Source organism: Planctomycetaceae bacterium (genome assembly GCA_041398785.1).
Taxonomy (GTDB): Bacteria; Planctomycetota; Planctomycetia; order Planctomycetales; family Planctomycetaceae; genus JAWKUA01.
On record JAWKUA010000006.1, the window covers coordinates 57,672 to 115,342 of the forward strand.

Here is a 57,671-nt window from a genome sequence, read left to right on the forward strand (position 1 = left end):
TCCTCCCGAGTTTCCGGGATTGATCGCCGCGTCAGTCTGGATCACGTCTCTGATGGGCCTGCCTCCGGCAGATTCGATTTCTCTGCCCAGAGCACTGATGACACCGGTGGTCAGCGACTGGTCCAGCCCGAACGGGTTGCCGATGGCGAACGCCTTCTGACCAACCCCCAGATCATGGGACGAGCCCAGTGGAAGCGGGTGCAGTCGGTCGGCGGGAGCTTCAATTTTCAACACTGCAAGATCCTGATCCGGTGCAATGCCCACCAGCTCCGCGGGCCACGTTGAGTGATCCGCCAGAGCCACCTGCGCGCCGCTGGCGTCCTCAACAACATGAAAATTCGTGACGATGTGCCCCTGCTCGTCCCAGATGAATCCGGTGCCACTTCCTTTGGGCACTTCCAGGACGTTCAGCGAGAACGAGTCACGAGCCAGGGCCCGCGTCGTGATGTGAACTACAGCGGGCGACGCGTCGGAAAAGAGTTTCATCGTTGCCTGTTCGTCGTCCGAGAGGCCGGCACGCAGTGCGATCGGCCGCAATCGGTGTGGCGAGCGGCGCTGTGACCGATGCGTCGGAAGATACAAATTGCGCAGTGTGCGGAATCGACAGGTATTGCCACAACGCGCCGCCGATAAGCACGAGGATCAGCAACAGCAGCAGACTCTTTGAATTCCCCAACCGCCGGATTTCCGGTGACACTGGTTGGCAACTGTTTTCGGACATGCGGTTTTCCTCCTGCTTGGCGCCTCAGGTGATTCTCGAACGAATGGCGGAAACAACCATGTTGCTGCAACGCCTTCCGTCAACGTGAACGGTGCAACGGCAAAGGCGCAACACAATGGAAGCAACGCGTCACAGTGACTTTTTTCTGCGACTCGGCCACACCAGGCGTTCAGCAACTGGCGCGCCCAAGGCGGCGCATGACGGATGGTGGGCAATGACCGACCAATCAGCAACGTAAGATTCCAACCGTCCCGCTGGTCCAATAAACGAACCGGCGGCGTATCCGGCATGGCATTTGCCAAGAGCCAATGCGCCGTGTGTGGAGGCGAATGGTCTGGATGGCAGGTGTTGTGAGACTCGGCACGCGTCCGCGTAAGTCCCGGGCGTCGGCCGTTCTCGCCGTCGGCACCGCATGCTCTCCGGCGACATCGAGCGTTCCAAGAAAAGGCGCGAAGATTGCACATTGCGCGGCGATGAGAATTCGACCGGCACACTTCAGTCGCGCCGCACGTTGGTTCCCTGCCGACAGAAGGAGAATTCGCTTGTGGTGTGGATCGCTTTGAAGATGCTGATGGGCGACAGAGCCAAGTATTTCGCCATCATATTCGGCGTCACGTTCGCGTGTTTTCTGATCTGCGAACAGAGCGCGATCTTCAGCGGAATCATGCTGCGAACAACGAGCCAGATTCGTGACACTCAGGGCGAAGACATCTGGGTCATGAATCCCGGTGTCAGGTACTTCGACGACCTGAAGCCGATTTCCGATGACGATGTCTTCCGCGTCCGCAGCGTGCCGGGGGTCTCCTGGGCCGTCAACCTGTACCGAGGACAGGGTCAGGCGCAACTGGCGGACGGTCATTATCAGGGCGTCATTATCATGGGTCTGGATGACGCGAGTCTGACCGGGGCGCCGCAGCAGTTGCTTGTCGGCGGAATCGGAGATCTGCAGTTTCCGGACGCCGTACTGATCGACGAAGCCGGTTTCCGTCAGATGTGGCCGGGCGAACCGATCAGCACCGGCAGAGTCTTCGAAATGAACCAGCGACGGGCCGTGGTGGCGGGCGTTTTCCGGGGATCTCAGACGTTCATGACAATGCCGGTCATCTACACCCGCTTCAGCCACGCCACACTGTACGTCCCGGCAACACCCACCGGACGGCTGACGTCGCTGGACCTGGCAAAGACCCGCGACGGGCTGGTTCCTGAAGATGTCGCCCGCCGGATTGAGTCGCAGACCGGACTGAAAGCGCTGTCCGAACAGGAATTCATGGACCTGACGTTGTCGTATTTCCTGACGCACACAGGCATTCCGGTCAACTTCGGCACGACTGTGGTACTGGCGTTTCTGGTCGGAGTCGCCGTGGCCGGCCAGACGTTCTATCTGTTTACCGTCGAGAACCTCAAGCAGTTCGGCACGCTGAAAGCAATGGGAATGAGTGACCGGCTTGTCGTCAGCATGATCCTGATTCAGGGGCTGGTTGTCGGTGGGATCGGGTATGGACTGGGCGTCGGACTGGCAACGCTGTTTGGAATTGCCGTCACCGGAGCGATGCCGCTGCTGGCCTTTTTTCTGCCGTGGCAGGTGCTGGCAATTGCCGCCGGCGCAATGATATCGATCGTGGCGGCCGCCAGTCTGATCAGTGTCCGTCGTGTGCTTGTTCTGGAACCGGCTGCAGTGTTTCAGGGGGCGACATGAATGCGACTCCGCAGATTCATGGCGGTGTGTCCTGCCGTCAACTGACGAAAAACTATGGCGAAGGAAGCGCCATGGTGAAAGCGCTGCGCGGCATCGATCTGGACATCCTTCCGGGGCAGTTGACGCTTCTGGTCGGCCCCAGCGGCTGCGGCAAGACGACGCTGATTTCCATTCTGGCCGGTACGCTGGAACCCACCAGCGGAGATCTGAACGTGCTGGATACGGAACTGAATCGATTGTCGGGACGGCACCGGGCCGCGTTTCGAGCAAAGAACGTCGGCTTTGTTTTCCAGCAGCTCAACCTGTTGCCGGCGCTGACGGCAGAAGAGAACGTGGCGGTACCGCTGGCGATCAACGGCTATTCCAAACGCGCTGCCGTGAAGCGCGCCGGCGAAGTTCTGAACAGTGTGGGTCTAGGCGATCGCCTGCGGTCACTGCCATCGCAGCTTTCGGGAGGACAGCAGCAGCGAGTGGCGATTGCACGGGCTCTCGTTCACGAACCACGGTTGATTGTGGCTGACGAGCCGACGTCGGCCATTGATGCCCGGACCGGTCACACAATCATGGAACTGATCCGCGACATGGCGCTTCAACCGGATCGTGTCACGCTGGTTGTGACACATGATTCCCGCATTTTCAGCTTTGCTGACAGAATCATCAGCCTGGAGGACGGTCTTGTCTCGCAGGCCGAAAGCAGCCGAGGTACCTGAGCATGCGACGATTCGTTCTGCCCGTTCTCGCGATCATTGCCGCCGTCTTTGCGATCACACACGCGCTGAAAATCCAGAAACCTCAGCCAGAAACCGGACCTCCCGTCTCGCCGCCGATCGCTCCTTTCGGGAATACGGTGGCTGGTGCCGGAATGATTGAAGCGTCCACGAACGCCAGCGGCACCGGCAACATCACCGTCGGTTCCCAGGTTGCGGGAATGGTGGCAAAGGTGCTGGTTACGGTCGGACAAAACGTCCATGCCGGAGAGGTGCTGATTGAGCTGGACAGTCGTCAGGCAGCCGCCAATCTGAGGTTTCAGCAGGCAGTGCTCAAAGCCGCCGAGCAACAGCTGCGGAAACTACAGTTGCTGCCGCGGCCCGAAGAAATTCCCGCCAGTGAAGCTCAGGTCGCCGCCGCGGAAGCGAATCTCCGCGAGATGCAGGATCGTTTTGCGCGAGCCGAGAAACTAAAACAGGCGGGGCGAGCCATTGCCGAAGAGGATTATGTCGCGAGTCAACTGGCCGTCACGAGCGCCCGCGCGCAGTTTGAACAGACAACCGCCGCCCTCGCGCTGCTTCGCGCGGGTGCCTGGGAAGCGGACAAGGCCATCGCCGCCGCGGCCGTTGAACAGGCACGGGCTCAGGTGGACCAGGCGCAAACGGCACTCGACCTGCTTCAGGTGCGGGCACCTGTCGACGGGACGATTCTGCAGGTTGACGTTCGACCGGGCGAATATGTGTCGACCTTCGGCGGACAATCGCTGATCCTGATGGGAAACCTCCAGCCGATGCACGTTCGCGTGAACATCGATGAGGAAGATCTGCCGCGACTCAGACTGGACGCTCGGGCCGCGGCGAAAATTCGCGGCGACGTCACTCAGGAAGAAATCCCACTGACCTTTGTCCGCCTGGAACCGTATGTGGTGCCGAAAGCGTCACTGACCGGAGTGAATACCGAACGAGTCGACACGCGCGTCGTCCAGGTGATCTTTGCCGTCGACCCGCAGAACCGCCTGGTTCAGGAACAGAAACTTCTGGTGGGGCAGCTTGTCGACGTGTTCCTCGAAGCCGATCTCCGCAGCGATTCGCCGCGAACCGTTCCGACCGAACCACTGACTACGACACGTCCGAACCAGACCAGCAGTGATCCCCCGCCTCAGTTCCGCTCGGATCAGACTCAGTCGGACTCGGCCCCATGAACGTCGCCGGTGAACTCAGCCATGTTGCTTCGCCGGCCTCGGTCCGGACGGACGAAAGCCGACGGAAGTTCCTGAACTGCGTCGGGGCAGTTGCCGGACCGATGTTTGTGATCTCGATGTTCGCGACGGCTCTGTGTCTGCTGCACGGCGAGCTGCGTCACTATCACCTGAGCGATTTTGTGCGCAGCCTGGCCGAGATTCCCGCAGGGCGACTCTGGCTGGCCGCCGGACTGACATTGCTGAACTACCTGATTCTGATCGGCTACGACTGGCTGGGAATTCGATACGTCGGGCGTCCGATGAGCTTTCCGAGAATTGCGCTGGCGTCGTTCCTGGGGAGCGCGGTCGGGAACAATTTCGGCATGCTTCTGGGCGGTTCGGCAATCCGAGCGAGGCTCTATACGGCCTGGGGATTTTCGGCAGTCGAAATCGTCAGACTCGTGCTGATGCTGAGCGTGACGTTCTGGATCGGATTGTTCGCCCTGTCGTGTGCCGTGTTCATTTTCGATCCGATGACGATTCCTGCGAGCCTGCATCTGCCGGTAACGTCGACGGTTCCATTGGGCGTGATTCTGGGATGCCTGGCTGTCGGCTACCTGGCGCTGTGTGCTGTTCGTCGCGAACCAGTGCGGATCCGGCAGTGGGAATTTTCACCGCCCAAAGTCTGGATGTCGCTGATGCAGTTTGCCGTTGCCACGCTGGACCTGATGGTCGCGGCGGGCGTGCTGTACGTGCTGCTGCCGGCGTCGGTGCCTGTGAGTTACTCGCAATTGCTGGCCATCTATCTGCTGGCGCTTGTGGCGAGCCTGTTTTCGCAGGTGCCCGGGGGACTGGGCGTTTTGGAACTGGTCGTGCTGGTTCTGGTCAGCCCGGTCCGGCCCCAGTCGGTGGTTGGATCGCTGATGGCGTACCGGGCGATCTACTATCTGATTCCTCTTGCGCTTGGACTGATCCTGCTTGGTGCATATGAACTGACGCTGAATCGCCGTCGCGTCGGCAGGGCGGTCGCGCTGATGGGAAGCTGGACCAGGTTCGCCGCTCCGCGCGTTCTGACCGTCGGCGTCTTTCTGGCGGGCGGAATGCTGCTGTTGTCCGGAGCGACACCCGCGGCTCATGGCCGTCTGCGGCTGTTGCGCGACGTGCTGCCGCTGCCTGTCATCGAGGTGTCGCACCTGCTGGGCAGTATTGCCGGCATCCTGCTGATCCTGCTGGCTCGCAGTCTGCAGCGGCGGATCGAAACGGCGTACTACGCGGTTTGCCTGCTGCTGGCCGGCGGTGCCGTCGTTTCGCTGCTGAAGGGATTCGACTACGAAGAAGCGACAGTCCTGTTCGTGATGCTGCTGCTGATCCTTCCCTGCCGACGACACTTTTACCGCAGGGGTGCGCTGCTGACCGATCGTTTTTCGCCAGGCTGGTATGCGGCCGTTGTTCTGGTGCTTGGATGTACGCTGTGGCTGATGCACTTTGCCTACAAGCACATCGAATACAGCGGCGACCTGTGGTGGCAGTTTGAATCACAGGGCAGCGCTCCGCGATCTCTGCGAGCAACGGCGGGCGCGGTGCTGGTGACGCTGGTGTTTGCCGCATCGCGGCTGCTGCGTTCGAAGCCACGGCCGCCGGAACTGCCGAATGACGAGGAACTCGACACGGCCTGCCGGATTGTCGCAGACTGTTCGCGAACTTCCGCCAGCCTGGCGCTGCTGGGCGATAAGTACTTTCTGTTCAATGCCCGGCACTCGGCCTTCATCATGTACGGCACCGAAGGCAGGAGCTGGGTCGCGATGGGAGATCCCGTCGGTGATGAAAGCGATGCTGCGGAACTGATCTGGGACTTCCGTGAACGATGTGACGAAGGAAGGCGCTGGCCGGTTTTTTACCAGGTCGATGAGGATCGGCTGTCGATGTACGTCGAGGCCGGACTGTCGCTGGTCAAAATCGGCGAAGAAGCCCGTGTTCCGCTGTCCGGCTTCAGTCTTGAAGGAAGCAGCCGGAAAGGACTGCGACGCACAAACAGGCAGGTCAGCGCCGAAGGCTGTACCTTTGAAGTCGTCCAGCCGCCGATCGAAGACGAATTGCTGGCGGTTCTGAAGACGATCTCCGACGCCTGGCTGGATGAAAGAAGCACGGCCGAAAAAGGATTCTCCCTGGGATACTTTCAGCCGGAATACATCAGACGCTGTCCCATCGCGCTTGTGCGGAAGGGCGACAGACCGATCGCCTTTGCGAATGTCTGGCGGGGAGCGGAGCGAACAGAACTGTCGATCGACCTGATGCGATTCCTGCCGCAGTCACCGGACAGCGTGATGGAGTTCCTGTTCGTGCAACTCATGTTGTGGGGCACAGAACAGGATTACCAATGGTTCAATCTGGGAATGGCGCCACTGTCCGGAGTCGACGCCAGACGTCTGGGCCCGATGTGGAACCGAATCGCCGCTCTGACGTTTCGGCATGGTGAGCATTTCTACAACTTTCAGGGTCTGCGGCGGTACAAGGAGAAATTTGATCCGGTCTGGTCGCCCAAATACCTGGCTTCACCGGGTGGATTCGCGCTGCCCGTGATTCTGACGAATGTTGCAACACTGATTTCCGGCGGCCTGGTGAAGCTCGCTGCGAAATAGTCGCACGTCTTGAGCGCTGCCACCGACGTGCTTTCGCGAAATCCGATTGCCGCTTTGGTAGGGCGCAAGACTGCTGCTGCTCACGTTGCCCGCCGACGCGATGCCGCGATTCACCGGCAGCTTCCTGCCGATCCCGGCTCATGCATGTGATTCGTCTCCAGGGCGGTATGCTGCACGCGTGTCAACGCTGTGCAATTTGTCACGGTTCGCAGACTTCAACTTGCACCCGTCCAACGGGACAGTCGTCGTCGAAACGAAGTTTGGCCGCGTTCGCTCGGGGATTGCGTCAGTGCAAATCGCTTGCTGCGCGCGGCCGCCCTGTCTCCGATTCTGTCGCTGGACGCAGATAAATCTCCCTCTGCCGATCCGCGGGCAAGTGGACTCCGATTTCGCAGCTTCCGGGCACTACCCACCGGTAGAAACACCCGCCAACTGTGCCATTTCGATGAGCTTCCTATCAAAATGAGAATTGGCGACGAAGGTGGAGGTGCGACAGCAACCTCGTGACTGACTGCCCCTGACTCCCCCCGAAAATGTAATTCCAAGCCTTCGTCGGGGATTCATGATTCACTGCGCATGCAGATTGGAAGCCAAAGGTTTTCACGCACTTGCCACCGATTCGGATGCTGCGGTTTTTGGAGGAAATCCGCGGACGGGAGACCGAATCGGTGCAAACTCCAGGCAGTCTCGGTAATTTAGCGGACATTGAGTGTTCCCGGATGTCCTGAGTTCACCTTGCGAGGTTTTTCATGGCCGTTGTCATTCGTGCCTTTGTCGTTTTGATTCTGGCAACCGCTTCTGCCACCGTCACCGCTGACGAATCGTCGGACCACAAAGTCGGTCTGCGGGAAAACCGGCCTGACGTTTGGGCGCTGATGAATGCCCGGGTTGTGATCGATGCCGAACATGAGCTGAGCAACGCTACCGTCGTCGTGCGGAACGGCCGGATTGCATCGGCAGCCGCTGGTGCCGAAGTTCCGGCCGACGCTCGCGTGCTGGACTTCGAAGGACGCACGATTTACCCAGGCTTCATCGATGCGTATTCCGAAAAGAATCTGTCAACCGACGGGCTCGACAAATCGCCGGCGCACTGGAACGACAACGTGGTGCCGCAACTGTCCGCTGCGAAGCAGGTGTTGACGACGGTTTCCGAAAACGAGGCACTTCGCAAACAGGGGATTGTTGCCCGGCTGATGGCTCCGTCGGGTGGGATCGTGCGAGGTCAAAGCGCGGTCGTGTCGACGGGAACGACGGACCCGAAACGGGCGATCGTGGCGGCGGGCGTGGCTCAGCATCTGGAATTGACGGTGAATCGCCGCAGCCGGTCGGAGTATCCCGGTTCGCCGATGGGAGCCGTCGCGCTGGCTCGCCAGACGATGTACGACGCCATCTGGTATCGCGACGCCTGGAACGCCGCGAACGCCGATTCATCGCTGCCTCGCCCGGAACACAACGATGCTCTGGTCGCGCTGCAACCGGTCGTGGCGGGGGCTCAACCGGTTGTTATCGAAACGTCAAACGAACTGTTCTTTCTGCGAGCCGACCGGTACGCGTCGGAATTCGGGCTGAATCTGATCGTTCGCGGCAGCGGTCTTGAATATCGCCGGCTGAACGACATCGCGGCGACGGGACGCGCGGTGATTCTGCCGCTGAACTTTTCGAAACCGCCGAACGTGTCGACTCCGGAAATCGCAGCCAACGTGACTCTGGAATCACTGCTTCACTGGGATCTCGCTCCGGAAAACCCCGCGCGAGTTGATGATGCCGGAATCCGATTTGCGTTCACCACAAACCGCCTGAGTTCCACGGACCAGTTTCTGAAGTCGCTGCGAAAGGCGGTCAATCGCGGGCTGAAATCGGCGTCGGCACTTCGGGCACTCACGGAGACACCGGCGGAATTGTTCGGCGTTGAAGACCAGCTTGGTTCCATTCATGCCGGAAAGCTGGCCAGCTTTGTCGTGACCGATGGAGACCTGTTCGCGAAAAAGACGAAGGTCGTCGAAACCTGGGTCGCCGGTGAACGTTTCGAACATCAGCCTCCGCCGGTAATCGACGTCGCCGCCACTTACGAACTGACGATTGAACCGAGCGGTCCCTACCCGCGCACGCTGTTCGTTCGACTGACGCGCGACGGTGACAAGCTGAAGGGCAGAGTCTCCAGACGACCGTTCAGCGAAACGACCAACGACAAGGACGCCGGCAACAGGGACAGCGACGACGACGATGAGTCGGACGCAGCAGACGACAAACAGGCCGACGAAGACGATCGCGACGGCGACAGCGACGAGAAGAAGCCGGAAGCCGACAGCAACTCGGATCTCGCGGAGTTGAAGGAATTGAATCAGTCGGACTATTCCGTGACCGGGCAGTTTTCCGCGAAGAACTGGAGCATTGACGGCGCGACCCGTCTGTCGCTCGTCCTGAATCGCGGCGACGATGCGCCAGCCGGATTCGGCCGTATCGCCTGGCCGGACGGATCGACGTCGACGGTTTCCATCGCGAGGCTGGAATCGGGCGGTTCGGCTGCGCCAGAGAAGCACGACGATTCGGAGGAAGCGCCGGTGCCGGCGTCGTTCGCGGTCAACTTCCCGCTGGGAGCCTTCGGGCGGGAATCTGTGCCGGAAACCGCCGGTCTGACGGCGTTTCAGCACGCAACGATCTGGACGTCCGGCCCCGCCGGCATCATCGAAGACGGCACGCTGCTGATTGACGACGGACACATCATCGCCGTCGGTGACGACCTCGAAATTCCGGACGGCGCTTCGGTCATCGACGTCCAGGGAATGCACATCACACCGGGCATCATCGACTGCCATTCTCACATGGCGACTGATGGCGGCGTCAACGAATCGACTCAGGCCGTTACGTGCGAAGTTCGCATCGGTGACTTCATCGATTGCGACGACATCACCATCTACCGGCAGCTTGCCGGCGGAGTCACGTCGTCCAACATTCTGCACGGATCGGCAAATCCGATTGGCGGCCAGAACCAGGTGATCAAACTTCGCTGGGGGATGAACGGCGAGCAGATGAAGTTTCAGGAAGCTCCGCCGGGAGTGAAGTTCGCGCTTGGCGAAAACGTCAAACAAAGCAACTGGGGCAACGAATACACCAGCCGCTATCCGCAGACTCGCATGGGCGTCGAACAGATCTTCCGTGACTCGTTCATGGCCGCCAGGGAATACGCCGCGAAGCACGACGCGTGGCAGAACATTCGTCGAGGTCTGCCGCCACGGCGCGACCTGGAACTGGATGCACTGCGCGAAATCGTGGAACAGCGCCGCTGGATTCACTGTCACAGTTACCGGCAGGACGAAATCCTCGCGCTGATTCGGCTGCTGGACGAATTCGACATCACGATTGGCACGTTCCAGCACATTCTGGAAGGTTACAAAGTGGCCGACGCGATGGCGGAACACGGAGCGATGGGCTCCGCGTTCGCCGACTGGTGGGCCTACAAATTCGAAGTTATTGACGCGATTCCGTACACCGGAGCGCTGATGCACCGCGCGGGAGTTGTCGTGTCGTTCAATTCCGACGATGCCGAACTGGCTCGCCGACTGAATCAGGAAGCCGCCAAGGCCGTCAAGTACGGCGGAGTGGCTCCCGAGGAAGCTCTGAAGTTCGTGACGCTGAATCCTGCGAAGCAGCTTCGGATCGAGGAGTACGTCGGTTCGCTGGAACCCGGCAAGCACGCGGATTTCGTGGTATGGAATGGATCGCCGCTGTCCAACTACAGCCGCTGCGAACAAACCTGGATCGACGGTTGCCGCTACTTTCATCGCGACGACGACGCGCGGCAGCGCGAAAAGGTTGCCGACATGCGCAACACGCTGATTCAGAAGATCCTGACATCAAAGGAAAAAATGCGCGGCGCGGACGAACAGGACGACGACCCGTCGGCGATGTGGCCTCGGCACGACGAATTTTGCCACCACGGCCATGACCACGAACATCTGGAACATCGTTGATGGCTGTCAGAAGTCGCTGTCGCTCAGGGGGCTCTGCCCATGCGAGGAACCGGCGGAAGTCAACAATCTGGCAAAGACATCAGGAGCCACGTCTTCCGACATGAATGACACCGCTCCGTCACAGAAGGCAACATTTACTCCGCCGTAATGATCAGACATCGGAGCCAGATAGAATGTCGACGGCGAGTTGATGATTCTCTGAGTATCACCGGGTGGCTCTGAACAATCGTGTGTTGCGATCGTGCGCATGCGTTCAAATCGAAGTTGATTTTGAGAAGGGCTGGCGGACCAGGGGCTCTCGCAGGGCATGACGTGCCAGCCCGTTGCATCGCGAAAACTTGCTGTGCCAATGCCGAATCCGTGACTTGCAAGCGGAGCCAGGAATGGCAGTCGGAGTATCGCGGCCAGATCAGACTCTGTCTGGGGCGGTGGAACTGCCCAGTCCCGCAGCTTGTTGCGTTCGCTGATCATCAGCGTGTTGCTCGCCCCGTCGCCCAGGTCCAGACGTTGAATCGGAAACGCTCTGTTCGTCGGTTCAGTCCCGCTCCAGAAGACACCCGATGCCTGTTTCGTCCGATCTTCCGCACTGGTGATTTCACCGTCGCCATCCCAATCCAGCCCCATCAATCGCGCCTCTTCGGCGGGAGAACCGACCGTCACGGAAGTAACTGTATAGCCAAGCAAATATCCATCCAGACTGTCTCGCCGGAGGAGGGTGCCCAGACTTGCAATGATCCCGGAGCTCGGACCTTCGTGTGACAGATGGTCAGTGTGAATTGCAGTGCCCGCACATGTCGGGGTCATCAGCCCATAACCGACATTCAGAACGTATGAAAGGCCTCGGGAGAACTTCTCGTTTTCATCGTCATCGGGGCATAGCAAGACGCTGAGCCGAAGCTCCGACGGATTTCGAAGTCAAGATGATCACGAACCGACTGAGAGTCCAGTTGCGGCAGGATTTCCGCGACCCAGACGGAAGTCCGTCCGTCCCTCGGGCTGAAGACCGAAGGAAAGTAGCCCTTCGCGGATGTGCTGTAGGCATTGAGTCCCACAGCCAGATTCCGGAGCCGATTCTGGCATTGCAATCGCCGCGCGGCGGCTCGCGAACTCTGAACGGCAGGCAGGATCAACGACAACAGCACTGCAATGATGGAGATCACGACCAACAACTCCAGCAGCGTAAAACCTCCACGCTTCCCGTACTGTGTACTCACGGCATTCGGCCAGCCAGTCTCTGACCCGAAACGATTACCACGCCTGAGTGCGGTGGCCGGTGATCGTCGGAAATCGAGAGCCATGCCACACCTTTCGATTGAATTTCGCTCCACAGACCACCGGAATGGCGCTTGATCTCGCCGCTTGACCCTGCAAAACGCCAATACCTGGCGGGCTTCCGCCGATTTCTCGGCAATTTCCAACATTTTCTTAAGTGCTCGGCCGTGGCCGATTCGAGACTGACGACGCACGAAGAGTCGTCGAAGGTCGCAGGGAGGAAGAACGTTTCGCTGGTAACGGTTCGTCGTGTCACTGCACGCAGACAGCGTTTATACTGGCCGCGGCGAACACTGATGCATCGAACGCCTCTTCCGCCGCGAGCCAGAATGCCTCAATCTACCCCGCTCGGGGTATAACATGCCGGGCAGTCGAGTGGCATCATTCTCAAAGCCCGAGATCCATGTGATGAATCAGGTCGATCCGGAAATCAAAGCACTGCAGCACGAGATTTTCCTGTCAAAAGTCGGGCAGGCGTGTCGAACGCCAATGAGCCAGAGACTGGCCGACGGCGCGATTCTGTTCGATCAGAGTATGAAGGCGATGCGAGGTGCGATTCGTTCGCAGAACCCTGAGTTCACGCCGGAACAGGTCGAACGTGAAGTGCGGCGGCGGCGGCGCATTGCGAAGCTACTTAGCGACCGGGACTTATATGTCGACGCAGGCATCATTGATGAATAGCCTTGAAGCCACCGGACGAGTCATCGAAGTGCTGGAAGAACTGGCCATTCCGTACATCCTTGTCGGCGCGTTTTCGAGCAATGCCTACGGTATTCCTCGCAACACGAAAGACGCGGACTTCGTCGTCAGCCTGCGCAGCGGCGATCTGGGCCGGATCAGTCAGAAGCTCGGCGGCGACTTTAAGTTTGATCGTCAGTTGCGAATGGAAACGATCACCGGTTCGGTGAGAAACGTGATGACGTATCTGCCCACGGGCTGGGACATCGAGTTTTTTCGATTGAGCGCCGATGAGCATCACGCCGAACGGTTTCGGAGAAGGTGTCGACAACGGATCGCGGAAATCGACCGCGAAGCGTGGATTCCGTCGGCGGAAGATGTCGTGATCCAGAAAGTCCGCTGGGCCAGACGCAAGGATCTGGACGACGTCGAAAGCATTCTGGCAGTCTCGGGATCGCTGCTTGACTGGGACTATCTTATCTACTGGACAACGCAGCACGGAACTCAGAGGCTGCTGGAGGAATTGCGAGCCGCGCTGCCGGATGATCGCGCGTTGGAGGAAGAGTGATTCCTGTGGTTCGCCTGCATGCACGCTGAGGTATCCCACATCTAAGCCAGTTCCACGAACCAGCGACTTCATCATGTCTTCAACGACTAATGGCACTTAGAATTGGAATCCGCTAAGGCGAATACAAGGCATCGGTCGCCATTCTGAATAAGCTTCCGGGCCGGCCTGTTGCCGCTCACAGATCCTTCGCCGAAGCCGAGGTCTGACCACGCCACGGCCGATCCAATCATCCACGAACGAGATCATGATCATGACCGCTCTTCGCACGGTAGTCTGTCTGCTGTCACTTTCACTGTTCAGCGTCGCCTCAGCCTCCGATGAAATTCCCGGCGCGCCGCAGCGCAGACCGATCGCGCTGGTCAACGTCACAATTCACACCGTGTCCGGCCCGATCATCGAAAACGGAACTCTGGTGTTTTCCAAAGGCATGATCACGGACGTCGGTCGCGATGTGTCTCCGCCGGAAAAATCACGAATCATTGATCTTGGCGGCAGGCACGTTTATCCCGGACTGATTGAAGCTCATTCTCAGATTGGTCTGACGGAGATCGCCGCCGTGCGAGCCACTCGCGATACTTCCGAAACCGGCAGTTTCAATCCCAACGTAAAGGCTCACGTCAGCGTCAATCCCGACAGCGAAGTCATTCCGGTGACGCGCGCCAACGGCGTGCTGATCGCGCTGTCGGCGCCATCGGGCGGACGCATCAGCGGGCAGGCGTCGGTGATGCAGCTCGACGGCTGGACTTTCGAAGACATGACGCTGAAACCGTCAGCGGCAATGATCGTCCACTGGCCGTCTCCGCCCAGGTCGGGACCGAATGAACAACTGAAGGAGCTGCGTCGATTTTTCGATGATGCCCGCGCCTACGAAGCAGCACGCTTGGCGAATTCCGGTCCGAACGGTCAGGCCTTCGATATTCGGCTGGAATCCCTGCTTCCGGTTCTTCATCAGGAAGTTCCGCTGATGGCACACGCCGGCGATGCGCGCGAAATTCAGACCGCCGTGGCATTCGCGGCCGAACAAAACGTGAAACTGATCATCTTCGGCGGACATGACGCGCTGGCCTGTGCGGAGTTGCTGACGCAGTATCAGGTTCCCGTGGTGATCGATTCGGTCCATCGGACTCCGGCGCGCCGGCATGAAGATTACGACGCTCCGTATTCGCTGGCGGCGCGGCTCAAAGACGCGGGGATTGCGTTCTGTATCTCCGGGTCAGAACGGGAGTCGACCTGGAACACTCGCAACCTGCCGTACCATGCCGCGACCGCCGCGGCATATGGTCTGGACCGTGATGAAGCGCTGAAGGCTGTCACGCTGTATCCGGCCCGAATCCTGGGGATTGATGACCGCGTCGGTTCGCTGGAAGTCGGGAAGGATGCAACACTGATCGTGACGAATGGCGACCCGCTGGAAACGGAAACGGAAATCTCCCGCGCGTGGATTCGCGGACGGCGAGTCGATCTGGGCAGCCGTCACAAGAGCCTGTATGAAAAGTACTCGCGGAAATACGCCCAGGCTGCCCGGCAGCAATAGTCGATTCGCGCCCGGACCGCCGCAATTGGCGAATTGATACGGAACCACCGGTCACAAATTCGTTTTTCATCCGCGACGGCAGAAGCGATGCCGGCGGTACAATTCGTCGGCTGGTGACGCTCGGAAGTTGCTGCGTCTTGAGAAACGCGGAACGACCCGTCACCATGCGCGGGCGGTTGCGAAGCATTCCGGCCGCTTTGTCCCGTCAATCTCACGTTGCATCAACCTGGTCGAGTTGTCGTTATGGATTTGCCAACATGCCCATCCTGCGGTCAGTCTGTGCTGGACGACGATGCCGCCGACTGTCCGTTCTGCGGCTCCGCGATGGATGGATCTTCGAAGGGGAAAAAAAAGCCCGCCGCGCCGGCCGCGAAACCCGCATCGAAGTCAGCATCCGGCGCAAAAACGGCCGGCGCGACAAAACCCGTGGGTGCCGCGAAGCCAACCACCGACGAGGACGATCCGTTCGGACTTGTGGAAAACGCGGCCACTCGAAAAGTGATCCCCTGCGCGCGGAAGCCCATGAAAGGCCGCACTCATCGCGTGCGGTGCCCGATGTGCGACTCACTCGGGTTTGTTCCGAAAAGTGCGATCGGACGGCAGGTGAAATGTGCCAATCCGAAGTGCATGGTGCCGACGTTTACCGTTCCGGATCCGGATGCGGCAGCCGGCGAACGGGCTCCCGCCAGAGTCAGCGACGAAGCGCTCGCCCGCGAAGAAAAGCTCAGCAAGCCAAAAGGCAAGTCCAATCCGCTCATCATGTACGGCGTCGCCGGCGGCATTCTGCTGGCGCTGACTGTCGGTCTGGTGATGTTTCTGAACGCTCCGCCTGCGGTTGATCCGAATCTGAATGAGACATTCGACATGTCGAAGCTGCAGTCCGGCGGCGACGATGAGGACGATGCTCAGGATCCAGTGCCGTCCGGTGGCAACAATCCGTCGAACGGCGAAAAGACAACGGATGTCGCCGCCGAAGCCCTGCGGCTGACCGAGTTGATGGTCAGCGCCGCGCGGCAGACGACGAACAACCGGGACAAGCCATTTTGCCGGCGGCTGACCGGCGATGCCTACCTGCGGCTCGGAAAACTGTCGGAAGCGGCCACGGAATTTTCTCAGCTTCAGCGGCTGTCGCGCGACGCGACATACTACGTCGTGGAGCCGTATCTTCATCAATACTGGCTGGCGATCGCGTCCGGAGATGCCGCCGCCGCGGCACCGCATCTTGCCGATGCAAAACAGGAAGCTCAGCGAATTCCGGATACCGGAAGGCTCGCACTGCAGGCCGGCATCGCTCTGGCAGCAGCACTCGTCAACGAAGGCGACGTCGACACCGCGATGGCCCGCATCGAAAATCAGCAGCGCGATCAGACGGTCACCGCGCAACTGGACGATATGCGACAGGGAGCATGGTTCGCTTCGGCCGGCGCATTGCGCAGGGCGGGATTCAATGCGATCTCGCCGGTCACTGTGTTTTCGTGGAATGAGCCTCTGAAGACCGCCGTTGCTGTGCATCTGGCGGCCAACAAGCGCTGGCCGCAGGCAGTGACGTGGGCGAAGGCTCAGTCGGACGTCCGCACGGCCGCCGATGTTCTTGCGGTGGCTTCTTCACATGCTGTCGTCGTCAGCGCCGATGCCGCCACGGCGACACTGCTGCATGAAGCCGCCGCCGAGATCGATCCGGCAGTCGGTCTTCGCACCGCCGCGATTCTTGGTCACAGCGATCAAAACCAGGCACTGTGGGATGCGGCACTTGTGGAAACAAACCAGATGGAATCGCCGGCCGTTGCACAGATGCCGGATCTGGCCGATGTTATCCGGACAGAAGCTCCGGATCTCAGCGGTGAAAGGCTGAAGGCCGCCGCGCTGGCTGATGTGGCCGCGGCCGCCGTCGCTCGAAAGGATGATGCCGTTGCCGTCGCGGCAATTCAGAAGCTCTACGCACTGCTGTCCAGCCGGATTCCTCCGACGACAGCCGTCCGTCAGGCCGCCAGCACAATGGAATCGGACGAACAGTCGATCATGAAGCAACTGCAGGACCGGTTTGCCCTGCGCAGTGAGTCTGAAGTGAAGAGTCAATTCCGAAACTACCGGCGCGGTCTGGATCGTCTGGCGACGATCGCGGAAGAACGTCGACTGTTGTTGGTGCAGCTTCTTCATCGCGTTGTGGAAAGCGGCGGAGCGGCCGCTCTGCAGACAGCCTGCGCCGGCGGCGAGCAGGCGCTGCTGAGAGAACTCGCTGTCGATCCACTGTGCATGCTGCTGGCATCAGCGGCGGTCTCTGCGGGTCAGCAGATTCCGGAACTGGCACAACCAGATGCGTCGCTGGCGGTTCCCGCTGCCGCGAGAATTGATCAGCTTGCCGAAAGCCTGCTGGCGCCTGCAATCCTGTCGGCGGCATCGGCAATGCAGCAGGCGAACTATGCCGCCGCCGTTGACGTCATGCAGAAGGCTCGCGAGTTACCCGGCTTTCGGGCCTGCATCGTCAACCATTTGATCGCTGCTGCGAGCAACGTGACAGCGGACCCGGCTCCGCTGCTGACCGCGGTTCAGTTGTCTGACAGTGCGCTTTGGCGGGAGGATGGAATGCTGGTGGCGACGGGGAATCTGGCGCGTCGAAGTCTGTGGAAGGCGGCTGAGGCGTGGCTTGCTCAGGCTCACCAGTCGGCTACGGAACGCGCGGTGGCTCTTTTCGGAATCGTCGCGGTCCTGGCAGAAATGCCTGCGGAACCTCCGACGTCCGCGAAGCCCGCCGCCGAACAGCTCTGAAATCACTGGAAAAGCACCGGCGATCGCAGCAGAGCCCGGGCGATCGGACGCAGCAGAGCCCGGGCGATTGCACGAAGCGGAATTCTGGCGACATGCGGGCTTGTTTTGCGGGCGGTTGTGTCTGACGAATCAGCGACGCATCCACAGGAAGACGGCGACCGCCACCAGCACCAGCGTGGCCACTCCCATCAGAATGAATCCGGCCAGCTGCCCGCGACGCGGTCCGGTTCGGCGAATGCGACGGCTGGAAGCGACGTAGCTTGATTCGTCGACCTTCAGTGCCGGAAGCGTCACCGCGGACTGATCGCGGGACGGCAATGTGTCCGCCGCCAGGTCGACGTCGGCTCCGTCCTGCATATCCCGAAGAAACTGGTGATAGGTGCCGTCGAAGTCGCCGGTGTCGGAGCGGCTGTCGACGGGCGTTTCGGTACGGTCAGGACTGGTCGCAGCGGGACCGGTCGCGGCTGCCAGTGCCATGCGTGTCAGCGGCGAACAAAGCGGCGCCAGCATCGCGGCGACTTCTGCCGGCGACTGAAATCGCGCGGCCGGATCGCGCATCGTCATTCGGGAAACCACGGCCGCCAGTTCCGGCGGGACGTCGCCCCTCACGCCGGCAATCGACGGCGCGTCGCGCTGCAGTCGCTGACTGAGCACCTGCAGCGGATTCGCTCCGCTGAACGGTACGGAACCGGTCAGCAGTCGAAAGCACGTGCAGCCCAGACTGTAGATGTCGCTGCGAATATCGACCTTCGATGTATCCCAGCCCTGTTCCGGCGACATGTAATCCGGCGTGCCCATCACCTGACCGGCTCGAGTCACGGACCGGTCCTCTTCGTCCTCCGTCAGCCGAACCAGGCCCATGTCCATCAGCTTGATCGTGCCGATGCCTTCGGAGTCCCAGTTGATCATCAGGTTCGACGGTTTGACGTCGCGATGCACCATTCCGCATTCATGGGCATGCTGCAGACCGACGGCCGTCTGGCGAATGATCTCACACGCCAGACCGATCGGCAGTCGCTCCAGGCGAGCGGCGATGTGGTCGATCTGCTCGCCGTTGACGTACTCCATCACGAGAAAATCGGTTTCGCCAACCTTACCCGCGTTGATCGCCTTCACGACATGCGGACTGTTCAGCCGGGCGGACGCCTTGATTTCGCGCTGAAACCGGGTCACCAGAGCTTCATTGCTGACCAGGCTTCTGGCCATCAGCTTGATGGCGACGACACGTCCTGTTTCGGTGTCGCGGGCCTGAAACACATGACCCATGCCGCCGCGGCCAATGGTGTCGCGAAGCTGGTACTGCTGCAGAGAAAAGGACTTCTGTCCCTTCAGAAGCTGAGTCGCCTGCCACGGCGTCAGCAGGCGCTTCTCAACCAGCTTCTGAGCCAGCTGGTCCGGCGAGATTTCCTTCCGCGACTTGCTGAGTCTCGTTCGCAGCGCCTGCAGTTCCGAGTCGCGAAGCAGGCGAGACTGCTGCAGTCCTGCCATGAAATCGGAAGTTTGAACGACAGCCATCGGACTACTGCTCTGCGGTGTACGACCGAACGTGTTCGATTTCAGCACCAGTCGTTCGCGACACGACCACGTTTATTACGACATGCCGGCGCCAATCCGGTGAATCGACATTCGCCCTTTTTTCCCGCCATGCGGTCCACCGGAACCAGCGGAAAGTCGGCGTGTACTCGCGCGAGCGACGCCACCGCACTCGCGCTTCGGCGACGCCCGCGTCCCGAACACCCGCCGCGCCGATCACTCGCCGCGCCGAACGCTGGCCGGCTGCCATCGTACATCAGGTCGCCGCTGCGCTGCCAGCGCCTGCTTCGCCAGCGGTGGCTGAGTTCGTTCGACGGAACTGACAGCTTCCCGGATGTTGGCATTCGGCATCGTCTGTTGCGGTCTCGTTGCAGGCTGCCGCAAATCATTTTCAAACAGCGATTTATGTCGCCGCGGCGACGTGCCTGCGGCAGAGGGCGGTGGTGAAAAGGCAACACGGCCGCAACACAGCCGCCTTGCCGGCTGCTCTCGCATCGACGCGGCACCGAATTGTAATTGCTTTGGCAAGAATGGTTTACAGTTCGAAAACGGCAACGAAGTGTCAACGAATGGTAGCGCAATTGACGTTTTGGCACCGACTGTGCTTTACGTGCTGTTCAACAACCGAGCGACATGACTCACCTGTTGCTGCGGCTCATATCCGAACTGAAGCGCTGCGCGAACTCGAAGCGTTTTCGAAGTCTCCGCCAGCGCGGCTTTCGCGACCGTGGTTGCCTCCGCGTCGCATCGAAACAGGAGAACTGTTCATGAACCTGCTGCTTGCCCTGAAGAACGACGAAAACGGTTTCATCGTGTCGGCTGAACTGGTGCTTGTGGGCACCATTGTCGTCATCGGCATGATCACCGGACTGACAGAACTGTCCTACGGCGTCAACGAAGAACTGGAAGACCTGGGATCCGCCGTCGGTGCCATCAACCAAACCTACTACTACACACTGGCGAGCGGTCATAAAGGCGAAGTCGTGGGAAGCACCTTCCTGGACTTTGCCGATGAATGCGACAATGCCTGCAACCTGTCCTGCAACAGCCCCGGTCGCGGAGAAAAGACCAGCTACGGCTACTAAGACGGCTCACCGTCCGGCATCAGCCCGGCAGGTCGCCCAATACCGCCGAACAAACGTCCGGTGTCCCCCGCCGGACGAGTTCAGGCCGCTGACAACAAACTTAAGGCTCCCGCCGAAGTTCGTTCTCCCGCGATTGGCTTCACGCCTTTCGTGCCTCAGGCCTTCCGCCTGACACCTCCCATTCCTCCGCCTTCCCACATCCCGAATCGGTCTCCTGTTTCGGGAAGCACGGCCCGAGTTCCACCTGAACTCCGGGCCGTGCTTCTTTTTGGTTTCCAGGAAACCACCCGCCTTCCAAACTCAATCGGTTGTCCGTCGACCGAGTTCCGGAAACACTGGCCACTGAGATTTCTTACCAGTGTTCCCGTGTCTCCGTTCGCATGAAGCTGCTCGCCGCATTGCAGGTTGCGTTGCTGCTGGTTGTCAGCATCCTTCCCGAGGGACGTCTGTCTCTGGCTGGCGGGTCGTGCTGCGCCGGTCACTGCAGTTGCACGCGGGATGCTCAGTTGGGTGGCACCTGTTGTTGTGCTCAGCGCCGTCGCAATGAAGCAGCGAAAGCAAAGGCGGTGCCTCCGAAGTCGGAAGGAGCTGGCAAGCGAAGTTGTTGTTCGTCAAAGACTCGGCAGTCTGAAGGCGGCCATTCCCCCGCCACCAGCGCGACATCTTTACGACAACAGTCTCCTTCGACGGAGGCGACGTGCTGTTCGAAGGCTGCCCCCGCCGGTAATCGAAGCTGCTGCCGTGCGAAGCAGTCGGATGAAGGCCCGACCGGTCCCTGTTTTCGGCAGCGCCCCTGCACCCCGGATCCCGTTGAGATCTGGGTGTCTCAGATGCCCCGAACGCTGGCGCTGAGAGTCGGCCGGATCGACGCCGGCGCATCCGTGGAACGCGTGATCGACTCGCGCGTGAGGCGGGAAAACTTCCCGAAGCGTCCTCCAACGCCTCCGCCGCAGACTGGCGTGGCCTGATTCGCTTGCCGCGCGACGGCGATTTGCGTCCGAGTCCCCCCTTGCGGCATGCGAGCGGCGGGCTGGCGGTGCGCCGTTCGCAAAGCATGTTCGTCGCGATCTGCCGATCACGTACCCGCGTCGCGCCGTGCGCTGACGCATGGCCACGCCCTTCGTGCTGCCTTCCACACGTTTCCTTCTCCGCAGGGAGTCTTCCATGATGCGCTCAGTTTTCTCACCACGCCGTCACGGCTTTACGTTAATCGAATTGCTTGTTGTCATCGCCATCATCGCAATCCTGATCGCACTGCTGCTGCCGGCAATTCAGCAGGCTCGCGAGGCCGCTCGGCGAACGCAGTGCCGGAACAATCTCAAGCAGATCGGCCTGGCTCTGCACAACTATCACGACATCTACGGTCGGTTTCCCCCTGGCTACGTTGCTCGCAATGTCACGAACATGGACCCCGCCACTGCCGAAACGGGCCCCGGCTTCGCATGGGGCACGATGCTTTTGCCCCAGCTTGAACAAAGTCCTCTGTTCGAACACTTTGAATTCAGCGAGGACGCAACCGACGATCACAATCTGGAACACGGGCTGACTCCGCTTCCCGCGTTTCGCTGTCCGACGGACCCGGCTCCGGAACGATTTGCACTGCCCGATGGCACGGAACTGTCGACATCCAACTACGTCGGCATCTATGGCTACGGCAATGTGTCGATGATGCCCGGCAACGGATCGGGAATTTTCTTCCGCAACAGTTCCGTCAGATTTCGCGACATTGTCGACGGAACTTCAAACACCGTTTGCATTGGAGAGCGAATGCATCGCCACGATTACGTGGCGGCGCTGAGTCCCGTTTCCGCAAACAGCACGTGGTACGCGGTGATTCCCGGAGCCGCGCGGCCGGCCGGGATGCCGATGGCGATGATGATGGAACAGTCACCGTCGCTGGTGCTGGGCCACGTCGGACAGGACGGCATGATGTCGATGCCGGCGATGCACCATACTCCGAATCACACGAACCACATCGTCAACTTCAGCAGCCAGCACATCGGCGGAGTACATTTTCTGCTGTGTGACGGGTCGGCTCGTTTTCTCAGCGAGAGCATCGACTACGCCATCTTTCGCAACCTTGGCGAGCGAGCTGACGGAAACGCGATCGGCGAGTTCTGATACCACAGACCGGCAATCCATCGAAGCTTCGGGAAACGGCGACGGAACGCCCTCTTCCCGAAGCCGCATGGACGACGCTGGCCCGCGCCCTCCGGTCTGTCAGGCAGTTCGGATGTTACCGGCGGCAGCAAGGGGCGTTTCGCGAATTCGTCTTCTGCCCTGCCGGTTTTTTCACCTTCCAGCCGCGCAAGCGGGCGATTCCTGATACGCTCTGTGGATGCAGCCACGAAATTTCTTCGGCCCACTGAGGACAGTCCGATGAGCGGCAGCCAGACTCCGGAACGCGAACTTGTCACCGTCCGCCTGCAGCTGACGATCGGCGGCGAACGATTCGCGCTTGACGTGCCGGTGCCGACAGGGCCGGCGAGTCCCGAAGACCTGCTGCCGTTTCTCAGAACTCTGGCGAAACTGGTGACCGACATCGGGCAGGAATACGCGGCCGGTCAGGGCAGATCGGTCTCCTGCCGCGCCGGCTGTGGTATCTGCTGCCGGCAGATCGTTCCCGTACCGGAGTTCGAAGCCTTGCGGCTGGCGCGTCTGGTCGACTCCATGCCGGAACCGCGGAGAAGCAACATTCGGGAGCGATTCAAAGACGCGACGAAGCGACTTCGGGAAGCCGGTCTGTACGATGCGGTTGACAGCGACCATTACCTGGATGCACCGCCCGTTCTCGACCTTGGCCCGAGGTACTTTCGACTGATGATCGCCTGCCCGTTTCTGGAAGACGAATCGTGTTCCATCTATGAAGACCGCCCGATCAGTTGCCGCGAATACCTTGTCACGTCGCCCGCTGAACTTTGCGCAGAACCGGACAGCAACGAACTGGATCGTGTTCCGCTGGCGATCAGACCGTCCACAGCGTCAATGATGCTGGAAGTCGATCAGGCGGACGATGGTCCGCGGCAGACGCGATGGATGGCGCTGACGCGAGCACTGGAATGGGCCGCGTCGCACACACCACGGGAACCGTCTGCCACCGGACTGCAGTTGCTGGAAACTCTGATGAAGTCGCTGACCGGCCAGCCGCCGTCGACCGCTCCCGGCATGAACTCATCCGTGACTTGAGCTGATCCGTCAACACGCCGACGAAAATCGCAACAGTGCGCGCGAACGCATGATTCAAGAGCCGTGCCGGGAAGTTGCATTCGCCAGCGAACGTTGCATCTTTTCGGGACGCCAGACGGAGCGCAGCGTTGCGCCTTATTCGCCGCGGGAAGGAACTTCTGTTCAAACCGGCTTTGGAGCGGCAGGAGTCGCCTGGGGATTCGCCGGTTTGCCAGGCGTCGGGATGAGGCGACCCTGTCCGGGAACCAGCGGCACCGGATCCTTCAACTGCTGCATACGAAAGACGACCAGAACTCGACCGCCGGACGCCGTTGGTTCAGATCCCGGCAGCGGCAGACGCCGGCCTTCCGCGAAGGCGGGTGCCAGCTTTTTCGTTCGATCACCATGCGCAGCATCGCCGGCAATTGACGCAACTGCCACATCATCGTCAGCGGAGCCAGGAACGACGGCCAGCATCTCGCCGAAATACTCGTCCGAAAGCGTCGGTGTCTCCATCGACTTCAGAAATCGCATCTTCAGTTCGCTGCTCGGCAAACTGCCGACACAAACCGGATTCCACTGATACGGCGGCGCCTGAATTTGCGGAGAAATGGAACTCAGAAGTTCATTCGATTCCTGCACAGAGCTGAGCAGGATTCCCAGCGGAAACTCGACCGGCCCGTCGCCGGAACCATTCTTCCGCTGCACATCCAGACCGTGCTGACGAGCGATCGCTTCAAACGTTTCTTTCGCCGTCTGTGCTGACCCGTCCCGGATTGTCACGACAACGATCTGCCAGTCCGGCTCAACATTCGGAGATTGCGTCTCCGCGATCGCCATCGATCCCGCGACGTCAGGTCTTGCCGACTCACCACTTTCGGCGGCAACCGCTGGCCCGGAATCGGAGTCAACAAAGGTGCGGTTCAGTACGAAATCGGCACTGCCGTCCGTGCGAGCATCGCGGCTCACGTTCAGTTGCACAGCAAACAGTGCCAACGCTGCCACGGAAACAGACACCGCGATCCACCGAAAGTCGCGACGGCCTGTCGATGGCTCGCTGACCGGCGCCGGAACCGCAGACTTCCTGCGTTCCGCTTCGATTTCTCTCCGCACAGCCTCGCGAACATCACCCGCCGCGGAAATCGGAATCTGCTTCAGCGACCGACTCAGCGACTTCCAATCCGACAAAAGCTGCTCGCGCCGCGATGAGGACAAAAGTTCATGCCCCGGTTTATCGCCTGCCGTCGTGAAATCTGCAGTTGACTCACCGTCGAACACCGCTGAAAGCAGTGCTTCCGGGGAGTTCGCATCGAATGGTTGGGAAGAAGGAGTGACGGTCATTGGAAGGCAAAATCGGAGGGAAAATCAGCTTGAGCGGGCGGCGGCCGTCTGCCAAAACCGGCAAAAAACAGGGCGAAAACGCACTTTCAGAGGACCGCCCCGACAGGCACCCAATGAAAAGAGGCAATCCGGCGGTCGAGAGTTCCCGAAAAGTTCTCAATACGAACGGCGAGGTTCGGAGAATTCGGGCGTCGCCACTGTTGAGAAAATCATCGTGACCGGTTCCGCACAGTGCGGGCACGGGATCTGAAACCGGCTGGTCACTCGCGTGACGGCCCGTAGGTTCGGATTTGCCAGCACCAGATTTCCCAGCCCGTCGAAGGCAAATGCCGATGTGCCGTCCGGCAGTGCCGCGAACCGATCTTCCTCGGCGGGGTCAGCCGTCAGCCGCCATAGCGAACTGCGAGAATCCTCGTCGCTGGTTCCCAGGGCCACGACAAAGCCATCCGGGTGCAACTGAAGCCGGTCCGAGAATCGCGGGACGTAGCCGATGACCTGAGAATTCCCTTCCGCGCCGACCGATACCACTTTTCCAGCCTTCAACAGCACGATCGGATTATCAAGTGCATCCAGAACCAGGTCGCTGGCAGGTTGCGTGAGCCTTGCCAGGACTCGGGTCGTGCCTTCCGCATCGATTGCGATAACGTCCCCCGTGCGAGTGTTCGTGGTCAGCAGGCTGCCCGCTCGGTCACTTGCCAGGCCGCTCGCCGGAAACGCGGTTTGGGCGATTTCGGACACGTGCCCTGCGGGAGTGATGTGCATTATGCGGCCGGACCCCTGGCTGTTCAGCAGAGCAAAGACATCGCCGGTGGCGGCGACACTGATGCGAACCAAACCCTCCAGGTCGCCAGCCAGCAGCGCGATTTGTCCGTCCGACGCGACGCGGAATACCGCCTTCCCTCCGTTGTCTGCAACATATACACGTCCGGAGCCGGACGAGACGACGTCTTTGGGAGTGATAACGCGAAGCGGCAGGCGTTCAATCACCGGCCGCGACCGAACCACCAGCGCGGCATGTTCGTGAGGAACTGACGGCTGCAGAACATCCTGACCGCGCGCCGGAAACCTTCCGTCACACAGGACGACGCACATTGCAACACAACAGACTGTGGTTCTTGTGTTCAAGGAGATCTCCGAATCTCGACACATCAATTCCGGCTGCCCGGAGTTCGCGGGTCAAACAGGGAACCGGCTGCAGGCTGCCGTGAACGCTCAGGCATTATTGTCAGACCGCGGACAACGCTCGTCAATGAATCGTTTCGGGAAACTGACACCTCCTTCAGATTGGCCGGCCGTTGAAATACACTGCCGCCCGTCGGTTGCCCGTCGGCGTCGGCAACCGGCAATACCTGTGATTTTTGATGATTCGCCGCGCCTGGCGAAGTGAGCAGGATCATGACGACGTATCGCGTTCTGCAACTGACTGACCTGCACGTCTTCGCGGATAATCACGCGACGCTGAAAGGCATCCCCACGCACGCCACCCTGAAAAGTGTCGTTTCCCGGATCCTTGAGTTGGACGGTCAATTCGACCACGTCGTCATCACGGGAGATCACACACACGACGAACTGCCGGAAAGCTATCGGCTGGTCCGCGATTCGCTGCAGCCGTGGCTGGATCGCTTGTGGCAGATTCCGGGAAATCACGACGACCGCAGCGTGTTGCGAAGTGTTTTTTCCTCGCGAGTCTGTGGAACCGGGGCAGACCGCATCAACTTTGTATTCTCGTGTGGCGACTGGACCTGCATTGGCCTGGACAGCCACCAGCCTGGACAGGTGCCGGGACTGCTGGGCAACGATCAGATTCAGTGGCTGAAGAATACCATCGCAGACTGCGCCAGCCCGCGATTGGCGCTGTTCATTCACCATCCACCGGTGCGAGTCGGCAGTGTCTGGATGGATCGCATTGGGCTGCAGGATGCGTCAGAGCTTCAGTCGCTGATCCGGGAACAGTCCCGCATTCGTCTGGTCTGCTGCGGCCATGTTCATCACGAATTCGAATTCACGCTGTCAGAAGCGAAAATCGTGACGACTCCGTCGACAGGTATTCAGTTCGATCCCCGCGGCGATGCGCCGACGTTCGTTGCGGACGCTCCCGGCTGGCGCATAATTGAATTCACGGGAATGGAATTCTCCACGCGCGTTGAGCGGCTGCCGGAGGTCCAATACGTCCCGGTCAGTGATTATACTGGCCGCGGCGAACGCTGATACTTTTCGCACTTCTTCATGCCGCGAGCCAGAATACCTCAAATTTCCCCGCTCGGGGTATAAGAACCGCAGACAAGTCCTATGAGACGCTCGTAAGAAGTGAATTGGCAACTTCCTGGGGCTCAGCGCGGCAATCATTTCACGATGGCCATGTGCTGTGGAAGTTGGCTCAATGCGATTTCACGCCGATCAGCCGGGCGAGGTCCTTCATTCGCCGGGATTCCCACAGGATTGACTCAATCGTTTCTCCGGGCCGGACTTTGTTCTTCTGGAGAGCGTCCAGAATCTGCGCCAGCGGTCGAGATACCTTCAGTTGGATTCGGACACGGTCGCGGCGGCGGGATGTCGAGCCAGGTTTTCCCATCCTTCCGACGCCCATTCTTCCGACGCCCATTCTTCCGACGGTTGTCCTGATGACTGTTGGCGCTTCGCCGACGGCGTTTTGGTCGGCTGCGGAGACGGTCGCTGCCTGAGGCTCCGGGCCCGAATGGGATTCAACATAGTCTCTCAGCGAACTCAACAGTTGCTCAAAGTCGCGATCGCAGGGGATGCGGTCGGCGTAGCGGTCGCGGCCCTGGGCCAGCAGGCAATCGCGGGCATCCGCTTTCAGAATCAATTCATCCAGCATCATCCGCAACTGCTTCAGGTGGGACATGCGGGGCGACCGGGCGACGGCTGCCGATTCCGGCTGCGCGACCGCGTTTGCTGGCTTCCTGCGTTTTGCTGATTGTTCAAGCTCGACCTTCCGTGGTGCCGGCTGCTGCTGCCGAAGGTGAGTTGACATGGCTGGATGAGAGCTTTCCGGTATGTGGCGCGAACGGCCGGGAAATGGTGGGACGTATCCAGTCAATTTCCATCGGACCCTGCAGTGGGTTGAAACCAGCAGAATTTGCCGGATCACGAAGAATCTCCGACTTTTCGTCGTCCGCGACGAACCTGCGGGATGTCTGCGGGGTTTCAGGCGGCCATCGTTGCCGGCTGGTGGCGGGTCGCCGTCTATCCGCCGACTCGCTGATCCGCTTCGTGGATGACCGCCAGAGCGTCCGGGCTGGTTTCCGCGGCTCTCAGCGCGGGGACGAAATCGGGCAGTTGCAGCAATCGAGCCAGCCTGGTCAGGATCTGCAGATGGGTGCGGGAATCGCGGGCGAGAACCAGAAAGAACATGTCTGTCAGTTGCCGCTTCGGCGCGCCAAACGGGATCCCCGACAGAGTTCGGCCAAACGCGATCACGGATTCTCCCAGAGCCTCGGGCAGCGGGTTGCGAGGATGCGGGATGGCGACTCCGTGGTCGAAACCCGTCGACATTACGTTTTCCCGCTGAATGACAGCATCCAGAACAGCCGCCGGTTCAAACACCTGCCACGTTCGACCGGCCACTTCCACCAGGGCTCGCAGCACCGACGGCTTCGTTCCGGCATCGAGCGGCACCTGAACAGTTTCCAATGTCAGCAGGTCGGCGATCGGAATCTGGTTGTTTAATTCCACCGACTGCTGCGACTGTTCCAATTGAGCCAGGTCGTCGGCTCCGAAGTTGCGAATTTCCTGTTCCAGCCACTGCGTGATTTCCACGCGATTGAACCGCCATTCGTCGGCCACGCGCCGGCCGGGAATCTGACCGCGACTGGCCAGCTTTTCAATTTCGCGGCGGTCGCGCCCAAGTTCCTGAGCGAGTTCGTCGGCGGTATAAAACGTCTTCGACATGAAAGCACTGCCGGAGTGGCGGTTGAAAGCGGCGTCGGCGGGAGCAACAGGTTACCCGGAAACCGGGCGCAGAGCGAACGCCCGGTCAGTGAGCTTTCAAACGTGCTGGCGATTTCACCGACGGTGCGGCGGACGGGGGCGACCGATGAACCTTCGAAATCAGGCGATCGCTATCTGGAAGTCGGCCATTGCTGCGGTCGATTCGGAAGTCCTGGTGCGCCGAGCGGTTCGGATTGAAAACGACCGGCTTTGCATCGGTTCGGAATTCGTCGACATCGCAACGATCGGTCACATCGAAGTCGTGGGCGCGGGTAAGGCGGGCAGCGGCATGGCATCCGCCGTGGAAGCCGAGTTCCGAAATCTGCCGCCACACATCACGTATTCCGGCTGGGTCAATGTGCCGGAAGACTGTGTGCAGCCGCTGGAACACATCACCCTGCACGCAGCGCGTCCGGCGGGAGTCAACGAACCCACGGCCGCCGGAGTCCGCGGGACCGAAGAAATCCTGCGGCGCCTCGGCGCGCTTTCTGAAGACGATCTATGTCTTGTGCTGATTTCCGGGGGCGGCAGCGCGCTCCTTCCGGCACCGGAGTCAGGTATCTCGCTCGAAGACAAGTTGCAGGTCACTCGCCTGCTGGCCGCTGCGGGGGCTCCCATCCACGACCTGAATTGTGTCCGCAGCCAGTTGTCACGGATCAAGGGCGGCGGGCTGCTGCGAGCCTGCGCGGCGAAGCGTGTGATTGCGCTGATTATCTCCGACGTCATCGGTGATCCACTGGATGTCATCGCGTCCGGGCCAACAGTCGCATCGGAAGCAACGCCCGGCGATGCTCTGGACGTCCTGAAAAGGTACGAGCCCGGACTTCGCGACGTTCCTGAGTCCGTCGTCGCGCATCTGCAGAGCGCGGTGAAACAGGCGCGGCGATTCGTGGCTGCGGACAAGCGTGTGTGCAACCTGGTCATCGGCAACAACCAGACGGCACTGGGCGCCGCGGCGAAGGAAGCGGAACGTCGCGGTTTTCGCATTGTCAGTCTGGGATCGCAAAACAGCGGCCAGGCAGCGGACTTTGGCCGATCGTTCTTCTCCCGACTGCAGTCTCTGAAGTCGGCTGATCCAAATGGCGACCGCCGCGACGTTTGCCTGCTGGCTGGCGGAGAAACAACGGTTCGGCTGGCGGACACGATTCAGCCGCGTCGCGGAGGACGCAATCAGGAACTCGTGCTGGCAGCGATCGCCGCCCATCCGTCCGTCGACGACTGGACAGACATCGCGCTATTGTCGGGAGGCACCGATGGCGAAGACGGACCGACTCCGGCGGCGGGAGCTTTCGCCGATGAAGCGATTCTGCGACGAATGCAGGAACTGCAAATGCACCCCGACGACTATCTGTCGATCAACAATTCCTACGCGTTTTTCGAACAGCTCCGTGGATTGCTGCTGACCGGACCGACACACACCAACGTGATGGACGTCCAGGTCGGGCTGGTGAGCTGTTGAACGTTCGCAGCTGCCACCGGCGCTGCTATGCCGCGCGGCGGTGTTCGGCGGCGCTAACCGGAAGTGCCGAAGCTGCGGATTCGCGAACGCTGTTCATCAGCGCGTCGGCGACTCGATGCAACTGGTCGTCGGTCAGTTCCGCAAAGATCGGCAGCGACAGAACTTCCTGCGCTGCACGTTCGCTTTCCGGAAAATCTCCTTCGGAGTATCCGAGATATTCAAAGCACTTCTGCTGGTGCAGCGGAATCGGATAGTAGATCGCGCAGCCAACCTGTTCGGACCGCAGTGACTGCATTACGGTGTCGCGCTGGCCGCCGCGAATTCGCAGCGTGAACTGATTGAAGACGTGGCGACGATCGGACAGCGTTGCCGGGACGTCAATGGCGCTCAGCAGATCGGCGTTTCGAAATAGTTCCATGTACTTCCTTGCATTCGACCGGCGAGCTTCGGACCAGTCTTCCAGGTATCGCAGCTTCACACGCAGGACGGCGGCCTGAAGTGCATCCAGCCGGCTGTTGAACCCGACTTCGACGTGGTTGTAACCGCCAATGTCGCCGTGAACTCGCAGCCGTCGCAGCCGCCCGGCAAGCTCCGCGTCATCGGTTGTGATGATTCCGCCGTCTCCGGCGCCGCCGAGATTTTTCGTCGGGAAGAAACTGAAGCAGCCGACGGTTCCCAGGACCCCCGCGCGGCGTCCGCGGTATTCCGCGCCGATGGCCTGGCAGGCGTCTTCGATGATCGGCAGCTTATGGCGAACAGACAGTCGCCACAGCGGTTCCATGTCGGCGCACTGGCCGAAGATGTGCACGGGCATGATGGCCTTCGTGCGGTCCGTGATCGCTTTTTCCACCTGTTCCGGACAGAGGTTGAAACTGTGCGGTTCGATGTCAGCAAAAACCGGCCGGGCTCCCACCCGATGAATGGCTCCCGCTGATGCAAAGAACGTAAACGGGCTGGTGATGACTTCGTCGCCCGGTTGAATTCCCAAAGCCAGAAGTGACAGAATCAGAGCGTCGGTTCCTGAGGCACAGCCTATCGCAAAGCGAGCGTCGCAGTAGGCCGCAATTTCGGTTTCCAGCGACGCGACCTGTTCGCCCAGCACAAACGTCTGCGTTTCAAACACGCCGTCGACGGCTTCGCGAACTTCCTCACGAATTGTCTGATACTGAGCAACCAGATCGATGAACGGAACTTCGGCGGGTGAGTTCTGGGCGGTAGGCATTTTTGAGCGACTCCATTCGCTGCAAAGAATCGCCGGCTGGTGCGGATCGTCCTGGACCATGGCACACGGCCGGTTGTCAGTCGGCACCACAGACGGCGGATTCGGGCTGGCAGGCTACGGCAATCGGATTAGGCTGTCAATACGAGGCAAGCGGCGTCGGAAACGGATAAACCTTTGTCAACGCACGCCTTACGCTCGAAGCCGCCGCCGATATCCGCAACGACTTGCGAGCACATACTGTGTATCGACGCGGCTGTATTGCTGACCGCAGCGATTCTCCGGGTGATGCCGAACAGGTGATCGTTCAGCGGAACGGCAGTTGCCTGCGAAACAGGCAGATTCGCCGCAATTGCCTGCAGCTCAAACAACGCGTCGACCTGCGGACCCACGACCGCCGAAGTCCAGGCTGCCGGAATCCCGCATTTTCCGCGGCAATGCGAACGTTGTGCATGAATTCACGACACCTGTGCCACTTACGGCGCGCGGCTTGCTTTCCTGTCCGGAAAACAACGCGACTTGATGTTTCAGGTCGCCGGACGCGACGTGTCCGGAATGAAATGTGATTGTCGGGGAGAGCAGGCGAATGATGTCGTTGTCGAGGTTTCGAATGAGCCGGAGTTGCTTTCGCTGGTGCGGGTTGTGTGCCGCTCTGGTGTTCCTGGTTTGTATTAACAGCAATGGCCTGATGGCGCAGGAGGAAACCGCCGGTGAAGTGATTGCCGCCGCCGTTGTTGAGGCCGCACCCGAGCCGGCTTCGTCGGTCGGTGTCGACATACTATGGACGTGTCTGGCCGCGTTTCTGGTGTTCTTCATGCAGGCCGGATTCGCTCTGGTGGAAGCCGGTTTCACGCGAGCCAAGAACGCCTGCAACATCATCATGAAAAACCTGATGGACTTCTCCATCGGCACGCTGGCGTTCTGGGCGATTGGGTTCGGCCTGATGTTCGGACCGTCGGCGAGCGGCTGGATCGGCACCGACGGGTTTTTGTTCGACGCAAATGCTGAAGGGGCAATTTCTCCTGGAAACTTCGGCTGGGCATTTCTGATCTTCCAGACCGTGTTCGCAGCGACAGCCGCCACGATCGTCAGCGGCGCGATGGCGGAGCGGACAAAGTTCGCCAGCTATCTGGTGTATTCCATCGCCATTACAGTCGTGGTGTATCCGATCTTTGGCGGCTGGTGCTGGAACAGCCTTGTCGGGGTAGAACTGGGCGTCGATGACGCCGGTGAAGCCATCAAGAGCCAGGGGTGGCTCGGAAAGATGGGCTTTCTCGACTTCGCCGGTTCGACCGTTGTTCATTCAATCGGCGGCTGGTGTGCTCTTGCCGGTGCACTCGTGATTGGTGCTCGCCGCGGAAAGTACCGTGACGGTAAGCCGCTGCCGATTCCGGGGCACAACCTTCCGTTGGCAGCGCTGGGCGTCTTCATCCTGTGGCTGGGCTGGTTCGGTTTCAATCCGGGAAGCACGACGGCAGTAGGTGGTGGTGACTTCGCAAGAATTGCGGTCACCACCAATATGTCGGCCGCTGCCGGCTCAATCGCCGCAATGATCACGGCTTGGATCATCTTCGGAAAGCCGGACGTGTCATTCGCGTTGAACGGAGCACTGGCGGGACTGGTAGCGATCACGGCCGGGTGCGACATCATGACTCCGGTCACGGCAACTCTGACGGGTGCAATCGGCGGCGTGATTGTCGTGTTCTCCTGCCTTGCGGTGGAACGAGCGGGAATTGATGACCCGGTCGGTGCGATTTCGGTCCACGGAGTCTGCGGAGCGTGGGGCACTCTGGCGATTGGATTGTGGGCAACGGACGTTGGTCTTTTCACGGGCGGCGGTACGGGGCAGCTTGCGACTCAGGTAATCGGAGTCGTCGCCGCGTTCTTGTGGGCTTTCCCTGTCAGCTTTGTCGTCTTCTCGGCCATCAAGATGACGATGGGACTGCGGGTTTCGGAAGAAGAAGAAATGCTGGGTCTGGACATCACCGAACACGGCATGCACGCCTATCCGCCGAGCATGATCGACGGCGTCGGCAGTTCAGATCACGGATCATTCGGCGGCGCGGTGGCCGTCAGAGGAGTCTCGCCTGTTCCCGCTCAAACGGGTGCGTAGCCCGAGCGGGAAGCTCCTGCCGTTGCGTTTGCTGACAGAATCTGTGCCAACGGATTCCCGATGTCGACACACGGCGGAAAGGGGGAAGGACTGGTTCCTTCCCCCTTTCTTTGCGCGCGGACCGGCCGTGCCGGTTTTCGGCGGACTCGGCAGCCGCAGTGATCAGCACTTCGGAGATCAGAACTTCGGAAAGGATCGACAAGACGCGGGAAACGCAGACAATCTCCGGAACTGGCGGTATCGCGTGTTCGAAAACTGCCTTCCCCGACAATCCGGGATCTCACCGATCCGGACGCTGCCCAGGCCCTGAGGAGTCGCGAGATGAATTCGTTTCGAATGTTGCTGGCCGAGCTGGTTCTGATAGCGACAGCCGCGTTGTGCGCCGGTCAGGACACGGCGGCTCCGGTCGTGCTGAAGTACGTTCCGCAGAACACGGTCGGCGGCATTTTTCTGCAGCCTCGCCGATTTCTGCAAAGTGATCACCTGCAGACGCTGATCAAAGCCGGCGACGGTTCTCAGTTCTTCGACGAAAGAATGGCCACTGCGGAGCGTGAACTTGGCCTGGATCTCCGGACCGTAGAGGAATTCGCCGTCTTCATTGATCGCGTGAAAGGTGATACCCCGGTCGACGAAGCTCCCCAGCGCGACACACGGCAACTGCTGAACAACCTGAAGCAGTTCGGGCTGTCCATGCACAACATGCATGATGTTTACAACAGCTTCCCGGCGGACGATGGAGCCGATACTCCGGACAAGGGGAATCTCAGTTGGCGAGTCTGGATGCTGCCGTTTCTGGAGGAAGCAGCGCTGTTCAATGAATTCCACCTGAACGAACCATGGGACAGCGAACACAACAAGACGCTGATCAAGAAGATGCCGGCGATCTTCAAAACGCCCGGAGTCAAGGACGCAGATAAGACCTCGCTGCATCTGTTCACAGGCAAAGGGTCGCCGTTTCACGATCACAATGCTCCGGGAATCCGCGATATTCTCGACGGTACGTCCAATACTTTGATGTGCGTTCTTGCGGGTCCGGACAAGGCGGAAATCTGGACAAAGCCCGGTGGCCTGGATTTCGATCCCGCGAATCCCATCGCCGCCGTCGGTGATGTGAAGGAAAGTCTGCTGGCCGCCATGATGGACGGTTCGGTGCATGAAATACCGCTGGACACCGATCCGACCACGCTGGCCAATCTGATTCAGCATCAGGACGGAAACCCGGTCGATTTCAATCGGGGCGGCCGGCGCGACTTCGGTCGCGATTTTTCGAAGTGGCCCGCGTTCTTTGTGCGAACAACCACACCGATTGATCAGGAAAAACTGCTGGCGACAGCGTTTCCAAAGACTGATGATCAGAAATCACAGACGATCGCCGGCCTGAAGGCTCGTGAATTTCGAGGCATGTGGGTCGTATTTCCGGACGAACGCACCATGCTGGCCGCGCCCGAAGCACTGCTGAAACGCTCGCTGGAAAAACGAGCCACGCCGACTCTGGAAGCGGACGCGGTTGCGGCAATCCGGCAGAACGACGCGTACGTGTTCGGCGAATTCGAACTCGTGAAGGAACTGATCGGCCAGAATCTCCGGCAATTGCCCATGGCCGGGATCGCGGAAAATCTGGTGTCCGCGGAGTTCGCCGCGGACTTTTCCAGCGACAAACGGCCCTTCAATGAAGCGACAGTGGTCACCGCGAACGCCATCACGGCTCAGCAGATTTCCGCGCTGCTGCAGGGCGGTATTCAGATGGCGAATGCCCAGATGCTGGCGGCCAGTACCCAGCCGGATTCACAATTGTCACCGGAACTCGCACAGTCACTTTCCACTCTTTTCAACAGTGTGAAGGTCGAGGCGCGAGATACGAACGTTCACTACGTCGTTCCAAAGCCGGAGAAGATGTCCGATTTCCTGACGGTATTCGGCCCTGGCGTGAAACTGGCGGTGGAACAGAGTCGCCGCGCGGAGCGGATGAACAACCTGAAACAGATCGGGCTGGCATTCCACAACTACCACGACGTCTATGGACACTTCCCGTTTCCGGATCGCGGGCCCGCGGCCGATCCCGATCAGAAGCAGGGGCTAAGCTGGCGCGTTCACATTTTGCCGTTCGTCGATCAGGTCGGGCTGTATCAACAGTTCCGGCTTGATGAACCGTGGGACAGCGATCACAACAAGACGCTGATTGACAAGATGCCCGCCGTCTACAAAGTGGAGGGCGTGGCAGCCGCGGGACAGACATCCGTGCATGTTTTCGTCGGTGAAAACACCCCGTTTGACGGCGACAGAACCCCGGAAATCCGAAACTTCCTGGACGGAACGTCCAACACGATTCTTGCCATAGAGGCCGGACCTGACACGGCTGTACCGTGGACGAAGCCCGGCGGGCTGGAACTCGATCCAAAGAACCCCAAAAAGTCGCTCGGCAAGCTTGGTGAGCAGTTTCTGGTCCTGATGGCGGATGGTTCCGTGCGGTTTGTCAGCAGCACGATTGACGATGAAACGCTGAGCCACCTGATTCAGCCCGACGACGGTCACGCCATCGGCGACTTCTGAGACGTTCAGCCCGCGTCTCGCTGGCCTTCCAACTGGCTGAGTCGGTTGTAAAGCGTTTTCAGGGCAATCCCCAGTTCCTTCGCGGCACTGGGTTTGTCGCCTTCATGCTTGTCCAGCACGCGCAGGATCATCTGATTTTCCATTTCCCGCAGCGTTTGAGGCACGGAGGAAAACGCGACGACATCGACCGCGTCGTCGGTACCGGTCGCCGTGGTTTTGGATGGCTTGCTGACACTTCGCGGCAGATCATCCGGCGTAATTACGTTTCCGTCGGACAGGATGACGGCGTGTTCCAGCACGTTGGCCAGTTCACGAACGTTGCCACTCCATTGATGAGCCTTCAGCGCGGCAATCGTTTCGGGCGGCAGAATGCTCTCCGGCACGTGGTCACGCTTCAGGTGGCGGGCAATCAGGTGCAGGGCCAGCCCCGGAATATCATCCAGCCGTTCTCTCAGCGGGGGCAGATGAATCTCAAACGTATTCACACGAAACATCAGGTCTTCACGAAACGTGCCGTCCTGAACCATTTCCTGCAAATCGCGGTTCGTGGCACAGACGATGCGGACGTCGACGTGAAATGGCTCATTTTCACCAACCCGCCTGACTTCGCCGGATTCCAGGAATCGCAGCAGTTTCACCTGCATCGTTTTGTCCAGTTCACCCAGTTCGTCCAGAAACAGGGTGCCGCCATTCGCGACTTCGAACAGGCCTGCGCGAGCGGTATCGGCTCCGGTGAACGCACCTTTGCGATGCCCGAAGAATTCGCTTTCGACCAGATTTTCCGCGAGCGCTCCGCAATTGACCGGCACGAAGGGAGCGTCGCAACGATCACTTTGTTCGTGAATCCGGCGGGCCACCATTTCCTTGCCGGTACCGGTTTCGCCAAGGATCAGCACCGCGGAATCTGTCGGAGCAATGCGTTCAATCAGCTTCTGGACTCGCAGCATCGGAGGTGAGGTGCCGACCAGATCAGAGCGGCCTTCCGCGCGCTCCAGGCGGGTTTCCAGAGCGACGGTCTTGTTCTGCAGAGCCTTCTTCTCGCCGATTCGCTGCAGCACGCTGGCGATTTCGAAAAGCGAAACGGGTTTGGGAAGGAAGTCATAGGCGCCCATCCGGACGGCCCGGATCGCGTCATCCATGCTGCCATGGCCGGTGCTGATGACGTATTCCGTTTCAGGGGACACGTCTCGCAGCTTGTCGATCACGTCCCAGCCGCTGCCTCCAGGCATTTTCAGGTCGATGATGGCAGCGTCGAACGTGTTCTTGTCGATCGCATCCATCGCCTCGCCGGGACTCTGCCGAACCGTCGCCGTATGTCCCATGCGAGCCAGTTCGGACTTCATCAGCTCCGCGATGGACTGCTCATCATCAACAAACAGCACCCGCAGCTTGTGCTTTTCCCGCGCGGCCATTGCCAGCTCCATGGCGAATCGCTTTGCCTTCCTGACAAAGCGGGGATTTCGAGAGAGAGTCGTTGAGAATGCCTGTGAACGGTAGCCGGCGTCGAGAATTGCCGCGTTCCTGGCACACTGAAACGTTGGAGCAGGTTGATAACAGAATGTCGAAACCGCGGCAATGGGCGATCACCACAGCGCGGTGGTCTGGGTTGTCTGGGGAGTGCCGGGGGACAGTGAAATTGCGGTCAGCCAATGACGTGCGTTGTCGAAATGTCCTGACGTCATGTGGTCAAGTTGCCGCCGAACCAAAAAAGCTTCGGGTGTCTTGCAGCACGAATCCGTGGCCACGACACTTTCCGGTCGGTCAGGGCCGTCTCCTCACTGGCGGCGGTGCAGGTCGCGGAGCCCGGCGAAACCCGGCGGATTTGTTGCCCGTTTGTCCGCTGCTTCTTCCGCGCCGTGTGGTTGCGGACGAGCGGATACAGGCATCCGCGTCGAAATCCGCTCAGGCAGGCGAAACTCACACATCCAAAACGGCCTCCACCGTCTTCTCAGGATCTTGCAGCGTCATGTCCCAGCAGCTTGTCCAGGAAATTCTGTCGCCGCTTGAAGCTCTGCGGCTGATTGATCCGCACACGCACATCAATCCGCATGCGGCCGCCTCGACGACGCTGGCCGATATTCTGGGGTATCACTATTACACCGAACTGGCCCATTCCGCGGGGCTGGAACGGCAGAAGATCGAGGAACCCGGAATTTCCGCAAAGGAAAAGGTGGGTCGGCTGGTCCCATGGCTGACCGCGATTGAAAACACAGCGCAGTACAGTTGGCTGCTGGAAATGTGCCAGGTCTTCTTCGACTTTCCTCACGATCGCCTGACGGAAAGCAACTGGGAGGTACTGTTTGACTCTTCTCAGGCGAAGATGGCTTCGCCCGATTGGGAGAAGACTGTGCTGGATCGCAGCGGTCTGGATCAGGTGTATCTGACCAACGACTTCGACGACCCGCTGGCCGGATTCGACACGAAGCTTTACGTCCCGTGCCTGCGGACGGACGACCTGGTCTTCCACCTGGCAAAGCGGGAAGTTCGCGACCGACTGCAGAAACGCACGAACCAGACGCCCTCAGACGCAGCAGGGCTGCGGGACGCCATCGGAAGTCTGTTTCAGCACTTTCGCCGGAACAATGTTCGAGCCTGTGCGATTTCGCTTCCTCCCGATTTCGCGCCGGAGCCGGTGTCGGACGGAACGGCGGACGGCGTCGTCGCGGCTGTCTTTTCCGGCCGGGAACTTGACGCAGACGAATCGCGGACACTGAGTTGCTTTGTGTTCTGGACTCTTGCGGAACACTGCGCGGAGCATCGGCTGCCGTTCGACCTGATGATCGGCGTCAATCGGCGGGTTTATGAGGCCGGTGTGTTTCAGGGCCAGGACCTTTACGACAAGCGGCTGTCGCTGATTCAGTACCGACGATTGCTGAATGCGTTTCCGACGGTGACGTTCCCGATTTCGGTTCTTTCGGAAACCAGCAACCAGGAGCTGGTCAGTTTTGCCTGGATCTTCCCGAACGTCGTCACGAACGGTCACTGGTGGTATTCCAACATTCCGGTTTACATTGAGAAGGACTGCCGCAGCCGGTTGCAGGCTGTTCCGCAAACGAAGCAAATCGGTTATTACAGCGACATGTATAAGCTGGAGTTCGCGTTGCCGAAGTTTGCGATGTATCGTCGGATCCTGGCGCGGGCACTGGCACAGGATTTTGTGATCGACAGGGGCTGGACGGTGGATCAGGCGGTTGTTCTGGGCCGAAAAGTGCTGCGTGGCAATGTGGAAACCACATTTGGCGGCGCCGGCTGATCCGATTCTGAAATTCGTCACCCGGCGGCACCTGCCGATCATCGGTCAATATTCCGGAGCGTCCGAGTTATGCCTCGCATTGTCCTGCTGAAAGAGGGTCAGGCGATTCCCTACGAACTGAGGGAATTTCCGGCGCAGCTGGGGCGCCATCCGGATTGCACGGTGCAGCTTGATTCCAACATGGTGTCGCGATTTCACGCGCAGATCCTGAAACAGGACGGCCAGTTGGTGATCGAAGATCTGGAAAGCGGCAACGGAAGTTTCCTGAACGGCCGCAAGCTGGAACCCGGTTCTCCGCAGAAGCTGAAGAACGACGACCGAATTAAGCTGGGACCCATCAAGCTGCGATTCGAAGATGACCCGGAAGCCGGCAACGGGATCGATCCGTTCGGCATGACGATGGGTGTGGAACTCAACGACGGCGCATCCAGCACGATCATGGGAGCCGCCAGCGCCGGCGGTTATGGCCTGTTCGATGTTCGTCCGGAAGACAAACTTCGCGGCATTCTGAAGATCAACCACGCTCTGTCGGGGACGATGGAAATCGCCAACCTGGCGCCGCGAATTCTGGACGCTTTGTTTGAGATTTTTCCGCAGGCGGATCGCGGTTCAATCCTGATGCGGGAGTCCGTCAGGAAGCCGCTGATCCCGGTCGCGCAGAAGCACCGCGACGAAATCGACGACGAATCCGTGCGATTGAGCCGCACGATTCTGGAACGCGTGATGAATGAAAAGACGGGCGTGCTTTCCGCCGATGCCGCCAGCGACGAGCGGTTCAGTGCCGTGGAGTCAATCTCCAACCTGACCATTCATTCCATGATGTGCGTGCCGCTGATGGACCTCGACGACCATCCGTTCGGCATCATCAATCTGGATACGCAGAATCCCCTGAAGCGCTTCACGGACGACGACCTGCAACTGCTGCTGGCGGTTGCCGCCCAGGCCGCTCATTCCTACCAGAATGCACGGCTGCTGCACACGTATCTGGAAAAGCAGAAGCAGGACAAGGAAATGGGCATCGCTCGCGGAGTCCAGCGAGCTCTGCTGCCCGAAAAGCTTCCGGAAGTCAGCGGCTATAAGTTCTACGCGTCCTATGATGCCGCGCAGGCTGTCGGAGGCGACTACTTCGACTGTTTCCTGATCGGAAAGAAGAAGGATAAGGTCGTGGTGTCGTTCGGCGATGTCGCCGGAAAGGGCGTTCCCGGTGCGCTGATCATGTCCAGAATTGCCAGTGTCGTTCAAACGACGATGAGCTTTACGGATGACGTCACGCTGGCAATTCGGCAGATCAACAACCACATGTGCCACAGCATGGTTGAAGGCCGGTTTGTCACCTACATCCTGGGCGTTATCGATCTGAAATCCAATCGGATGACACTGGCGAACGCGGGGCACATGTCACCGGTGATCCGCCGGCCCGGCGGTGAAGTCGAGGAATTTGACGACGCGACGATCGGAATTCCCGTGGGCATCATGTCCGACTACCCGTATGAAGTTGTCACGCGGGACATTCACCCCGGTGAAATCTTCGTGCTGGTGACAGACGGCGTCGACGAAGCCATGAACCCGAACGGCGATCTGTATTCCAAGCAGCGCGTCCGGGATTTTGTCAGCAACAGTCCGGCTGATCCGGAACAATTGGGCCGCGATCTGCTGGCTGATGTCCGGCAGCATGCCGACGGCCGGCCGCAGAACGATGACATCACGATCATGACGTTTGGCCGCCTGGGATAAGCGGCCGGCGCGGCATCCGCAAGGCGCGTATCAGTCGCCGGCGGTTCGCCATTCCATGGTGTTGGGTTCCGCGACCTGGCGATATCCGAGGCTCATCAGAACCTCCAGAACTTCGCTCCATGTCGGAAACGGCCGGCCGCTTTTTCGTTTGTAGTCGTCCATGGCCCGCATGAACTGAACTTCCGCGCCGGAATAATCGCGTTCGCAGGTTGTGGGATCGATCTGGCGGCGACGGTCCGCTTTGCGGCGATCGGTGATTTCTCGCGTGCATTCCGATTCACACGTGTCGTTCGCATCCGGTGCGTCGTCGATGACGATTTTCTTGCGGCGTTCAGAGCTTCTGCGGCGTCGATCCGTGACGAGCATTTCTGCGCTGGGAGCGATCATGGTCTGTTCTTTCTCGCAGTGAGGGGAAATCGGACGTCGCGTCGCGCGGTGATGTTCGTGCGTCACGGCGGCGGCAGTGCGAGCCTGCTGACACCGTTGCGTCCGCAGGCCGAATTGCACGTCGGCCGGCTGTCTTGAGGAGTCTTCCACAAAAACCGGCGGCCGGGGCAAATTTTTCCGATTACGGTGCTGCGCTGACAGAAAGAAACATGAGCGGTCGGGCAGAAAAGCCGATCGTTCCGGTTATTCCGGCCGACGGTAGCCCAGCGACTGCATCACGTCGAACAGCTCTTCAAATGTGATGAACCGTCGACGGTGAGTGATCTTGTACTCATCCACGGCGTCCGCCAGTTCCGCCACTTCCGGACGTTCTGATCGATTGCCGTCGCGAAACTGTCGCCGTTCCAGACCCGTGCCGGAACCGTTGTCTCGCTGGCGACGGTCGACGAACTGGGGGTTTTCCACGGGATTGCCGAATACCTGTTGCATGGTTTCGTCCTTCTGTTGGTGTCCGAGCCCGCTTCCGCGCCTTCCCGGAACGGGACTGACGGAATTCGTCAGCGCAGAATCTTTCGGAGTCGAATAACCCTGGGACGCGTTTGCCTGCCAGGCAAACGGAATTCCTTCGGTCACCGTGTAATCAACAGCGAAGCTTCGCGGATTGATGCGCTTGCAGCGAAGTTGCCGGTCCGCCCGCGAGTGTGTCCCGGACGGCAGCTCGCTAGACTTCAGTGGGCATTGACTGCGACTCCGCAATTCCGGCCGCGTGCAAAATCCATCCGTTCACGCGACGACCGCGTCCCACCGGAAGCCTGCCGTCGGATAGCCATGTCATTTTCCGGAAGCGAGGCCTTTTGATGTCGGAACAGATTGCCGTGCTGGGAGCCGGCGCGATGGGAACTGCCTGCGCCGCGGTCCTGTCGCAGAACCGGCTGCACAGCGTTCGACTGTGGGCGAGGAACGCTACCTTTGCCAGCCATATCGCCGAAACTCGCGAAAACTCGCGATTGTTGCCCGGAATCCGACTCAACCCGCAGATCGAAGTGACTGCCGACCCCGCCGCCGCGCTGCACAACGCGGGCATCGTTGTGGTATGCGTGCCGACTCGCGGAATTCGCCAGATGTCGGGTCAGCTACGCGATTTCATTCCGGCCGCCGCGCTGCTGGTCAGTGCCGTCAAGGGAATCGAAAACGAAACGCTGATTCGGCCGAGCCAGATGCTGCAGGAACTGCTCGGCGACCGCCCCGTTGTGGCCCTTGGCGGTCCGTGTCACGCGGAAGAAGTCGCCATCGGCAGGCCGACGACCGTTGTTGCCGCGTCGGACAATGTCAGCGATGCCGAGCGAGTACAGCAGTTGTTCTCCACGGAAACACTGCGCGTCTATTCCAACAGCGATCTGACCGGAGTCGAACTTGGCGGCGCTCTGAAGAATGTGATCGCCATCGCAGCCGGAATCGGCGACGGACTGGGATTGGGAGATAATGCCCGGGCAGCGCTGATCACTCGGGGACTTGCGGAAATGGTTCGCTTCGGAACCGCAATGGGAGCAGCGCCGGAAACGTTCTACGGCCTTGCCGGGATCGGCGATCTGGTCGTAACCTGCGGCAGTCGGCACAGTCGCAATCGGCATGTCGGAGAACTGCTGGGTCAGGGCCGGACTCTGGACTTTATTCAGCAATCCATGCACGCGGTGGCAGAAGGCATCTTCACGGCCGGAAGTATCAAAAGTATCTCCGAACAGCAGAACATCGACATGCCCATCGCCACGGAGGTTTATCGCGTGCTGTTCGAAAACAAATCTCCGCGCGCGGCGACGGAAGAATTGATGAACCGGCCGCTGAAGGAAGAATGATTCGCAGCGGTGCGACGTTTCAGCTCCAGAAGCTGAAAACGGCCACGCTGCGGTTGAATGATCTCCGTGCCGTCGTCCGCGCACAGACGGATGCTCCAGGCTTCCGCAGCCCGTTGAAGAAACCGCCGAGCCGGTTCACGTCCGGGGTCGCCGATCCACAGCGTTCCCTGTTCCGACAGCAGAGTCTCCGCGGCCGACAGCAGGGCATCGTGGCTGTCTTCGTCGTACAGAACGTCGCTGGCCAGCAGCACCTCGACACGCGGATGTTCCGGCGTGCGCCAGTCCAGAACCTTTCCGCAAGCACCGGCGAAGCCATTCAAAACGGCATTCTCCACCGCCAGTGCAACGGCTTCCGGAACCAGGTCAGTAAACGTCACGTCGAGCCCTGCCATCAGTCCGGCGATCCCGACAAGACCCGTTCCGCAGCCGAGTTCCACGACCGCCGTACCTGGTTTCCACATGTGCCCAAGCACCAGGCGAGCCGTCGGAGTCGCCGCGTTCCACAGCAGTCCCCAATACGGATCCGTGGACGGACCGCCGTTTTGTTCGGCGGCCACGGCGTCATTCAGAATCCGGTCCGGTTCCGCCGGAACACGCAAGCGCACCGTGGCGCGACCCAGGTCGATAGTGGTTGACTTAAATTCCACGCGTTATTCTGCCGCCTTTCACGGCACAGCAAGCACCGTTCGCGGCTTCTCTCAATACGGGTCGGTCACAGTATCGGCTGCTCACAGTATCGCGTACTCACAGTATCGTCTCGCAACCTTCGCGTCACGGCGCATTCGGCGGCACATTCGTGTCTGCGGTCTGGAAAGCAATTGCGGAAACCATGCAGGATCTTTCAACACAACATCATCGCGTCACGTCACTGTTCGCCGATTCCACGGCGCCGGTCGTGAAGTTCACTCAGCGGCAACTGGACGACTATCGCCGCGACGGTTTCATTGCCGGCCCGAAGATCCTGACGGACGAACAGCTCGATGTTCTTCGGAACGAACTGGCTGGTCTGGTTCAGCCCGATCACGACGGACGCGAATTGTGGTATGAGTACAATTCCAACGAATCGGCCGACCCCGACCGAGTGCTGTTTCATGCTTTGGGAGCCTGGCGGATTGCCGGCGGGTTTCATGATGCCCTGTGGAATCCGGCTTTTGTTGCGCTGGCGGAACAGCTTCTGGAAGGACCGGTGCGATTCTGGCACGACCAGTTGTTCTGCAAACCGGCGTATCACGGTGGAGTCGTCGCGTGGCATCAGGACTATTCCTATTGGACTCGCACCCGCCCGATGGCTCACCTGACATGCTGGATCGGTCTGGACGACGCCACAAAGGACAACGGCTGCGTGCAATACATTCCCGGCAGTCATTACTGGGATCTGCTGCCGATTACCGGCCTGGCGGGCGATATGCTGGCGATTCGCGAGGTTCTGAACGACGAACAGTGGGACCGGATGCAGAACCCGGTGGCCGTGGAACTGAAGGCCGGAGAATGCGTGTTCCATCATCCTCTGATGGTTCACGGTTCCGGCGAAAACCGCACCGACGGTCCTCGGCGAGCCTACGTGGTCAACGTCGTACTCGACGGCGTCTGCAGTGAGTCCGACCAGCCGCTGCTGGACGGCGTGCCGGTGATTCCGCCGGGGCAGCCGCTGGAAGGCCAGTTCTTCCCGCTGTTGTCAGCGGCCAGGTAATTGCTGCCAATTCCCGTTGCGCGCGACGACTTCCGCCATTCGCACCTCCCCTCCGCCATTCGCGCTCTTCGGTGTTGCGGCGTCCGTTCCGACATTCCGCGCAGGCGGAACCCAGCCGGTGGCGCAATGGGGCTCCGCCTGCGCGGGAATGACACAGCGAGCGCCGGAAGCAACAGCTCCCCGCACCTTCCAGCTGTTCACGCTGTGCGGGTCATTGAACAACCGTCCGTGCGCCGCTAGATTCCCGCGGTGTTTGCGCTGCTCCCGCGCGGTCCGCGATGGCCTCAATCAATCAAACAGCGACGGATGACCGATCAGCAACTCGAACTCAGCCTGGCGGCTCCGTGGCACGAACGCCATTTGCTGGGTCTGGAACATCTGTCCGCCGAACAGATCACCACAATTCTGGACCTTGCCGACCGGTTCCATGAACTGACCGACGGCGCGTCGCAGCGGCTGGACGTGCTGCGCGGAACCGTCGTCGCGAATCTGTTCTTCGAGAACTCGACTCGCACGAAAACCAGTTTCAACATCGCCGCGCGACGACTCGGTGCGGACACGGTCGACTTTTCCTCCAGCGGCAGCAGTCTGTCCAAGGGCGAAACCTTCGTCGACACCGCTCTGACGATCGAAGCCATGGGAGTCGACCTGGTGGTCTGCCGGCATCGCACGGTCGGCGCGCCGCATCTGTTGTCGCGGCATCTGAAAGCGGGAGTCCTGAATGCCGGAGACGGAACACACGAACATCCGACTCAGGGGCTGCTGGACATTCTGACCATTCGCCAGCGGCGAGGACGCATCGACGGCCTGACGGTGGCTCTGGTGGGCGACATTCGGCACAGTCGCGTCGCCCGCTCAAACATTCACGGACTGCGGAAACTGGGAGCCCGCGTGATTGTCTGCGGCCCGGCGACGCTGATTCCGCGAGCGATCACGAAGCTGGGCGTGGAAGTCGCCTACAACCTGGACGACATTCTTCCCGAAGTCGATTGCGTGAACCTGCTGCGAGTGCAGTTCGAGCGTCAGCGCGGAGCGTTCTTTCCGTCGATCGCCGAGTACGCTCACCTGTTCGGCATGAACGGAGACCGCATCGCCCGCGCGAAGGACGATCTGCTGGTGCTGGCTCCCGGCCCGATCAATCGCGGCGTCGAACTGACTCCCGAAGTCGCCGACGGCCCGCATTCAGTGATTCTGAATCAAGTGTCCAACGGCTTGCTGATTCGCATGGCGTGCCTGTACCTGCTGGCGAAGGGAGTGCAGGCATGAGTCGGCTGCTGATTCGCAATGGAACCGTCATCGATCCGGCCGGCGACATGGAACGCCCCGCGTCCCTGCTGATTGACGACGGCCGCATCGCTGCAGTGCTCGCTGAGGACGACGATCCAGGCCACGCGGACCGGACCATCGACGCGTCCGGGTTGCTGGTATGCCCCGGATTCGTGGACGCTCACGTGGCGCTGCGGGAACCGGGCTTTGAAGAAGACGAAACCATCGCCAGCGCCACCGCAGCGGCGCTGGCTGGCGGATTCACCAGCATCGCCGCGCTGCCCGACACCAATCCTGTCGTCGACAACCACGGATCAGCGGAATTCGTCAAACGCCAGGCGGAACGAGCCGGCAACTGCCGCGTGTATCCGCTGGGAGCCGTCACCAAAGGAAATCAGGGAAAGGAGCTGGCGGAAATCGGTCAGTTGGTCGAAGCCGAGGCGGTTGCGTTTACGGACGGCAAGACTCCCATCGCCAATGCCGAAGTCATGCGCCGCGCGCTCGAATACACGGGAATGTTCGGCCGTCCGATTCTGCACTATTCGATCGTGCCGGAACTGCTGGAAGCGGGTCTGATGCACGAAGGATTCGAATCCACGCGGCTGGGTCTGCGCGGAATTCCGGCGGCCGCTCAGGACATCATGACCGATCGCGATATCGCTTTGGCCGAACTGACGGAAGGTCGCGTCCACATCATGTGCGTCACCACCAGCGGAGCCGTCGATCACATCCGGCGGGCTCAGCAGGCCGGCATCCGAGTCACCGCCGACGTAACGCCGCATCACCTGCTGCTGACGGACGACGTGATGGGAACCTTTGATACGCTGTACAAATGCAATCCGCCGTTCCGCAGTCGTGAACACATCAACGCTCTGATCGCCGGTCTGCAGGACGGAACGATCAGCGTGATCAGTTGCGACCACCAGCCGCTGGCGATCGAAAAGAAAGCCGTGGAACTCGACTCCGCACCGTTTGGCATCTGCGGCCTGGAAACCGCTGGCGATCTGCGTCGAAACACTCATTCAACCGGGACATCTGTCGTGGCGACAGTTGATCGGCTGCCTGACGGAAGCTCCGGCTGGTCTGCTCGGACTGAACGCGGGAACGCTGACGGTCGGTGCCGCCGCCGACGTCACGCTGATCGATCCGAACGAAGTCTGGACCGTCGATGCCAGATCATTCCGATCCCGCAGCCGCAATACTCCGTTCGACGGGCGGCGCGTTACCGGTCGAGTCGTGACAACGATCGTCGGCGGCGACGTGAAATACAGCACGCGGGCGTCGTGAGCCGCTTCAGCCGCCCGCCGCCGGACCGCTGCCGACGACGCCACCACAGAATTCCTTTTCGTCGTCGCTCAGGTCCCCCGGAACGGATTGATCGTAGTTGAGGAATTCGGGATACGGCCCGGTTTCCCAACAGCGCTGAAACACTTTCGGCAGGTCCAGCACAACATCCGGGTCGCCGTCGGCAAGAGGAACCGCGATGCGCGGCAGGCGATCTGTCAGAGCGAAGCCGTAAAGTTCGTAGCGAGTCGGTGCAGCGCGGGTCACGGCCGCCAGGTAGCGCCGCGACTTCAATCGCGACAGATAGTACTTGTCAATCTGAATCGGGGAGTCGCCGGCTCGCAGCAAATCGATTTCCACCAGGTTTGTACCGCCTCTCCAAAGATCGCTTTGCTTCCTGTGATACGAATCCAGGCCGGCTCCCGGCTGTTTGTTGGCGGGACTCAGCACTTCGATCGCGGTAACGATTCTGTTGCCGGCGGATGGCTGGATGATCTCAATGTACGGTTCGCGGATTTCCTCCAGCAGGATGTCCACAACCAGAGCCGGATCAGCCGTGGCCTCCATCGTCGCAATGGCGGAAGTCGATTCTGTTCCATGATGGCGATGAAGCACGGAAACATCCGGCCACACAGACCGGTCGTCATTGACGATGTACGTCCGATGCTGGCTCAGCGCGCCGTACTTTGGTCGCAGCAGCGGCTGCAGCGCTTCTCGAATGTACGAAACCAGACTGTCATGAAAATCCGGCCAGATCGATGGTCGTTCGAGATACGGGTCCATTCCGGGAAACGGGCACTGCATTGGTCATCTCACGGTGCTGGGGGTTCAATCCGATTGGATTTCATTGTAATCGATCGATGCTTTGACGCACGAAGCTTCCGTCTTAGAATCCGCCACCCTCCGCCATAATCAAGGAATCATTCGCTCATGAAAGCTGTCGCCGTACGTCCCGGAACGCCCAACAGTGTCCATCTGGCTGAACTGGACAAGCCTTCCGTCGGCGATATTCCGGACGGTCGCGGAGTTCTGGTGAAGGTGCTGAAAGTCGGAGTCGACGCAACGGACCGCGAAATCAACGACGCACTCTACGGCCAGGCTCCTCCAGGCTACGACTTCCTGGTGATCGGCCACGAACTGTTCGGAATTGTCGAGGAAATCGGTCCGAACGTGAAGAAGGTCAAACCCGGCGACTATGTCACCTGCACGGTTCGCAGGCCGGGAAGTTCGATTTTCGACAAGATCGGCCGGTCCGACATCACCAGCGAAGAAGAATACTACGAACGCGGCATCAACCTGCGGCACGGTTATCTGACCGAATACTTCGTCGACGACGAGGAATTTATCGTGAGGATGCCGGTCGGGCTGAAACATCTGCACGTGCTGGCGGAACCGATGAGCTGTGCGGCGAAAGCCGTCGAACAGGCGTTTCTGGCTCAGCAGCGACTGCAGGTATGGGAACCGAAACGAGCCTGGGTGACGGGAGCCGGCCAGATCGGTCTGCTGACGACACTGATTCTGCGCCTGCGCGGCATGGAAGTCTGGACGCTGGCTCGCGGACCGAAACATGGCAACCTGAAGGCCGAAATTGCCGCAGGTCTTGGTTCTCACTACGTCAGCACCGCCGACACGTCACTAAAGGAACTGGCCGCGGAGGTCGGCAAGCCGGACCTCATCGTCGAAGCCACCGGCAGCAGCGCGATTGCATTTGAATGCATGGAGATACTCGGGCACAACGGCTGCATCGTGTGGACCAGCATCACCGGCGGCAAACGCAAACTGGATGTTCCCAGTGACAGCGTCAACCTGAACTGGGTTCTGGGAAACAAGCTGCTGCTCGGTTCCGTGAACGCCAATTTCCGGCATTTCGAATCGGGCATCGCCGACCTGGCGCTGGGTGACGTGACGTTTCCCGGAGTCCTGCGGAAGATCCTGACCACGCCGGTCGACGGTCTGGACAACTATCAGGAAATGATGCGGCTGCTGGTTGAAGATCGTGACGCGCTGAAAGTGTACGTCAACGTTGCCGAAGGCTGATGTCCGACGCGATGCGGCACAGACCGCGCTCTTCGGCACAGTGTTCAATACTTGCTGTATTGCACGTTCAGTTCCTTCTGGCCGACCACTTCTTCGACCCCGGCCAGTCGCAGGACCAGCAAATGTTCCTGCGCGGATGTCAGCGTTTCGGACCGGAAGAACAGTTTTCCGATCGTCCAGTCGGCTGATTCCCGGTAGCCCACAACGACGGCTTCGTTGGTGTGCAGCTTGACCTCAAACTGCTGTTCGTACAGTGGAATCACGTTTTGTCGCACGGCCATCTGTTCGCGGCCCTGTTCGATGCTGTAGCGGTTCGTGCTGGATCCAAAATGGATTTGCGGCTGAAACTTCAGCACCACCCATCCTTCGCCAAACGACGCGACCTCCACGTGCAGCAGACAGCGCCCGTCCTGAATTTGCCGCAGTTGCTGCAGTTCCGACGGAGCCGTATCGGGAATCGCAGCACCCGGGACACTGGAATTCAGCAGAATCACCGAATCGCTGCCTTCGGGAATCGCGACGGGCGAACCGAATCGCGACGCTGGTTTCGCGTCCGGTTTTCGGCCGATGAGCACGTCGCCGGTAGTACGTCGCTGCTGCTGCGGAACGGGAGCGTGGTCGACAAGGCTGGCCACCGCCCAGGGAAGCGTCATCCCCGAAGCGCCCACGCGAAAGCCGGCTTCGTTCAGCCGCTGCCGGTCGCGGGGATCCATCAGGCCGCTTTCGTCCAGTTCTTCCCACGCAAGTTCCCGGATCGTCTGATCCGCCGCCGGCTGCACGACGACGGACGCGTCCAGATGTACGACTTTTCGTGTGGGAGCGTTCGCGTCGATCTCAGGCTCCGCCGCAAAACGCCGGAACGGAAGTTTCAGCGACAGCTCGCCGCTGCTGTCGTCCCGGAAAAGCGCGCAGCCCGGCACGGCAGTCACCAGCAAAGTCAGGATGGTGAGCCGCTGAAAGCTCATGAAAACGCCGTGTCTGAAGTCTGTGCCACGAATGGAAGGAGTCTCGAAATGCAATGACCCTTGTGCGCAGCTGCTGTCCGCAACTGCAGCGTCCGGGCGCAGCGCGGGCCGCGCGGGAACCTATGGAAATCCGGAACCTTCGGTCAACGCCGCATCCGATGGTTCGTCGGCTTTTTCGTCACTCGCTATCGTGCGGCTGACGTTTGCTGTCCCATGTCTGTCAGGATGAAGTTGCACATGCAGAATCTGCCGGTGCTGAGAGTCGGCCAGGGTCATGACCTTCATCGGACCGTCGCCGGCCGGCCGCTGATCATTGGCGGTGTGTCGATCGACTGCCCGTTTGGCCTGGATGGCACAGCGACGCGGATGTCCTGATTCACGCCGTGATCGATGCGCTGCTGGGAGCGTCCGGCAATGGCGACATCGGCGGCTGGTTTCCCAACACCGATCCTCGCTGGAAAGACGCAGATTCTGCCGCAATGCTCGACAGTGTGATCAGCCGGCTGAGGCGTCAGCGATGGCGGATCGAAAACCTGGATTGTACGATTTCCGCCGAACAGCCACGCCTGGAAGACTGGAAACCCCGGATTCGCATGCGTCTGGCGGAACTGCTGGACCTGGAACCGGATCTGGTCAACGTGAAGGCAAAGTCGGGGGAAAAAGTCGGACCGATCGGACGCGGCGAAGCGATTGCCGCAGACGTGGTTGTGCTGCTGTCGCGCTGATGCCGATCAACAGGTGAATAGGAAACACACAATACGTCTCAAATCACGTCTGACCGACTACCAGCCTTCTTCGCCATGTCATTCGCCGACTCCGCAAACCAGCACGGCACCGGTCAGATTCGGTATCTGGGCATCGATCCCGGACTGAACCGTACCGGCTACGCGCTTCTGGAACGGCGGCGATCCGGTCCGCTGCTTGTGGAAGGCGGCATTCTTCGTTCCAGCAAGACCGCCAGCCTGCAGCATCGCGTTCAGGAAATTGCTCGCGGGCTGCGTGACGTGCTGGACGAACTGAAGCCGGAAATCGTCGGCATCGAACAGATCTTCTCGCACACTCAGAATGTCAAAACCGCTCTGATGCTGGCCCACGTGCGAGGCGCCATCCTGCTGACTCTGGCCGACCATGACGTGCCCGTTGTGCACTACACGCCGACTCAGATCAAGCGACTGCTGACCGGAAACGGGCGAGCACCGAAGGAACAGATTCAGCACGCGGTCAAAGCCGAACTGCGCCTCGATTCGATTCCGGAACCCAACGACGTAGCCGACGCATCCGCCGTCGCACTGTGCCTGTACCACTCCGTCCGGTTTGCCGCATAACGCTTTGGCCAACGTGTCGTGCAGTGTGGCACTGGCTGTACCAGTGCGATTTCGCTGCGGACAGCTCCCCCACGGCCAGTGCCACACAACGGATCAAATCGGAGCTGACAAAGCACGAGCACTTCGTCAGCCGAGTATTGATGGATCGAACGGGCGCGGAAATCGGTAGCCGCGACTTCCCGAGCGTCGAGCGCACATCCGGACCCATGACATGACACCCGACAGCCGACCGGGCACGGGCATGCAACGCGGTGACGATTCGCCGCCGGACTATTCGGCGCCGGGCGAATCGTCGTTGGCATGGGCTTCGTTCTTCAGTCGCTCCTGTTTCACGACATAAGCGTGCAGCCGTCGACCCCAGACGAAATACTGAGCCGCGAAGAACGCGATCAGCAGCAACATCGCGCCGCCCATCTGGACGGCTCCGGGAATTACAATCGCGATCAGACCAAAGAACGCGACCACCATAAAGCCGCCAACGATCAGAGCGATGGCGACAGTCGGGACTTCCTGCTTCGGCGGTTGCGGTTCCGGCGTCAGTGGCATGGGGATCAGTCCTCCAGCAGCTCGCGAAGAGTTTCGTAGCGAACGTCCATTCCGTCCCGCAGCGACTCACGGATTCTGGCCTCGGTCATGACAAATCCCAGCATTCCGCCGGGAGGTTCAAACAGGACCCGATCCGTCAGCGAACAGATGGACAGATCGTCGCCGGCCTGCATGTGCTGCGTATGCCGCCAGGAGCGGGCCGGACCTTCAATCTGCTCGGCGATAATCTGAGCCTCAGCGACTTCGACATATCGGTGACGCATCCGCTGCTTGAATCCATACGCCGTGATTCGGAATTCGATTTCATCGCCTTCGCTGATGACTGCCGGGGCGTTCAGAATTTCCAACTGCAGGTCGGGATCGCTGATCTGAGGAAGATTGGCCGGCCGCAGCAGGAACTCGCGCAGCGCCAGGACAGGACATTTCAATTCCGTCTGTGATTCAAACTCCGCCATCATCTGTCTTCCGGAAGTCAGCGAAACACCTGCAGTGTACGGTATCCGAAGCGTCCGTCGCTTCGCAACAGGGCTCAGCAGCGACGGTTCCGGTGCGGCGCGGATAACGACGGCACGACGTCGCGCCGCGTCGTTTTCCGCGGCGGCTTTGTCGACTACAGTTCGGCCTCCTGCAACTCACCTTCATTTTTCCCGCCGCAGCCAATGCCTGAATCTGAATCACTGGACGCCGAACTGCAACGTTTTCGCACCGACTTCAACCGGCTGAAAGATGAAATCGGGCGAGTCATCGTCGGGCAACAGGACATTGTCGAAGGCACTCTGGCCGCGCTGATCGGCGGCGGCCATGTTCTGCTGGAAGGTGTGCCGGGGCTGGGAAAGACGATGCTGGTCAAGACACTGGCCGACGCGCTGCACCTGCATTTTTCGCGAGTTCAGTTTACGCCGGACCTGATGCCCGCAGACCTGGTCGGCACCAACATTGTTCTGGAAGCGGTCGACGGCGGCCGGCGATTTGAATTCCAGAAGGGCCCCATCTTCGCCAACATCGTCCTGACCGACGAAATCAATCGCGCGACTCCCAAGACGCAGTCGGCGCTGCTGGAAGCAATGGCCGAACGGTGTGTGACGCTCAACGGTCAGACCTACGAACTTCCGAAGCCGTTTCTGGTGATGGCAACTCAGAACCCGCTGGAAATGGAAGGCACTTATCCGCTTCCGGAAGCTCAGCTTGACCGTTTCTTCATTAAGCTGATGGTGCGATATCCGACGCCGCAGGATCTGGTCACGATCCTGGACCGCACAACCGCCGTTGAGGAACCGAAAGCGGAAGCCGTGATCTGCGGCGAACGAATTCTGCAAATGCGGCGGCTGGCCCGGCAGATTCCGATTGCCGATGACGTGCGCCAATTTGCGATCGACCTGGTCCTGGCGACTCACCCCGACCAGCCACTCGCCACCGACATGGTTCGCCGATACGTGCGGTACGGTTCCAGCCCGCGAGGCGCCCAGGCGCTGATTCTGTACGCAAAGATCCTGGCAATTCTGGACAGTCGCTATCATGTCGCCAAAGATGACCTGAAGACGGCCGCTCACCCTGTCCTGCGGCATCGCATGATTCTGAACTTCGAAGGCCAGGCAGAAAGTGTATCGTCGGACGACGTCGTGAATCAGTTGGTGGAAATCAAATAGTGTCCGGTGACGGAAATGTTTCCGTCATCAGGCTCTTCCGTCGTGTTCAACGGAAACCCCGACACGCATCGTGCCTCTTAGGCGTGGGGCAGATGAGAATTTCCCTGTAAACTGGTCTGTATGCAATGGGATCGAGGCGAGACACTACGGGGGAATCGGTTTTGGGATGAGGTGAGTGAACAAGGGGGATTGCCATGGATGGCGGAGCAGATCAGTTGTTGATTTCGGCGGCCCGTCAGATGCGGGGATCGGGGCGGCGGATGTTTCTCGCGGATGTTTGCAGCACGCTGTGTAACGGCAGTTCGCGGCAGGCGGAGTATCGGTTTGGCTGGGGACGTAAGACGATCGAAAAGGGAATGGCCGAACGGGCTCTGACCGGGGAGCAGCTTGCCAGTCGGCCGTCCAGCGGCAACCGGGGACGCCGGCCGACCGAACAGCAGCACCCGCAACTGGCCATCGATATCCGGCTGATCGTCGAGCCACACACGCAGCCGGACCCGGAACTGAAAACCAGGCGGCTCTACACCAACCTGTCGGCCGCGGAGGTGCGAGCGGCGCTGCAGGAAAAAGGTTACACCGAAGCCGAACTGCCGAGCGAACGCACGCTTCGCGACATTCTGAATCGCATGAACTATCGGCTGAAGCGGATTCAGAAAGGCAAACCTCTGAAGAAAACGGAACACACCGATGCGATCTTTGACAACGTGAAGGCGGTGCGATCTTCTGCCGCCGACGACCCGGAAACACTGGAAATTTCGGTCGACACGAAGGCCAAAGTAAAACTGGGCGAATACTCTCAGGGGGGAAAAAACCAGAACCGACAGCGACGGAAACGTCGTCAAGGCGTGGGACCATGACCCGCCGACCAAAGACAAGCTGGTTCCGTTCGGTGTGCTGGAACTGGCCAGTGGTTTGCTCACATTGATCTTCGGGACGCGTGAATGCAGCGACTTTTGGGGCGACGGCCTGACGCTGTGGTGGGAAGGAGTTCGCAGTCGCTGCCGGGGTATTCGGCGTCTGGTGATCTATCTCGACAACGGACCGAAGAATTCGGGAGTCACGCGAAAGTTTCTTCGCCGGATGGTTCAGTTCGCCGACTTCTCGGGCCTGGAGGTTCGACTGATTTATTACCCGCCGTATCACAGCAAATATAATCCGATCGAACGCTGCTGGTCGTCGCTGCAGCGGAAATGGAACGGTGTGCTATTGACCTGCTGGCACGTCGTCCGCGCGTGTGCCCTGAGAATGACCTGGTGTGGTCAACATCCGAGCGTTCACAAGATCGACGACCCGTATCACAATGACGCTCCGGTCACCAACGCCGAAATGAAACAAATCAACGCCCGACTCGAACGATCAACAACTCTCAGCAAATACGACGTCACCATCAAGCCACTCAAACCCCGCGGCAGGTAAATTCTCTACTGCCGCACGCCTTAGGCCTGCGACAGATGAGAATAGTCCCTCCCGTTGAAATGGGAGGGTCGAAGTTTGATCGCCGTGCAGGCGATCAAACGAGGGGAGGGCGTCCACGCAACGGAAATTCGCCGTGGTCACCCTCCCCGCGATCGAACGCCTGAACGGCATTCGATCGGCGACCCTCCCGTTGAAACGGGAGGGTGAAGCAATTGCCGCTCTGAAATGGTAAATTCTCATCTGCCGCGCGCCTGAAAAGTACCGGATCCCGATAACGTGATATCCGTTTGTGGGTAAGCGCATGCCGGAGACTGGCATTCCGCAGCTTCACCCACGGGCGCCGCTTCCGGGAGGAAGTCACACGGGCGGAGCGAAGTGGCAGAACGGCCGAACGCGCAATCGACGTGCGGCCATCGCAGATCGATCAACGCGCCGTTCGCCCGCCCCCGAACTTGCTTCGCTCGTTCGAACCCTCCCAGCCTGGCCGTCGGCCGGGAGGGGTTGCTTGCGGGCGGTCCGGGGAGCAGAATGACGCGCGGCGCGTTGTCGTCTGGGCGAGCCTTGCCGATTGCCATCACGGACAGGCCGGTGATGAAACCGAACAGCGGATCGGTGACGCGCGCGAGTCTGGGAAGCCAGCGGTCGGCGGACCGCATCTGGCGATTCACGGAATCGTCCGCCGCCGGTCTCGTTCGCGACATCGGTTGTGATACCACCAGCCGGCGGCTCCGGTCATGTTCAGATAACGCGTTCGATGAACGATCCGTGCCGGCGGGCGCGCAGTGCTTCGGCGGGCGCGTCGGCGTGAGTAGCGGCGGAGCGTCCTGCTTCGAATCCATCTTTCCAAACAGCTGGTGAGCGGGCACGATCAAGCGCCAGCATCGCGTGCGGTGCGACGGCGTCCTTCATCCATCGCAAGGGCAGTTGATATCGTCTTTGATGTGTTCCAGCACATTGAAACACACAATCGAATCGGCTCGAAGCTGGCGACGTGCGGACGCTGCTTCGTCGGTGAGATCCACGATTTCCGCACGCGTCGTCGCTCGACGAACGATTCCGCACGGCGTCCAGACACGCCGGGTCGATATCGGTGGCCAGCACCTGACGCGATCAATCTCCGCAGCATGGCCGTGTATGTTCCGTAACCGACCTGATTCCCAGACGCGATCACCCAGATACCTCTGGACGCAGCGGAACAGATAAAGCGCGGATACGCCTGCATGCGTTCGCGCATGGCAGGGGCTCTCATGGTGTCCGCACCTGTCGGAAGCGGGCCCACCGCCGCTGCCCGGCTGTGATTCAGACTGCATCCGGCGTATCTCCGTCGCGGATCACTGTGCCGTCACCGCGCGGACTGTCGGGCGGCCGATCGCCGGCTTTCGTGCTGTTGTTCGTATCTGAGCCGCGACCGCGATCCCGGCACGTCGTCAAAGACTGGTCGCTGAGGCATGACGGCAACCGCCAGGAACCCCAGTCCCAGAACCAGGGCAGCGGCGGAAGCGGCGACAACGGCACACAGAAACCAGACGGCACTTTTCCACAGAACGGCGGCAAGTCCGCACCACAGGGCCAGCACAGCGAAGGGGTGGCCAGCAGCAGAAACATTTTGACGGGATTACAGCGCAGGATTGCTTCGACAATGATCTGCAGAGCTCGCAGTGAATCCCTCACGTGACGGACTTTCGACCGCCCTTCCCGCTGACCGTATTTGATCGCGATGTAGTGCACGCTGAGATCGTTGTGCAGATACGCCAGCGTCGAAGTCGTGGTGAAGGAAAATCCCGCGCTGATGATCGGAAAGAACCTGACGATCTGACTGCGCCGGAAGACTCGCAGCCCGGAGTTGATATCGGGAATGTTCTGGCCGGCGGAGAATTCGCTGAGCCACCGAAACACATTTCGTCCCCAGCGTTTGAACGTGCTGCCCTGGTAAAACCGGCCCTGACGCGCGCCGACGACCATGTCGAATCGTTCGGCCAGCGAAATCATTTCCGGGATCCGATCCACGGGATACGTCTGATCCGCGTCCGTGATGGCGATCAAGTCGTACCGAGCGGCGGTGATCCCGCTTTTCAGGCTGCGACCGTAGCCGAAGTTCTGAGGATGTTCGACGACCTGATCGG

49 protein-coding genes and 1 pseudogene (2 of these 50 cut by a window edge) are annotated in these 57,671 nt (G+C 60.1%); 30 read left to right on the forward strand and 20 right to left on the reverse strand.

The genetic code is table 11. The annotated features are described in order from the left end of the window. Nucleotides 1–486, reverse strand: the 5' portion of a protein-coding gene (locus tag R3C19_08735) for a trypsin-like peptidase domain-containing protein (GenBank protein MEZ6060433.1). 471 nt of this gene lie to the left of the window's left edge; the window shows 486 of its 957 coding nt (coding positions 1–486); its start codon is at nucleotides 484–486; the stop codon falls past the left edge of the window. Between the two features lie 779 nt (nucleotides 487–1,265). Here R3C19_08735 and R3C19_08740 point away from each other — a divergent pair. The 5 genes from R3C19_08740 (at nucleotide 1,266) to R3C19_08760 (ending at nucleotide 10,915) form a co-directional block, all read left to right on the forward strand. Beyond that, nucleotides 1,266–2,417 (forward strand): ABC transporter permease, encoded by a 1,152-nt coding sequence (locus R3C19_08740; protein ID MEZ6060434.1) that lies wholly within the window; start codon nucleotides 1,266–1,268, stop codon nucleotides 2,415–2,417. Next, nucleotides 2,414–3,127, forward strand: coding sequence for an ABC transporter ATP-binding protein (locus R3C19_08745; GenBank protein ID MEZ6060435.1), 714 nt, complete (start codon nucleotides 2,414–2,416; stop codon nucleotides 3,125–3,127). Before R3C19_08740 ends, R3C19_08745 begins: the two co-directional genes overlap by 4 nt. A gap of 2 nt (nucleotides 3,128–3,129) precedes the next feature. After that, nucleotides 3,130–4,326: an HlyD family efflux transporter periplasmic adaptor subunit gene (locus R3C19_08750; GenBank protein ID MEZ6060436.1), complete on the forward strand. Its 1,197-nt coding sequence runs from the start codon at nucleotides 3,130–3,132 to the stop codon at nucleotides 4,324–4,326. Then, a complete protein-coding gene (gene mprF, locus R3C19_08755; GenBank protein MEZ6060437.1) occupies nucleotides 4,323–6,944 on the forward strand; it encodes a bifunctional lysylphosphatidylglycerol flippase/synthetase MprF in 2,622 nt (873 codons plus the stop codon). The genes R3C19_08750 and mprF overlap by 4 nt, the downstream gene beginning before the upstream one ends. Before the next feature lie 749 nt (nucleotides 6,945–7,693). Then, entirely contained in the window at nucleotides 7,694–10,915 is a 3,222-nt protein-coding gene (locus tag R3C19_08760; GenBank protein ID MEZ6060438.1) for an amidohydrolase family protein, read from the forward strand. Between the two features lie 6 nt (nucleotides 10,916–10,921). Here the strand turns inward: R3C19_08760 and R3C19_08765 are convergent, their stop codons facing one another. Together R3C19_08765 and R3C19_08770 are read right to left on the reverse strand one after the other, a co-directional pair. Next, entirely contained in the window at nucleotides 10,922–11,575 is a 654-nt protein-coding gene (locus R3C19_08765) for a DUF1559 domain-containing protein (GenBank protein MEZ6060439.1), read from the reverse strand. Nucleotides 11,576–11,736: 161 nt separating this feature from the next. Further along, nucleotides 11,737–12,129: a DUF1559 domain-containing protein gene (locus R3C19_08770; protein MEZ6060440.1), complete on the reverse strand. Its 393-nt coding sequence runs from the start codon at nucleotides 12,127–12,129 to the stop codon at nucleotides 11,737–11,739. Nucleotides 12,130–12,547: 418 nt separating this feature from the next. Here R3C19_08770 and R3C19_08775 point away from each other — a divergent pair, with 418 nt between their 5' ends. From R3C19_08775 to R3C19_08790, 4 genes are all read left to right on the forward strand, one after another. After that, the gene (locus R3C19_08775; GenBank protein ID MEZ6060441.1) at nucleotides 12,548–12,868 is read left to right on the forward strand and encodes a hypothetical protein; all 321 of its coding nucleotides are present in this window, start codon (nucleotides 12,548–12,550) and stop codon (nucleotides 12,866–12,868) included. Further along, the gene (locus R3C19_08780) at nucleotides 12,861–13,433 is read left to right on the forward strand and encodes a DUF6036 family nucleotidyltransferase (protein ID MEZ6060442.1); all 573 of its coding nucleotides are present in this window, start codon (nucleotides 12,861–12,863) and stop codon (nucleotides 13,431–13,433) included. Before R3C19_08775 ends, R3C19_08780 begins: the two co-directional genes overlap by 8 nt. A 250-nt stretch (nucleotides 13,434–13,683) precedes the next feature. Next, nucleotides 13,684–14,967 (forward strand): amidohydrolase family protein, encoded by a 1,284-nt coding sequence (locus tag R3C19_08785; GenBank protein ID MEZ6060443.1) that lies wholly within the window; start codon nucleotides 13,684–13,686, stop codon nucleotides 14,965–14,967. 243 nt (nucleotides 14,968–15,210) lie between these two features. Continuing rightward, a complete protein-coding gene (locus R3C19_08790) occupies nucleotides 15,211–17,733 on the forward strand; it encodes a hypothetical protein (GenBank protein ID MEZ6060444.1) in 2,523 nt (840 codons plus the stop codon). A gap of 129 nt (nucleotides 17,734–17,862) precedes the next feature. On the opposite strand, the gene R3C19_08795 is transcribed toward R3C19_08790, so the two are convergent. Continuing rightward, nucleotides 17,863–19,248 carry a serine/threonine-protein kinase gene (locus tag R3C19_08795; GenBank protein ID MEZ6060445.1) on the reverse strand — a complete coding sequence of 462 codons (1,386 nt, stop codon included), beginning with the start codon at nucleotides 19,246–19,248 and terminating at the stop codon, nucleotides 17,863–17,865. A gap of 234 nt (nucleotides 19,249–19,482) precedes the next feature. Further along, a complete protein-coding gene (locus tag R3C19_08800) occupies nucleotides 19,483–19,617 on the reverse strand; it encodes a hypothetical protein (protein MEZ6060446.1) in 135 nt (44 codons plus the stop codon). A gap of 416 nt (nucleotides 19,618–20,033) precedes the next feature. On the opposite strand from R3C19_08800, the gene R3C19_08805 reads away from it, so the two are divergent. From R3C19_08805 to R3C19_08815, 3 genes are all read left to right on the forward strand, one after another. Continuing rightward, nucleotides 20,034–20,351 carry a branched-chain amino acid aminotransferase gene (locus R3C19_08805; GenBank protein ID MEZ6060447.1) on the forward strand — a complete coding sequence of 106 codons (318 nt, stop codon included), beginning with the start codon at nucleotides 20,034–20,036 and terminating at the stop codon, nucleotides 20,349–20,351. Between the two features lie 1,164 nt (nucleotides 20,352–21,515). Further along, nucleotides 21,516–22,472, forward strand: a complete 957-nt coding sequence (locus tag R3C19_08810) for a DUF1559 domain-containing protein (GenBank protein ID MEZ6060448.1) — start codon at nucleotides 21,516–21,518, stop codon at nucleotides 22,470–22,472. A gap of 258 nt (nucleotides 22,473–22,730) precedes the next feature. Continuing rightward, nucleotides 22,731–23,537 (forward strand): YkgJ family cysteine cluster protein, encoded by an 807-nt coding sequence (locus tag R3C19_08815; protein MEZ6060449.1) that lies wholly within the window; start codon nucleotides 22,731–22,733, stop codon nucleotides 23,535–23,537. A gap of 162 nt (nucleotides 23,538–23,699) precedes the next feature. Here R3C19_08815 and R3C19_08820 read toward each other — a convergent pair whose 3' ends face one another. After that, complete coding sequence (locus R3C19_08820; protein ID MEZ6060450.1) at nucleotides 23,700–24,857, reverse strand: hypothetical protein; 1,158 nt, start codon at nucleotides 24,855–24,857, stop codon at nucleotides 23,700–23,702. Between the two features lie 156 nt (nucleotides 24,858–25,013). Further along, nucleotides 25,014–25,982 carry a hypothetical protein gene (locus R3C19_08825; protein MEZ6060451.1) on the reverse strand — a complete coding sequence of 323 codons (969 nt, stop codon included), beginning with the start codon at nucleotides 25,980–25,982 and terminating at the stop codon, nucleotides 25,014–25,016. A 270-nt stretch (nucleotides 25,983–26,252) separates the two neighbouring features. Here R3C19_08825 and R3C19_08830 point away from each other — a divergent pair, with 270 nt between their 5' ends. Then, on the forward strand, nucleotides 26,253–27,065 hold the full coding sequence (locus R3C19_08830) for a metallophosphoesterase (GenBank protein ID MEZ6060452.1): 813 nt from the start codon (nucleotides 26,253–26,255) through the stop codon (nucleotides 27,063–27,065). Nucleotides 27,066–27,234: 169 nt separating this feature from the next. On the opposite strand, the gene R3C19_08835 is transcribed toward R3C19_08830, so the two are convergent. Next, nucleotides 27,235–27,849, reverse strand: coding sequence for a hypothetical protein (locus tag R3C19_08835; protein ID MEZ6060453.1), 615 nt, complete (start codon nucleotides 27,847–27,849; stop codon nucleotides 27,235–27,237). Between the two features lie 212 nt (nucleotides 27,850–28,061). Continuing rightward, nucleotides 28,062–28,766 carry a PTS sugar transporter subunit IIA gene (locus tag R3C19_08840; protein ID MEZ6060454.1) on the reverse strand — a complete coding sequence of 235 codons (705 nt, stop codon included), beginning with the start codon at nucleotides 28,764–28,766 and terminating at the stop codon, nucleotides 28,062–28,064. A gap of 145 nt (nucleotides 28,767–28,911) precedes the next feature. Here R3C19_08840 and R3C19_08845 point away from each other — a divergent pair, with 145 nt between their 5' ends. After that, nucleotides 28,912–30,264 carry a DUF4147 domain-containing protein gene (locus tag R3C19_08845; GenBank protein MEZ6060455.1) on the forward strand — a complete coding sequence of 451 codons (1,353 nt, stop codon included), beginning with the start codon at nucleotides 28,912–28,914 and terminating at the stop codon, nucleotides 30,262–30,264. Nucleotides 30,265–30,289: 25 nt separating this feature from the next. Here R3C19_08845 and R3C19_08850 read toward each other — a convergent pair whose 3' ends face one another. Together R3C19_08850 and R3C19_08855 are read right to left on the reverse strand one after the other, a co-directional pair. Further along, the gene (locus R3C19_08850) at nucleotides 30,290–31,486 is read right to left on the reverse strand and encodes a DegT/DnrJ/EryC1/StrS family aminotransferase (GenBank protein ID MEZ6060456.1); all 1,197 of its coding nucleotides are present in this window, start codon (nucleotides 31,484–31,486) and stop codon (nucleotides 30,290–30,292) included. Between the two features lie 128 nt (nucleotides 31,487–31,614). Beyond that, a complete protein-coding gene (locus tag R3C19_08855) occupies nucleotides 31,615–31,875 on the reverse strand; it encodes a hypothetical protein (protein MEZ6060457.1) in 261 nt (86 codons plus the stop codon). A gap of 218 nt (nucleotides 31,876–32,093) precedes the next feature. Here R3C19_08855 and R3C19_08860 point away from each other — a divergent pair, with 218 nt between their 5' ends. Next, nucleotides 32,094–33,596 (forward strand): ammonium transporter, encoded by a 1,503-nt coding sequence (locus tag R3C19_08860; protein ID MEZ6060458.1) that lies wholly within the window; start codon nucleotides 32,094–32,096, stop codon nucleotides 33,594–33,596. A gap of 321 nt (nucleotides 33,597–33,917) precedes the next feature. Further along, nucleotides 33,918–36,146 carry a DUF1559 domain-containing protein gene (locus R3C19_08865; protein ID MEZ6060459.1) on the forward strand — a complete coding sequence of 743 codons (2,229 nt, stop codon included), beginning with the start codon at nucleotides 33,918–33,920 and terminating at the stop codon, nucleotides 36,144–36,146. A 5-nt stretch (nucleotides 36,147–36,151) separates the two neighbouring features. Here R3C19_08865 and R3C19_08870 read toward each other — a convergent pair whose 3' ends face one another. Next, the gene (locus tag R3C19_08870) at nucleotides 36,152–37,570 is read right to left on the reverse strand and encodes a sigma-54 dependent transcriptional regulator (GenBank protein ID MEZ6060460.1); all 1,419 of its coding nucleotides are present in this window, start codon (nucleotides 37,568–37,570) and stop codon (nucleotides 36,152–36,154) included. Nucleotides 37,571–38,112: 542 nt separating this feature from the next. Here R3C19_08870 and R3C19_08875 point away from each other — a divergent pair. Both R3C19_08875 and R3C19_08880 read left to right on the forward strand, forming a co-directional pair. Continuing rightward, nucleotides 38,113–39,399: an amidohydrolase gene (locus tag R3C19_08875; protein MEZ6060461.1), complete on the forward strand. Its 1,287-nt coding sequence runs from the start codon at nucleotides 38,113–38,115 to the stop codon at nucleotides 39,397–39,399. A 69-nt stretch (nucleotides 39,400–39,468) separates the two neighbouring features. Next, nucleotides 39,469–41,133, forward strand: coding sequence for a SpoIIE family protein phosphatase (locus R3C19_08880; GenBank protein MEZ6060462.1), 1,665 nt, complete (start codon nucleotides 39,469–39,471; stop codon nucleotides 41,131–41,133). A 30-nt stretch (nucleotides 41,134–41,163) separates the two neighbouring features. On the opposite strand, the gene R3C19_08885 is transcribed toward R3C19_08880, so the two are convergent. Both R3C19_08885 and R3C19_08890 read right to left on the reverse strand, forming a co-directional pair. Then, on the reverse strand, nucleotides 41,164–41,520 hold the full coding sequence (locus R3C19_08885; protein MEZ6060463.1) for a hypothetical protein: 357 nt from the start codon (nucleotides 41,518–41,520) through the stop codon (nucleotides 41,164–41,166). 243 nt (nucleotides 41,521–41,763) lie between these two features. Beyond that, nucleotides 41,764–42,009 carry a hypothetical protein gene (locus tag R3C19_08890; protein MEZ6060464.1) on the reverse strand — a complete coding sequence of 82 codons (246 nt, stop codon included), beginning with the start codon at nucleotides 42,007–42,009 and terminating at the stop codon, nucleotides 41,764–41,766. A gap of 368 nt (nucleotides 42,010–42,377) precedes the next feature. Between R3C19_08890 and R3C19_08895 the strand changes: the two genes are divergently transcribed. Continuing rightward, the gene (locus R3C19_08895) at nucleotides 42,378–43,373 is read left to right on the forward strand and encodes an NAD(P)H-dependent glycerol-3-phosphate dehydrogenase (GenBank protein MEZ6060465.1); all 996 of its coding nucleotides are present in this window, start codon (nucleotides 42,378–42,380) and stop codon (nucleotides 43,371–43,373) included. On the opposite strand, the gene R3C19_08900 is transcribed toward R3C19_08895, so the two are convergent. Beyond that, the gene (locus R3C19_08900; GenBank protein ID MEZ6060466.1) at nucleotides 43,295–44,020 is read right to left on the reverse strand and encodes a methyltransferase; all 726 of its coding nucleotides are present in this window, start codon (nucleotides 44,018–44,020) and stop codon (nucleotides 43,295–43,297) included. The two genes, R3C19_08895 and R3C19_08900, sit on opposite strands and share 79 nt — an antisense overlap. 149 nt (nucleotides 44,021–44,169) lie before the next feature. On the opposite strand from R3C19_08900, the gene R3C19_08905 reads away from it, so the two are divergent. The 4 genes and pseudogenes from R3C19_08905 (at nucleotide 44,170) to R3C19_08920 (ending at nucleotide 47,616) form a co-directional block, all read left to right on the forward strand. After that, a complete protein-coding gene (locus R3C19_08905; GenBank protein MEZ6060467.1) occupies nucleotides 44,170–45,063 on the forward strand; it encodes a phytanoyl-CoA dioxygenase family protein in 894 nt (297 codons plus the stop codon). A gap of 306 nt (nucleotides 45,064–45,369) precedes the next feature. After that, nucleotides 45,370–46,329, forward strand: a complete 960-nt coding sequence (locus R3C19_08910; GenBank protein MEZ6060468.1) for an aspartate carbamoyltransferase catalytic subunit — start codon at nucleotides 45,370–45,372, stop codon at nucleotides 46,327–46,329. A 47-nt stretch (nucleotides 46,330–46,376) separates the two neighbouring features. Next, nucleotides 46,377–47,207, forward strand: a pseudogene (locus R3C19_08915) (amidohydrolase family protein). A 172-nt stretch (nucleotides 47,208–47,379) separates the two neighbouring features. Continuing rightward, entirely contained in the window at nucleotides 47,380–47,616 is a 237-nt protein-coding gene (locus R3C19_08920) for an amidohydrolase family protein (GenBank protein MEZ6060469.1), read from the forward strand. 6 nt (nucleotides 47,617–47,622) lie between these two features. On the opposite strand, the gene R3C19_08925 is transcribed toward R3C19_08920, so the two are convergent. After that, nucleotides 47,623–48,417: a DUF4058 family protein gene (locus R3C19_08925; protein ID MEZ6060470.1), complete on the reverse strand. Its 795-nt coding sequence runs from the start codon at nucleotides 48,415–48,417 to the stop codon at nucleotides 47,623–47,625. Between the two features lie 126 nt (nucleotides 48,418–48,543). Here R3C19_08925 and R3C19_08930 point away from each other — a divergent pair, with 126 nt between their 5' ends. Beyond that, nucleotides 48,544–49,650 carry a glucose 1-dehydrogenase gene (locus tag R3C19_08930; protein ID MEZ6060471.1) on the forward strand — a complete coding sequence of 369 codons (1,107 nt, stop codon included), beginning with the start codon at nucleotides 48,544–48,546 and terminating at the stop codon, nucleotides 49,648–49,650. A 44-nt stretch (nucleotides 49,651–49,694) separates the two neighbouring features. On the opposite strand, the gene R3C19_08935 is transcribed toward R3C19_08930, so the two are convergent. Continuing rightward, complete coding sequence (locus tag R3C19_08935; GenBank protein ID MEZ6060472.1) at nucleotides 49,695–50,615, reverse strand: hypothetical protein; 921 nt, start codon at nucleotides 50,613–50,615, stop codon at nucleotides 49,695–49,697. A gap of 237 nt (nucleotides 50,616–50,852) precedes the next feature. On the opposite strand from R3C19_08935, the gene R3C19_08940 reads away from it, so the two are divergent. The 3 genes from R3C19_08940 to ruvC all read left to right on the forward strand — a co-directional run bounded on the left by R3C19_08940 (nucleotide 50,853) and on the right by ruvC (nucleotide 51,940). Further along, nucleotides 50,853–50,990, forward strand: a complete 138-nt coding sequence (locus R3C19_08940) for a 2-C-methyl-D-erythritol 2,4-cyclodiphosphate synthase (GenBank protein MEZ6060473.1) — start codon at nucleotides 50,853–50,855, stop codon at nucleotides 50,988–50,990. A gap of 8 nt (nucleotides 50,991–50,998) precedes the next feature. Beyond that, nucleotides 50,999–51,340: a 2-C-methyl-D-erythritol 2,4-cyclodiphosphate synthase gene (ispF, locus tag R3C19_08945; GenBank protein MEZ6060474.1), complete on the forward strand. Its 342-nt coding sequence runs from the start codon at nucleotides 50,999–51,001 to the stop codon at nucleotides 51,338–51,340. A gap of 75 nt (nucleotides 51,341–51,415) precedes the next feature. Then, nucleotides 51,416–51,940, forward strand: a complete 525-nt coding sequence (gene ruvC / locus R3C19_08950; protein ID MEZ6060475.1) for a crossover junction endodeoxyribonuclease RuvC — start codon at nucleotides 51,416–51,418, stop codon at nucleotides 51,938–51,940. Between the two features lie 270 nt (nucleotides 51,941–52,210). Here the strand turns inward: ruvC and R3C19_08955 are convergent, their stop codons facing one another. Further along, nucleotides 52,211–52,486 carry a hypothetical protein gene (locus R3C19_08955; protein MEZ6060476.1) on the reverse strand — a complete coding sequence of 92 codons (276 nt, stop codon included), beginning with the start codon at nucleotides 52,484–52,486 and terminating at the stop codon, nucleotides 52,211–52,213. A gap of 5 nt (nucleotides 52,487–52,491) precedes the next feature. Beyond that, a complete protein-coding gene (locus R3C19_08960; protein ID MEZ6060477.1) occupies nucleotides 52,492–52,944 on the reverse strand; it encodes a hypothetical protein in 453 nt (150 codons plus the stop codon). 201 nt (nucleotides 52,945–53,145) lie between these two features. Here R3C19_08960 and R3C19_08965 point away from each other — a divergent pair, with 201 nt between their 5' ends. The 3 genes from R3C19_08965 to R3C19_08975 all read left to right on the forward strand — a co-directional run bounded on the left by R3C19_08965 (nucleotide 53,146) and on the right by R3C19_08975 (nucleotide 55,548). Further along, nucleotides 53,146–54,132, forward strand: a complete 987-nt coding sequence (locus R3C19_08965) for a MoxR family ATPase (GenBank protein MEZ6060478.1) — start codon at nucleotides 53,146–53,148, stop codon at nucleotides 54,130–54,132. Between the two features lie 194 nt (nucleotides 54,133–54,326). After that, nucleotides 54,327–54,989 (forward strand): hypothetical protein, encoded by a 663-nt coding sequence (locus tag R3C19_08970; GenBank protein MEZ6060479.1) that lies wholly within the window; start codon nucleotides 54,327–54,329, stop codon nucleotides 54,987–54,989. Between the two features lie 19 nt (nucleotides 54,990–55,008). Further along, nucleotides 55,009–55,548 carry a transposase gene (locus R3C19_08975; protein MEZ6060480.1) on the forward strand — a complete coding sequence of 180 codons (540 nt, stop codon included), beginning with the start codon at nucleotides 55,009–55,011 and terminating at the stop codon, nucleotides 55,546–55,548. A 1,299-nt stretch (nucleotides 55,549–56,847) separates the two neighbouring features. On the opposite strand, the gene R3C19_08980 is transcribed toward R3C19_08975, so the two are convergent. Next, nucleotides 56,848–57,671, reverse strand: partial view of a glycosyltransferase family 2 protein gene (locus R3C19_08980; protein ID MEZ6060481.1) — the 3' portion only. 166 nt of this gene lie beyond the right edge of the window; the window shows 824 of its 990 coding nt (coding positions 167–990); its start codon lies beyond the right edge, outside the window; its stop codon occupies nucleotides 56,848–56,850.

What these genes read in the sequence shown, in the direction of transcription:
- R3C19_08925 (MEZ6060470.1), bottom strand. Translation starts at nt 48,417, where the DNA reads ATGCAGTGCCCGTTTCCCGGAATGGACCCGTATCTCGAACGACCATCG.
- R3C19_08875 (MEZ6060461.1), top strand. Translation starts at nt 38,113, where the DNA reads ATGTCCCAGCAGCTTGTCCAGGAAATTCTGTCGCCGCTTGAAGCTCTG.
- R3C19_08745 (MEZ6060435.1), top strand. Translation starts at nt 2,414, where the DNA reads ATGAATGCGACTCCGCAGATTCATGGCGGTGTGTCCTGCCGTCAACTG.
- R3C19_08870 (MEZ6060460.1), bottom strand. Translation starts at nt 37,570, where the DNA reads ATGGAGCTGGCAATGGCCGCGCGGGAAAAGCACAAGCTGCGGGTGCTG.
- R3C19_08805 (MEZ6060447.1), top strand. Translation starts at nt 20,034, where the DNA reads ATGAACCTGCTGCTTGCCCTGAAGAACGACGAAAACGGTTTCATCGTG.
- R3C19_08935 (MEZ6060472.1), bottom strand. Translation starts at nt 50,615, where the DNA reads ATGAGCTTTCAGCGGCTCACCATCCTGACTTTGCTGGTGACTGCCGTG.
- R3C19_08835 (MEZ6060453.1), bottom strand. Translation starts at nt 27,849, where the DNA reads ATGTCAACTCACCTTCGGCAGCAGCAGCCGGCACCACGGAAGGTCGAG.
- R3C19_08930 (MEZ6060471.1), top strand. Translation starts at nt 48,544, where the DNA reads ATGAAAGCTGTCGCCGTACGTCCCGGAACGCCCAACAGTGTCCATCTG.
- mprF (MEZ6060437.1), top strand. Translation starts at nt 4,323, where the DNA reads ATGAACGTCGCCGGTGAACTCAGCCATGTTGCTTCGCCGGCCTCGGTC.
- R3C19_08800 (MEZ6060446.1), bottom strand. Translation starts at nt 19,617, where the DNA reads ATGCCGAATGCCAACATCCGGGAAGCTGTCAGTTCCGTCGAACGAACT.
- R3C19_08860 (MEZ6060458.1), top strand. Translation starts at nt 32,094, where the DNA reads ATGAGCCGGAGTTGCTTTCGCTGGTGCGGGTTGTGTGCCGCTCTGGTG.
- R3C19_08970 (MEZ6060479.1), top strand. Translation starts at nt 54,327, where the DNA reads ATGGATGGCGGAGCAGATCAGTTGTTGATTTCGGCGGCCCGTCAGATG.
- R3C19_08780 (MEZ6060442.1), top strand. Translation starts at nt 12,861, where the DNA reads ATGAATAGCCTTGAAGCCACCGGACGAGTCATCGAAGTGCTGGAAGAA.
- R3C19_08830 (MEZ6060452.1), top strand. Translation starts at nt 26,253, where the DNA reads ATGACGACGTATCGCGTTCTGCAACTGACTGACCTGCACGTCTTCGCG.
- R3C19_08910 (MEZ6060468.1), top strand. Translation starts at nt 45,370, where the DNA reads ATGACCGATCAGCAACTCGAACTCAGCCTGGCGGCTCCGTGGCACGAA.
- R3C19_08750 (MEZ6060436.1), top strand. Translation starts at nt 3,130, where the DNA reads ATGCGACGATTCGTTCTGCCCGTTCTCGCGATCATTGCCGCCGTCTTT.
- R3C19_08885 (MEZ6060463.1), bottom strand. Translation starts at nt 41,520, where the DNA reads ATGATCGCTCCCAGCGCAGAAATGCTCGTCACGGATCGACGCCGCAGA.
- ruvC (MEZ6060475.1), top strand. Translation starts at nt 51,416, where the DNA reads ATGTCATTCGCCGACTCCGCAAACCAGCACGGCACCGGTCAGATTCGG.
- R3C19_08865 (MEZ6060459.1), top strand. Translation starts at nt 33,918, where the DNA reads ATGAATTCGTTTCGAATGTTGCTGGCCGAGCTGGTTCTGATAGCGACA.
- R3C19_08845 (MEZ6060455.1), top strand. Translation starts at nt 28,912, where the DNA reads ATGAACCTTCGAAATCAGGCGATCGCTATCTGGAAGTCGGCCATTGCT.
- R3C19_08895 (MEZ6060465.1), top strand. Translation starts at nt 42,378, where the DNA reads ATGTCGGAACAGATTGCCGTGCTGGGAGCCGGCGCGATGGGAACTGCC.
- R3C19_08940 (MEZ6060473.1), top strand. Translation starts at nt 50,853, where the DNA reads ATGCAGAATCTGCCGGTGCTGAGAGTCGGCCAGGGTCATGACCTTCAT.
- R3C19_08880 (MEZ6060462.1), top strand. Translation starts at nt 39,469, where the DNA reads ATGCCTCGCATTGTCCTGCTGAAAGAGGGTCAGGCGATTCCCTACGAA.
- R3C19_08840 (MEZ6060454.1), bottom strand. Translation starts at nt 28,766, where the DNA reads ATGTCGAAGACGTTTTATACCGCCGACGAACTCGCTCAGGAACTTGGG.
- R3C19_08965 (MEZ6060478.1), top strand. Translation starts at nt 53,146, where the DNA reads ATGCCTGAATCTGAATCACTGGACGCCGAACTGCAACGTTTTCGCACC.
- R3C19_08785 (MEZ6060443.1), top strand. Translation starts at nt 13,684, where the DNA reads ATGACCGCTCTTCGCACGGTAGTCTGTCTGCTGTCACTTTCACTGTTC.
- R3C19_08960 (MEZ6060477.1), bottom strand. Translation starts at nt 52,944, where the DNA reads ATGATGGCGGAGTTTGAATCACAGACGGAATTGAAATGTCCTGTCCTG.
- R3C19_08775 (MEZ6060441.1), top strand. Translation starts at nt 12,548, where the DNA reads ATGCCGGGCAGTCGAGTGGCATCATTCTCAAAGCCCGAGATCCATGTG.
- R3C19_08790 (MEZ6060444.1), top strand. Translation starts at nt 15,211, where the DNA reads ATGGATTTGCCAACATGCCCATCCTGCGGTCAGTCTGTGCTGGACGAC.
- R3C19_08820 (MEZ6060450.1), bottom strand. Translation starts at nt 24,857, where the DNA reads ATGACCGTCACTCCTTCTTCCCAACCATTCGATGCGAACTCCCCGGAA.
- R3C19_08815 (MEZ6060449.1), top strand. Translation starts at nt 22,731, where the DNA reads ATGAGCGGCAGCCAGACTCCGGAACGCGAACTTGTCACCGTCCGCCTG.
- R3C19_08850 (MEZ6060456.1), bottom strand. Translation starts at nt 31,486, where the DNA reads ATGCCTACCGCCCAGAACTCACCCGCCGAAGTTCCGTTCATCGATCTG.
- R3C19_08955 (MEZ6060476.1), bottom strand. Translation starts at nt 52,486, where the DNA reads ATGCCACTGACGCCGGAACCGCAACCGCCGAAGCAGGAAGTCCCGACT.
- R3C19_08890 (MEZ6060464.1), bottom strand. Translation starts at nt 42,009, where the DNA reads ATGCAACAGGTATTCGGCAATCCCGTGGAAAACCCCCAGTTCGTCGAC.
- R3C19_08810 (MEZ6060448.1), top strand. Translation starts at nt 21,516, where the DNA reads ATGATGCGCTCAGTTTTCTCACCACGCCGTCACGGCTTTACGTTAATC.
- R3C19_08760 (MEZ6060438.1), top strand. Translation starts at nt 7,694, where the DNA reads ATGGCCGTTGTCATTCGTGCCTTTGTCGTTTTGATTCTGGCAACCGCT.
- R3C19_08795 (MEZ6060445.1), bottom strand. Translation starts at nt 19,248, where the DNA reads ATGGCTGTCGTTCAAACTTCCGATTTCATGGCAGGACTGCAGCAGTCT.